This window comes from Olleya sp. 1-3 (assembly GCF_002836085.1).
GTDB lineage: Bacteria > Bacteroidota > Bacteroidia > Flavobacteriales > Flavobacteriaceae > Olleya > Olleya namhaensis.
The window spans coordinates 57,672-115,342 of sequence record NZ_PJBW01000001.1; the positions used below are offsets into that span (position 1 = coordinate 57,672).

Genomic DNA, 57,671 nt, shown 5'->3' on the forward strand with positions numbered 1-57,671 from the left:
ACCGCCTTTACCCCAGTTTTCAACACCAATTAAAGCCAAACGTTTCCCTTCTTTTTCGATGTAACGGTTTTCATTTAATAAGATATCAAAACCCATATCTTTTTGGATGGTAATCAATTCGTCTAAATTATCCTTTTTTTCCTTAGCGGAATTCCACTCTACATAATCCCCATAATCATGGTTTCCTAAAACAGAAAACACACCGTCTTTAGCAGACAATTTAGAAAAGGTATCTTTCCAATCATACATTTCTGAAGCTTTGTTATTAACTAAATCTCCAGTAAACAAAATCACATCTCCTTTTTGCTCATTAACCAAATCCACAGCATAATTTATTTTCTCTTTATTATCAAAACTCCCCGCGTGGATATCACTAATATGTGTTAATCGATAACCATCAAAGGTATCTGGTAAATCTTCAAAGTAAAGCGTATAATTTAAAACCTTATAGTTGTAGCGCCCTTTATACATTCCGTAAAGCAAACTAGTAAACGGGATAGCTGCCAAACCTAAGGCCACTTGACTAATAAACTTACGCCTAGATGGTATAGTAAACGTCTCTCTTGTAATAAAAAACCGATCATACAGTCCAATAAATCCACGAATAATATCCTCTCCAATTAGAAGTGGTACAATCACTAAATTTAAAGACAAATAGGCTAACATAAATCCAATAGCATAACCGCGTCCTCCAGAGACTACACGACCGACTCCTGGTGTAGAAAATTGATAAACCGTATTAGCTGCTACTAAAAAAGCAATAGTAAAAAACAGGTAATGTATCCAAGGTGATTTAAACACTGTTTTTATAGCTTGATAGCCGTAAACAGTAAATACAATATATATAATGGCAATAATAAGATAACGAATCATAGTCTAATTTAATCTTCAAAATTAACCCTTTAAAAACTTAAATATCTTATTATATTGTTAAACGTTAACTAGCTAAAAACAATCTATTTACTAGAGCTACCTGATAAATCGATTTTACTTTTTGTTATCCAAATAACATTTATAACTATATTTAGCCTAATTAAAACTAACTAAATGAATAACCAAAACAACAAATCCGCTTTAACCACTTTAGTAACGGTCTTCTTTTTCTGGGGATTTATAGCTGCTTCCAACGGAGTCTTTATTCCGTTTTGTAAAACATATTTTAATATTGATCAATTCCAGTCTCAACTAGTAGATTTTGCTTTTTTTGGAGCTTATTATATTGGTGCGCTATTGTTGTTTATAATATCCAATACTTTAAGAAAAGACATCCTTAATAATTGGGGATATAAAAACGGTATTATTTACGGTTTGCTGTTATCAGCTATTGGCGCCTTTTTTATGTACCCATCAACATCTGGTGCAGAACAAGGTCAAACTAGTGTGTTTTACTTAATTTTAATAGCCTTATTTATTGTTGGCTTAGGGTTTTCGTTACAACAAACTGCTGCAAATCCATTCGCTATTGCTTTAGGTGATCCAAAAACAGGATCGCACAGACTTAATTTAGCAGGAGGAATCAATTCTTTAGGGACTACAATAGGACCAATTGTAGTCAGTTTTATAATTTTTGGATCTACACATTGGTCGACGCAAGAGTTAGCTCAAAAAATTAACGATAACGAGATTACATTAATAACCATCCAGATGTTGTATTTGGGCGTTGGACTGTTGTTTTTATTAGCTGCTGCCCTATTTCATTTTTCAAAAAAACTACCCGCTTTAAAATCAGACACTGCTTTTGAGCCTGCTAATAAAGCTAAAAACTTACTAATTGTATTAACCATAATAATCATGGGTTGTTTTGGATACATTTTTAGTACTTATACAGGAGGAGAAACCGCCTCAGAAAGCTTAGAACACACAAGACTAAAGTTATTAATCATCGCATTAGCTGCTGTGGTAGGTGCTTTACTATTTGCTTATTCAAGTTCTTCAAAAAAACCAGAAGGTTGGGGTGCTATGAAGTACCCACAATTAGTATTGGGGATGCTAGCTATATTTACTTACGTAGGTGTAGAAGTTACGGTTGGAAGTAATTTAGGAGAGCTTCTTAAACGTGCAGTGGGCGACACCAATTTAAACACACTAGGCTTACCAACATTAAACGATGCCCAAATTGCCCCTTTTATCTCATTATATTGGGGTGGATTAATGATTGGTCGTTGGGTAGGTGCCATTACAGTATTTAACCCAAGTAAGGGACTAAAAAAATGGCTACTAATTATCGTGCCTTATGTGGCTTTAGCGGTAGTTCTTTCTGCAAATAGACTTGCCGGAACTATATTTTCTACTAACGAGATATTGTTTTTCGCGATCTGTGTAGCGGTACAAATCGGAGGATTCTTTTTAGCAAAAGACAACGCTGTAAAAACACTTAAAATATTCAGTTTACTTGGTGTATTAGCCATGATTATAGGATTATCATCAACCGGTAATGTCGCTTTATTTGCCTTTTTATCTGGTGGTTTATTCTGTTCTATCATGTGGCCATGCATCTTTACATTAAGTATTGCAGGTTTAGGAAAATACACCTCTCAAGGGTCTGCTTTTTTAATCATGATGATTTTAGGTGGTGCCATCATACCGCCATTACAAGGTAAATTAGCTGATGTTTTTGGCATACAACCATCTTATATAGTAGCTGCTTTATGCTTTGGATATTTACTATTTTATGCCTTCCGCACAAAAAGTGTATTAGACAAACAAGGCGTGACGTATTAACAACTACAATACAACATATTAAAAAAACAAACCTCTTTTTAAAAGGAACAAAAAGCACCGTCTTATTTGTTCCTTTTTTTTATGCTGAGATGTTAATAAATTTTAAAGCAAACCTGCGTTAAGTTTTGTAGTTTTGGTATTCTATCAAAATTCCAATTATGTCAGATAACAAACGTGTATTTCTAGTAGATGCTTTTGCCTTAATTTTTCGTGGCTATTATGCCTTTATAAAAAACCCAAGAATCAATTCTAAAGGCGTCGATACGTCTGCGGTTATGGGATTTATGAATTCACTTTTAGACGTCATTAAACGCGAAAGACCAGATCATTTAGCCGTTTGTTTTGATAAAGGAGGAAGTGCGGACAGAGTCGAAATGTTTGAAGCTTATAAAGCCAATCGTGACGAAACACCTGAAGCCATAAAAATTGCAGTCCCTATTATCCAAGAGATTTTAAAAGCCATGCATATTCCTATTATGGTAAAAGCAGGTTTTGAAGCCGATGATGTTATTGGTACGCTAGCAAAACAAGCCGAAAAAGAAGGTTACCAAACCTTTATGGTCACACCAGATAAGGATTTTGCACAATTAGTAAGCGAAAACATATTTATGTATCGCCCAATGTTTGGTGGCGGATATGAAACTTGGGGAATCCCTGAAGTACAGAAAAAGTTTGAAGTTACAGATCCATTACAAGTCATTGACTTTTTAGGAATGATGGGAGATGCTAGTGATAACATTCCGGGTTTACCTGGGGTTGGAGAAAAAACAGCCAAAAAGTTTTTAGCTGCTTACGGTAGTATGGAAAATCTTTTAGACAACACGCACGAGCTAAAAGGTAAAATGAAAGAAAAGATTGAAGCCAATAAAGAGCTAGGCTTACTATCTAAAAAACTAGCGACTATTATGCTAGATGTACCCGTGACTTTTAATGCTAAAGATTTTGAGTTAGACCAACCGGACATCCCGAAAGTAGTTGAGATTTTTCAAGAGTTAGAATTTAGAAGACTAATAGATAATTTTACAAAAACATTTACTTCCGGAGCAGAAGCAACAGCTATTTCAAACGGCGAACCTTCAGAAAAAAAGGCACTAAAAGTAACACCTAAAGAAGCAGAAAGTGCTGGAGCAGGTCAATTCAATTTGTTTGGAGGCGACCCAAGTTCCGCGACAGCGACAACAACAGACGATAGCTTTGCACGCAAAACAGCCGCAACCAACAGCCACTTTTACCAAAGCGTCGCACCAGGAATGGCAACTACATTATTTATTAAAAACTTAATGAGCCAAACGTCTGTGTGTTTTGATACCGAAACTACAGGTTTAAACCCATTAATAGCAGAATTGGTTGGGATTGCATTTTCATGGGAAACCGGTAAAGGCTTTTACCTACCGTTTCCTGAGGACCAAACGGAAGCACAAGCCATAATCGAAACGTTACGACCATTTTTTGAAGACCAAACCATTCAGAAAATAGGACAGAATTTAAAATACGATATTAAAGTATTAGCCAAATACAACCTACAAGTTAGAGGACCATTATTTGACACTATGTTAGCGCATTATTTAATTAATCCGGACATGCGTCACAATATGGATATTTTGGCAGAAACGTACTTAAACTATACGCCAATTTCTATCACAGAATTGATTGGTAAAAAAGGAAAGAATCAATTATCCATGCGCGATGTTCCGTTGGAGAAACAAACAGAATATGCGGTTGAAGATTCTGATATTACATTACAATTAAAAGAACATTTTGAAAAAGAATTAGGAGAAGCTAACACCAAAAAGTTATTCACAGATATTGAAGTACCATTACTACGCGTATTAGCTGCAATGGAACTGGAAGGTATCAATCTAGATGTAGACTTTTTAAACAGCCTGTCTGAAGATTTAAACAAAGACATAGACACCTTAGTTGCTAAAATTTACGAAGTTGCTGGCGAAGAATTTAATATTGCCTCACCAAAGCAATTAGGAATCATCCTTTTCGAAAAACTAAAACTGGTAGACAAACCTAAAAAGACCAAAACAGGTCAATATAAAACGGGAGAAGATATCTTATCTGCTTTAGCAAAAGAGCACGAGATTATTAGAAACATCTTAGAATACCGTGGATTAGCAAAACTAAAAAGCACGTATGTAGATGCTTTACCACTTCAGGTGGAAGAAGCAACAGGTCGTGTACACACAGACTATATGCAAACCGTTGCTGCTACAGGACGTTTAAGTAGTAACAATCCTAACTTACAGAATATCCCGATACGTACAGAACGTGGACGTCAAGTGCGTAAAGCCTTTATACCACGTAATGACGACTACATTTTATTAGCTGCCGATTATAGCCAAATAGAACTGCGTATTATTGCTGCGTTAAGTGAAGAGGAAACCATGATTGAAGCCTTTAAAAACGGAGAAGATATTCACGCCTCTACCGCTTCTAAAGTTTTTAATGTGCCTTTAGAAGAAGTTACCAGAGACCAACGTAGTAACGCCAAAACCGTAAACTTCGGGATTGTGTATGGTGTGTCTGCTTTTGGATTAAGTAACCAAACCGATTTATCGCGTGGTGAAGCCAAAGAGCTTATTGACACCTATTACGAAACCTACCCAAAGCTTAAAAAATACATGAGCGCTCAAGTCGAGTTTGCGCGTGATAATGGGTATGTAAAAACCGTTTTAGATCGTAGACGTTATCTAAAAGATATTAATAGTGCTAACGCTATTGTGCGCGGTGCTGCAGAGCGTAATGCGGTTAATGCACCAATACAAGGTAGTGCTGCAGATATTATTAAAATTGCCATGATTAACATCTACAACAAACTAGAAGCTGGTAATTATAAAACCAAAATGCTACTACAAGTACATGATGAATTGGTTTTTGATGTCTTTAAACCTGAATTAGAGGAAATGAAAACATTAATTAAAACCGAAATGGAACAAGCCTTTAAAATGGAAGTACCTTTGGATGTGGAATTGGATACTGGTTTGAATTGGTTGGAGGCGCATTAATTTAATAGTTTGGGCGTTACCCGAAAAAGGGTCAGGCTATTCGTTGCAAGTCCTCGTTCGTGCCTCTCTGTGGGCTTTCCACTACTATCCTTAACGCAAATATATATGATGAATAATTTTGAAACTATAAACACAGAATATTTAAGAGCATCTCGAACAATAGAAATTGTAATAGTTTCAAATGAAAATTCAAGAGCACTTTTTTTTATTTATAATTATGAAGGAGTTTCATTTAGAGTGTTTAAAACTCATATTGATTTGATACATTTTTTTCTAAATAAATCAGAAGGTATTATTCATTTTGATAATGAGAATGCAGTTGATGATTTTCTAGCTCAAGTAAAATTAGCAGCATAAAATATGAGAACAATCCATGTTACTTGTGCTATCATTCAATTTGGAGACAAAACTTTAGCTGTCCAAAGAAGTAAAACAATGAAATTACCATTAAAATGGGAATTTGCAGGAGGTAAAATTGAGGAAGGAGAAACAGAAATTGAATGTATTGAAAGAGAAATTTCAGAAGAGTTAAATATTAAAATTGAAGTCAAAGAAAGATTGACTCCTGTTACTCATCAATACCCAAATTTAAAAATAAAATTGATTCCTTTTATTACTGAATATCTATCAGGCGAATTAGAACTAAGAGAACATTGCAACTTTTTACTTGCTGATAAAAATGATTTGATTAATTTAGATTGGGCAGAAGCAGACTTGCCAATTTTAAAAGAATATTTATCATTATGAATCAAGGAATATACGAAGAATTAATAACCCAATTAGTATCTGAAAACTTAGACAAACTTGATAAAAATAAATTCTATTTAAAAAAAACCGTCTTAGATAAAGAAGAAGCTTCAAGTGTTTTATCTAAACATTTAGCAAAAACTTTAAAGCACGCTTTTCAGCTTATAAAAGGTAAAGCAGAGTTACAGATTGAAATCGCTAACAAAATAATTAAATTACTTAAAGACGAATTAAACAAACAAGAGTTTAATGACGACTTAATTAATGTTGAAGGTGAAATTTTAAAAGCAGTATTTTCTAAAACAGATGCTCATTTTTCAAATTTAGATTTAAGACTAAAAGAAATAACTCCATACACAAGACTAACACAAAGCGAATTATTCACAGGAGGTAATGGTGGACTATCATTAGAAAGCGAACTTAAAAAAGAGATTCTCTCTTCAAATGAAATATACTTACTAGTCTCTTTTATAAAGTTTAAAGGAATTATAATTCTTGAAAAAGAATTGAGAGAGTTCACAGAACGTGGCGGGAAACTAAAAGTAATAACAACTACTTATATTGGAGCAACAGATTATAAAGCAATTCAATTACTTTCGAAACTTCCAAACACAGAAGTAAAAATATCTTACAACACTAACAACGAAAGACTACACGCAAAAGCATATCTTTTTTATAGAAACACAGGATTTCACACTGCATATATAGGTTCTTCAAATTTTTCTAGGTCTGCATTAACTGATGGTTTAGAATGGAATTTGAAAGTTACAACGAAAGAAGTCAGTCATATAATCGACAAATTTCAGAAAACATTTGACGCCTATTGGCAAAGTGATGACTTCGAGTTATTTGATGATTCTATTCATAAAGAAAAGCTTCAGGAAGCACTAAAACAAAGTAAGTTTAGTAAACCTTATGCAAATACAGCTACTTTTTTTGACATAAAACCATTTCCTTATCAAAATGAGGTGTTAGAAAAATTAGAAGTAGAAAGAACTGTACATAATAGACATCGCAATCTTGTAGTTGCAGCTACAGGAACTGGAAAAACAGTTATTTCTGCATTCGACTACAAACGTTTCAAACAAAATAATAAATCAGCAAAACTACTTTTCCTTGCTCACAGAAAAGAAATACTTCAAAAATCACTTTCAACGTTTCAAGGTGTTTTACGCAATAACAATATTGGCGAATTATGGGTTGACGGGATGGTTCCTGATAATTTTGAATTTGTATTTGCTTCAGTTCAATCCGTAAATAATCAATTTAAAAATCACAGTTTAACCCCTGAATATTATGACTACATTATTATTGATGAATGTCATCATCAAACTGCAAATAGTTATAGAGAAATAATAAATTATTTCAAACCAAAAATTTTACTTGGTTTAACTGCCACTCCTGAAAGAATGGATGGTGGAGATATTTTAGAGGATTTTGACAATAAAATTGCTGCAGAGATTAGATTACCTGAAGCAATGAATAGAAAGCTACTATGCCCGTTTCAGTACTTCGGAATTACGGACAGTATCGACTTAACTAATGTTAACTGGGTTAGAGGCAAATATGTTGCTAATGAACTAACCAATTTATATACAGAAAGCGACAGAAGAGTTAGAGAAATACTGGATGCGTTAGAAAAGTATACAAAAGACATAAATGATGTTAGAGCTTTAGGTTATTGCGTGTCTATGGAACATGCAAAATTTATGGCTGAAAAATTTACATTGGCAGGCTTAAAAGCAGACTATCTTACAAGTAAAAACAGTAAAGACAGAGATTTTATACGTCAGAAATTAGAAAAAAAAGAAATTAATTATCTATTTGTTGTCGACATGTTTAACGAAGGAATTGACATACCTGAAATAGATACAGTCTTATTTTTAAGACCTACAGAAAGCTTAACAGTATTTCTACAACAGTTAGGAAGAGGATTAAGATTACATGAAGACAAAGACTGTTTAACTGTTTTAGACTTTGTTGGAAATTCAAAACCAGAGTATAATTTTGAAAGTAAATTTAGAGCATTAATAGGTAAAACAAACACAACTGTTTTAAAAGAGGTTGAAGATGATTTTCCTCACCTTCCTCTAGGCTGCTCAATTATATTAGAAAAAAAGACAAAAGAAACAATTCTTAAAAATATATCTGCCGCAACATCTTTAAATAAGAACAAATTAATTCAAAAAATTCAACAATTCCAGCATGATACAAATCTACCTTTAACACTTAGTAATTTTACTGCTTTTTATAATATTTCATTAGAATCAATATACAAAAGGGGGAGTTGGAAACGCCTATGTCAATTAGCGGGGAAAATAGACGATTTTACTTCAGAAAACGAAAAACCAATTGTTTCTACTATTTCTAAAAAATGGTTCTCTACAAACTCTTTAAGTTACTTTATTTTCATTTTAAAAATTGCTAATCAGAATTTTAAAGTAGTACAATCAGAATTAAACACCAATGAAAAAGCTATGCTTTTAATGTTACATTATGATGTTTGGCAAAAAGAAGGTGGTTTTAAATCAATAGAAAAAAGTATAAATCAAATTGGATTAAACACCGTATTAGTTGAAGAAATAAAAGAAGTATTAGAATTATTAATTGAAAAAATAGATTTCAAAGAGCTACCTATTCAACTACCATATCAACAACCATTAAAATTACATGCGCGTTACACTAGAGATCAAATACTTTCGGCCTTTAGATTTAGTGATTTTCATAAAAAATCATCAAATAGAGAAGGGACTGCTTTGAATAAAGATTTAAAAACTGAAATATTGTTTATTAATCTTGTAAAGTCAGAAGAAAACTTTTCTCCGACGACTATGTACGATGATTACGCAGTAAATGAATTATTATTCCATTGGCAAACTCAAAACTCAGCAAGACCAGATAAAGGGAAGGGTTTATCCTACATAAAACATAAAGAGGAAGATAAAAAAATCCTGCTTTTTGTGAGAGAAAAAGCAAAAAATCAATTTGGCAATAGCCTAGGCTATGTATTTATTGGAGAAGGTGATATAAAAGATTATTATGGCTCCAAACCAATGAGTATCAATTGGAAGCTAAGCGAACCTATGCCTAATTATTTATGGAAAGATGCTGCCAAACTCTCTGTTGGTTAAATTTTATTATTTCTTACCCCTAAAATACTCCATACACTTAATTGCTGGATTTGTTTTTCGGTTTTTAAAACTATGCGCAAAACTGCTTACTATTAAAATAATAGCCGCAACTAGCGCTGTATAAGCAACAGTAATATTAGCATCGTTATTGGCAACATAAATAGCAATTAAAGCCCATGCACCAACAAGTGCAAACTCGCGCATGTTTCGTTTCCAGGTCACTGCTATATTTATTATGGTTGCTATTACTATTAATAAAACGGTCCAAAATGTTGGAGACAATCCAAAACCTTCCCAATTATATTTTACTAAAACTGCAGAGACGTTAGCAATACTAGCTACCGTAATCCAACCACTATAAATTACAAAAGGCCACCATAAAAATACAATTACAGAAATTGGAGCATCAAATAATTCCATTTTATTTTTAAGCACTATTTGTAATAACGAGAGTAGTATAATAAAGATAAATATTGAGGATAGTAAGGTGTAACCGTAAATCCAAGTGACAATCCAAGCACAATTAGCAATACAAGAGACTAAAAACCACCAACCTGTTGTTAAAATAAAAGCGTCGTCTCTAACCTTTACAAACAAACTACGTCCTTGATAGACTATAAACCCAATTAAAAACAGATAGATTAATCCCCATATTGAAAACGCATAACCTGCTGGCGTAAATAATGTGTTATAGTCTTTAGAGATTTCGCCAATGGTTGTGTTATTTAATAAACCTGTGTTAGATAAATAGTTCATTACAATTACACAAACAAATGCAACTCCGTTAATTATTTGTAGTCGTTTTTTCATGGTATATTATTTTAAATAGCTTTTAACTTAGAACTCTCTTTTTCCTGATAAATTAAATGTGTCGTAAAGATACATACAACCTCCTAATTTTACTTATTGATATTTTAAAACGCCATATGCACATATAAAATAGGGCTATTATTTTTATTAGCACTCTTTTAATAAAAGTACATCATAACTAATATGTAAATAGCATACCTATTTCTACATTTTAATGACTAAAAGCAATACTTTTAAAACTTCAAATTTTTATAATTTTTATTTCATTAAAAAACAAACCAATTTAAAATTCGCTATGAAAAAACTGTTATTAATTGCCCTACTACTATTTTCTAACCTGATTATAGCTCAATCTACTACCAACCTTAAAGTAAGTGAGAGTGCCGAATATAAAGACAAAGTTAAATCTAATGATATTTTAGCCATATACACGTCTAATACAGGAGAAACCGTTATTGCTAGAAACAGTAAAAAAACCTTGCTTTTTGATGTTTTTGATACCAATCAAGAAAAGATGTTTAATAAAAATGTAGAAGTAAGTAAAAAAGAAACTTATGTTGGTGACTTATATTTTAATAACCAACTAAAGCTTTTTACCGTTTATGCGCCCAATAAAAACGATCGTATTTTATATTGTCATATTCTAGATTTAAAAACCAAAAGCTACAAAAAAGTAACTGTCTTTGAAACAACGGTAGAGAAAAAACAAAGTCTTTTTGGATCTAGCAGACGTCACAATACTAGTTTTGCGATATCGCCAGATGGCAACTATTTTGCTATTGCAACAGACAATATCAAGAAAAACAGAAATGCGTATACAATACATGTTTACGATGCAGAAACGCTTAAACTAGAATTTAAAAAGTCTTACCAAGAAGATGAAACAAACACGTTTACACACAACGATTTATTTATAGAAAATGATAAAACTGTATTTTCTTTAGGTAAATTATTCACCAATGGAAAAAGACAAAAGAAGCTTAATGGTGATGCTAATTACCAATTTATTTTAAATAAAATAACACCGTCTGCTGTGTCTGATATAAAAATCAGCTTAGAAGACGATCATATCCAATCTTTAAGCATCTCTGTAATAGAAAACAAATTACATCTATTAGGTTTTTATTCTGAAAAAAATGTAAATCGTGTAAAAGGGGGTTGCGATTTTATTATTGACACCAATAATCTAACTATTGCAAATCAAAAAAAGAACCTGCTACCAAAGCAAGTATTTGACGATTTATATAGTTACAGAAAAGCGAATAGAAAAAAGAAAAAGCAAAAAGAGTTAAGCAATTTTGAAATTGACTACATCTTAAACGATAGTCAAGGTAACACCTATTTAATTGCAGAAGAATTTTATGTAACACAAACTTATGTACAAACAGGAACTGCTGGTGGGTATTGGCAAACCGTTTTCCATTACGATGACATTTTGATTTTAAAATTTAATACCTCTGGTAACCTTGATTGGGGAAGAAGTATCTTTAAAAGAGCTACTACGCCATCTTACAACGCCTTTTTAAAGAACGACCAATTGCATGTGATACTAAATTCTGGTAAAAACCTTACAGAGAAAAATGATGGTAGAACTAAAGTCTCTAAAGGTTGGTTTGAATCGTCAGCATTATACGATTTTGAATATGCTATAAATGGTGATGTATCTTACAACAAAATACAAGACAATAGAGGTAATGAGTATTACTTACCTTATTTCGGAACGTTTGAAACAGATAAATTTATTATGATGAGTGATGGTCGAAAGAAAAAAACGTTTATGATTTTAGAGTAAAATCTATGATCTAAAATAACCTGCTAAAAAAGGCTACCAAATTGGTAGTCTTTTTTTTTAACAAGTTTTAATGACAGGTGGGTTTTGCGGACACCGAAATGGTTCTCTCTTTGGGACAACTGCCTAATCAACAGTTTTGGTGATAGTTTATTTGACAAGTATAAAATGTATTTTGAATCCTAACACATAATACTCCGCAACATTACTAGTTACGCTTTAGTATGCTCTTTACGGACACCCCTAAAGTCCCCTCTAGGGGACAACCATCTAATCAACAGTTTTGGTGCTACTTTAGTTTGATAAGCATAAAGTTTATGAGGAAGCCTAACACGCAACACTCCGCAACAATGTCCCCTCGAGGGGACCGCAGGGGTGTTCACCCAGCTTTAGTCAGGGCTTGATTTTCAGTCACGCACTCAACTCCTTAACTTTTTCTTCAATAACCAACAACACACTAAACATGTTTTTCTTTACTTCTTCATTAGTAAACCTTAAGAAAGTAACACCATACGCTTCTAATTCGCCTTGTCTTTTAGCATCATATAATACTTTATGATCATGACTAGAGCCATCGATCTCGATAACTAAACCAATTTCGTGACAATAAAAATCTGTTATATAATTCAACATCGGTACCTGTCTATGAAACTGAACACCATAAGCGCGTTGTTTTATATTTTGCCAAAGTAAGACTTCGGTTAATGTGCTATTTTTTCGTAATTGTCTTGCAAACAATTTTAAGTCTGAACGGTATGGGATAATCTTATTTCTCATTGTGTAGAATACTTAAAGTAATTATGAGCTCCAGACATACTTTTGAAGCTTATTTAACTATGAACTAACGAGTTAAAAATATAACATTATTTGGAGATGTGTTTTAAGGACACCCCTAAAGTCCCCTCTAGGGGACAACCATTACCTCAACAGTTTTGACGCTAGTTAAATTGGTGGACATAAAATGTATAACGAAGTTTAGCGCGCATCCCTCCGGCAGAATGTCCCCTCGAGGGGACAACCATCACATCAACAGTTATGGCGCTAGTTTGTTTATTAAGTATAAAGTTTATGAAGAAGCAGCACGCAACACTCCGCAACAATGTCCCCTTGAGGGGACCGCAGGGGTGTTCACGCTCAGCTATGTCCGACCCACTCAGAAGAACCACTAAGATATTCAACAAAAAAAACCACTAACATTAGTGGCTTTTTTGTTTATGACTAGTCTGTTTTTAACGACGTTTCTTTTTAGACTTAAATTGAGCCTTATCTTTTCGTTGATTAAAAGGAACCGCATCATTAAACGTATTCTTAGCATCACCTTTAGGTGCGTTTTTACGCCATTTTTCTGCTTTCTCTGGTAGTAACACTTTTAGTAAATCTTGACGCCCTAATTTGTTTAGGGTCTTTTTGATCCACGCTTTATTTTCATCTTTATACCAGAAGAAAAAACGGTGTTGCTCGTCTTTCTCTTTACGTGTAATTGGTGTATTTACTTTTTTAAGTGTGTATGGATGGTATCCACTGTAATAAATTACGGTAGCAACAGTCATAGGCGTCGGTGTAAACCCTTGCACTTGCTCTAACTGAAATCCTAAATCCTTAGTTTCGGCAGCTAAGTTAGCCATATCTTCCACCTCACACGCTGGGTGATTAGATATAAAATACGGAATCAACTGTAGTTTTAAACCTTTAGCGATATTAATCTTATCAAAACGCTCTTTAAACTTATGGAAGTATTTAAACGATGGTTTACGCATCAGTTTTAATACAGGATCACTAGTATGCTCTGGCGCCACTTTAAGTCGACCAGAAACGTGCTTAGTCATCACCTCTTCCGTATAAGCATCAAGCTCTTTAGGATCGGCATTTTTATTAAATTCTGGCACCAACATATCGTGTCGTATTCCAGAACCTATAAATGATTTTTTTACTTTTGGATGCTTATCTACCGCTTGGTACAAATCCGTTAACGGTTTATGTGACGTATCTAAATTACTACATATTACTGGCGAAATACAACTAGGCGCAACACACTTGTCACAAATAGACTGTACTTTACCCTTCATCTGATACATATTAGCACTTGGCCCTCCAATATCACTTAAATACCCTTTAAAATCAGGCATATTAGCAACCGTATCTACTTCTTTTAAAATTGACTCTTGACTACGCGATGCAATAAATTTTCCTTGGTGTGCTGATATGGTACAAAAGCTACAACCACCAAAACACCCTCTGTGAATGTTGATAGAAAACTTGATCATTTCAAACGCAGGAATTGGTCCACGCTTATTATATTTTGGATGTGGTAATCTTGTGTATGGTAAATCAAAAGACGCATCAATCTCCTTTTCCGTCATGGTTGGATAAGGTGGATTAATCATTAAGGTCTTCTCTCCTACTTTCTGAAAAATTCGTCTAGCAGCCAATTTATTGGACTCTTGCTCTATAACTTTAAAGTTAGAAGCATACTGTTTTTTATCACTTAAACATACTTCATGGGATGAGATCTCGATATCTTCCCAATTTGCATTTTTAGGAATACTGTCTCCTTTATCTAAAAGAACAGCAGTTTGTAATACTGTATTAATACTATTAAAAGGCACTCCTTTTTCAAGTAAACGCACCACTTCACGTAAGGGTTGTTCTCCCATTCCGTAAACCAACATGTCTGCTTTTGAAGTTTCTAAAATAGAAGGCATTAATTGATCACTCCAATAATCGTAATGTGTTACACGACGCAAAGACGCTTCAATACCACCAATTAAAACAGGTGTGTCTGGCCACTTATCTTTTAAAATTTTAGAATATACTGATGTTGCGTAATCAGGTCTAAACCCAATATCTCCATTTGGAGTATACGCATCTTTATCACGTTTCTTTTTATTAGCGTTATAATTACTAATCATTGGATCCATACAACCACCTGTAACACCAAAAAATAATTTAGGCTTCCCTAGTTTAACAAAATCCTGAAGATTATCGTTAACATTTGGTTGCGGAACAATGGCTACACGTAAGCCAAAACTTTCTAACATGCGCCCAATTACCGCTGGACCAAACGTTGGATGATCGACGTAAGCATCCCCACTAAAAAGGATAACATCTAGTGCTTCCCATCCGCGTATTTTCACCTCTTTGTTTGTGGTAGGTAACCAATCTGAAAGTTTTAATTCTTGCATAGTCTGCAAAAATAGTCAAAAAAAGACTCTTAAACACTATTGTAAAAGGGTTTAGCATATTTTTTAATATAAATAATGCCATTCTAACTTAACAGGTAACACTACTGACCCTCAACTAGTTTAAACAAACACCCTTTATTTAATCCATTAATTCAGGTCTATAAAATAGAAAAGTTGGCACGACGTCCAACTTTTCTAACACACTACTAATTCTGTTAATTCTGCTTTACAAAGACTTTGTATTCATTAGCAGCCAATGGAATAGCATCTCCTTTTAACACGACCGTTTGATTGGTCATAAAATCAAGATATTGCCCTTTTTGTGGCAGATTTGCGTTTACACTTGCTTTAGACACATTAGCAATAAAAACAACCTCATCACCTCCATTTGTTCTTGAAAAAGACAAGATAGCTGTTCCGTTATCAATCGGTGTATATTTTGCTGATGCTTTTCCTCCGTACAATGCTTTATTACTTTGTTTTAGCGTTGCTAATTTTTCTAATAAGGCCCACGTGTTTCCTTTGGTATGCGGGAAACTATCTTTTTCAAAAAATAATAACCTGTGATCTAAATCAAACTCTTGTCCCGAATAAATTAATGGCATTCCTGGCGTTAAAAAACTTAAGGTTGTCATCATTTCTGAAGCCTCTCCCATACGTTCTTTTACAGTACCATTCCATGAGTTTTCATCATGATTGGTTACAAAATTCATTAAAATATCATTAGTTGCATAACGCTCATCATCTGTTTTCATCGCAGTATACCATTCTGACACATCGCTGTCTCCTTTTGCAATATGGTTCATGGCATGATGTCTATCCCATCCATATCCCATATCAAATAAACCGTCTTCTAACAATTCTGGCTTCCAAGCTTCAGCTAGCATAAAAATGTCTTTTTTAGCGCGCAATTCAGGAATAGCTTGTTGCCAAAAATTGGTTGGCACAGAACCTGCCACATCACATCTAAAACCGTCAACACCTTCTTCTGTCAACCAATAGCTCATATCCTTAATCATTGCCTTACGCATCTCTTGATTGTCGTAATTTAAATCTGCAACATCCGTCCAATCCGTATCCAAAGGATGTACTACTTCTCCTTTATCATTTTGTGTGTAAAATTCTGGATTAGTCTTTAACCAGGTGTGATCCCAACCTGTATGATTAGGCACCCAATCCAAAATTACATAAATCCCGTTATCATGAGCAGTCGTTAATAATGTTCTAAAATCTTCAATCGTTCCAAATTCCGGATTGATTTTAGTAAAATCAGATACTGCATAATAACTTCCTAAATATTTATCTTGTTCTGCTTCTGGAAACTCAGATGCAAACTTACTATCTGCTCCTCCAGTTGCTTTACGTTTTGTTTCCGAAATAGGAAAAATAGGCATTAACCAAATCACTTTTACACCTATTTGTTTTAACTGCGGAATGTCCTTTGTGAATTGTTCAAAGGTCCCTTCTGGGGAATATTGTCTGATATTAGCTTCATAAATAACAGCAGTTTCTAAAACTGAATCCGATATGGATTTAAGTGCTACTTTTTCTTCTGAAACTACTTTTGTTTCAGTTTGTTTTTGTTCTTCTTTACATGCAAACATGGTCAGGATTGCTAGGGATAAAATTATTTTTTTCATTGTATATTATTTTTGTGAGTACTTCGACTGCGCTCAGTGTGACATTGGTTGTTTCTAATAGAGATGATATTTTTATCTGCTTCTTTTGAATGTTATGTTTTTTACTTTAAATCTTGCTTATATCTTGCGAGCACTTCGACTGCGCTCAGTGTGACATTGGTAGTTTTTAATAGAGATGATATTTTTGTCTGCCTCTCTTGAATGTTATGTTTCTTACTTTAACTTTTACTTATAACTTATGAGCACTTCGACTGCGCTCAGTGTGACATTGGTAGTTTTTAATAGAGATGATGTTTTATTTACCTCTTTTGAATTTTATATTTTTTACTTTAAATCTTACTTATAACTTATGAGCACTTCGACTGCGCTCAGTGTGACATTAGCTCAGTGTGACATTAGTTATTTGCGAGATTAGTTGTTTACTTTTTCTAATAAAATAATATTTGTATCTGTTACTATTGTAACCGTTCCATTTTTAACTTCTAAAGTTTGTCCCGAATAAAAATCTTTAACAGTTGTTCCGTTTTCAAACACGGAAGACACCGTAATAGTTTGTTTTCCTTTAGGTAAGTCTAAACCAATAACAACGTCATCTTTATACTCTCCTTTACTATAACTTCTACTAAAAAGATAAGGCGTCTCGCTTATCATCTTATGTTGTCCTGCTCCTACTGCTGGATGATTACGTCTAAATTGACCTAGTTTTTGCCAATGGATTAATAAGTCCTGTTTTTGAGATAATTCTTCCCAATTCATGTTACTTCTTAAGGTCGCATCTCCTACGGTACCTTCCACAGTTAAATCTCTTGCAGACTCATCACCATAATAGATTTGAGCAGTTCCTGGAGACAATAATAAACGGGTAGCAGTTTCGAATGGTTTTTCTCTGTTTTTATCAAATGGTTGCCCATCATCATGAGAGGTTAAGTAGTTTAAAACACCATATTTTTTTAATTCATTATTTAAAATACTATCGTAGGTCTTAAACTGCTCTTCATACTTTTGTTGCGCCGCATTCCATTTAAATTCAAAATTGATTAAGCTATTAAATGCGTTATCAAAATAGTTGATTTTTTTGTCTCCAAAATCAAAAGCAGTTCCTGCCGAAATTCCGTAATTATAAACTTCTCCGACCATATAAAAGTCAGTATCATCTAATACCTTATCTGGATTGTTCTGCTTAAATTCCGCGAAAGCGTTATCACAAACCAACTTAAACTCTTGCCAAACATAAGCTTCCGTATGTTTTACGGTATCTACTCTATAACCATCAATTCCGAAATCAGTGATATAATCGCTTAACCATTTCATGATATAAAAACGAGGTGCACGAGGATAACCCGTTGCCTTAAAAAACGCATCTAACTCTGCAACCTCTTGCTCATAACGCCCTTCTGCTTTCCACTTTTTGACTAATTCAGGTGGTAAAGCGACAGCCTCATTGCTTTCTGTTTTTATATCTGGAAGATTCTCAACTAACGTACATGTTACTGTATTATCGTAATTTTTATAGTCACATTGTGGTCCCGTTCTTACCCAATCACTTGGCCAAACAGGATCTTGTTCTGTAACTGGACCTGTGTGATTAATTACTGCATCTAGCAACACCCGAATGCCTTTTTTATGCGCCGCATCTACTAAATTTTTAAGGTCTGCTTTGTTTCCTAGATTGGCATCAATAGTAGTCCAATCTTTAGTCCAATAGCCATGATATCCATACGTGTTTCCTGTTCCTTCATTGGTTGCTCCGTGAATTTGCTCCACAATTGGAGACATCCAAATCGCATTAACCCCTAAATCGGTAAAATAACCCGCTTCAATCTTTTGCGTAATCCCTTTTAAATCGCCACCTTCAAAACCACGTAAAACGCCTGTTTCTTTTGTACGTCCGTAGCTAATATCGTTGGTTTTATCGCCATTATTAAAACGATCCGTTAACAGAAAATATAAATTTGCTGCTTCCCAAACAAAAGGTGTTTCCATAGTCTTTGGTTTTTGATTTTCGGCTAAGTCTTGTGCTTCTTTTTTCTCAGTTTTACAACTGAAAATAAGCATTATTATTGCTAATAAAAGTATCCCTTTTCTCATATTATACTTAATATTTTATTTGTGTTTTGATGGCTGATGAAGGATTCCATTGCACATCAAAACTTAAAATCTTACTAATTTGGTTATAATTGAAATCTAATTTTTTGCTATCTATTTTTATACGCTTCGGGTCCGATGGAAAATTATGAATCACCACCGTTATTTTTTCACTTGTTGTTGCGTAATTAGAACCAACCTCAGCGTCAAACTGAAGCTCCAGCGCTTTTTTAGTGGTTTTAGAATGAAACTTTAAAATCTCATATTTCCCTTTTTCAAAAGCATTTTTAGTAGCTCCATCATCATTATAAAGTGTACGCTGACTTTCTGAAACCGATGCATCAAAATAGTAATGTAAGTCCAATGTGCTTCCGTTATACTCCGCTGTACTTTGCATTGGTTTTGCGGTCGGAATAAAAGCACCACCACGAACATATGTCGGAATGTTATTTTCTTCCGTTTTCACGGAAAGTGCTTGTCCTCCGTTTACCTTTTTGTCCGTGTAAAAATCAAACCAATTACTGTTTTTAGGAAAGTAAACTTCTGTTTCCGTTTGATTAGGATTTACAATTGGTGTCACTAAAAAGTCATTCCCCCAAAGGTATGTTGAAGCCATAGTTTGCAGTTCTTTATTGTCTTCCTCTTCAAAAAACAAGGCTCGCATTAAAGGTGCTCCGGTTTGGTTGTTTTCAAACACCAAGTTATAATTATATGGTAATAATTTATAACGTAGCTCGATAGCCTGTTTTGCTAAGGCTTTGGCTTTATCACTTCTAAACACAGGTTCTGCTGGTACATCTTCTTGCGCATGCGGTCTGTAAATAGGTTGAAAAACACCATACTGTAACCAACGGGCATACAACTCGTCATCCAAATTAGCGCCTGCAAAACCTCCTAAATCACTATGCATATACGCCAATCCTTGCAACCCCATTTGTAATGCGATTTCTGGTTGCGATTGTAATCCGCCCCATGTACGATTAACATCTCCAGACCAAGGAATCATTCCAAAACGTTGCGACCCCGAACTTCCTGCACGCATCAAAATAAATGGTCTTGTATTTGGCGCATTCTTACTATACATTTCTTGTACTAATTCGGCCCAATTATGACCGTAAATATTATGAACTTCGTCTGCTGTTCCTGTGGCGTGTTGTAATCCTTTAGGATGCACTTCTGGCTCTCCTAAATCGCCCCAAACCCCAGAAACACCTAAATCCGATAAGTCTTTATAGATGTTTTGAAACCATTGTTTGCCCTTTGGGTTATAAATATCTATCAGTCCTGTATTACCAAAATAAAAATCGAATGTAAATGGGTTTCCAAGTGTATCTTTTGCTAAAACATCTTCTTTAACCGCTTCTTCCCAACGTTTAGATGTGGTTAATACAAACGGTTCTGTTACCAATACCGTTTTTACGTTATTATCCTGCAGTCCTTTTATCATCTGTTTTGGATTAGGAAACGAATCGCGATCAAATGCTAAATTTCCCATTGTTCCTTGGACGGTTTTTCCAAACCAAAAAATATCAATAATTATGGCATCTAACGGAATCTTCTCGTCTATAAACTTCTTAACCGTTTCTTCGACTTCTTGTTGCGAATGATAGCCAAAGCGACTAGAAAAGTTACCTAATGCCCATCGTGGTGGCATCGGTTGTCTTCCTGTTAATTGCGTGTAGTTTTTTGTTAGATCTAACCAAGAATCGCCAACCACAATTTGATAGGTTTTTCTACCTGAGATGGTTTCGTAAGTCAGTGTATTGTCTTGTTTAGAATCTAAATCTAAAAAGCCAATGGGCGCATTATCAAAATGAATTAAATACTTGTTTGAAGACACCACAATTGGCATCGTGTAATTCATTAATTCACTACGGTCTTCATAACCATAATGCGCTTTGTTGTATAACTCTAATCGGTTTCCTCTGCGATTCATGCCTAATGCTCTTGCGCCTCCACCGTATAAAACTTCGTCTGGTTTTAAGTTGAAACTAATAGTTTCAAATTGGTCTGTTTTTTGGTAACCATTTTTAACCGACGTGATTTCTTTTCCGTCTTTCCAATAGGAAATATGAAAAGGTGCTTTGGTGATTTTTACTGTTATTTTTTTAGATTGAAAACTAATCTCTGAAGTTGTCTCATAAAATTTTACATCAGAAAGCGTTTTATCCAAAACAACAGCATGTGATTTTTTATCAAATGTTTCACCTGTTGGTGAAAATGTAGTTTCGATAATTTCAGGATTGTAAAAATAGATGGAATAGCTTCCTTCTGAAACCTGAATATTTAATTGATTATTTTGAAATTTAACAGACTTAAACGCTCTTTTTTCAATCGCGTCTTCAAACAACCAAGTAATGGCTTCAGCAAAATTATTACTCCAAAGTGCTTCGTTATGTTTTCCTTCTGGCACTACTTTAGATTGGATGTTTTTTTCAGGAAAACCGCTCTTTTTTAAAATAGAAATAACACTACTCATGTCTGTAACGGTTTGGCTAATCTGATTATATCCTGCGTTCTCACCTTCTTTTCCTCCTGCTAAAAAATACATTTTAGTATCTTGAAGATTAGCATGAGACACAGTAAAAGGCTTTACTTCTGGAGCAAACCAAAATGCAGGAGAATACACACCAACTTTACCAAAAACTGTTGGGTATTTTAGCGCCGCATAATGCGAAATTAAACCTCCCATAGAACTTCCAAAAATGGCTGTATTGCTTCTGTCTTTTTTAGTGTTATAATTAGTGTCTATATAAGGTTTTAGCGTGTTTACAATAAAATCCACATACGCTTCTCCTTCGCCTCCACCATATGTACTGTTTACCCACGGGGAATATTCGTCAAGACGTTTTGAGTCCCCGTGATCTATACCAACCACAATAAGTTTTAAGTTGTCTTTGAATAATTTATCTAAAGTTTCGTCTACATTCCACTCACCATAACCAGAAGTAGTTGCGTCAAAAACATTTCGACCATCATGCATATAAACTACAGGATAATCTTGTTTTGATGTGTTATAATCTGGAGGTAAATAGATCCAAACACGACGTTTTCTATTAAGTTGTGGGATATTAAAAGTTTCTGAAATAATGGATACATTTTTTGAAGCTGTCGAGACTTCCTTAGTATCAAACAAATGACTCCAACCTGCTATTTTAACGTGTATTGTGTCGTTAGGTTTATTAAACTTATAGATACGATTATCTATTTTCTCACCTGTATTGCTACTCTCTGAAGCATCCCAACTCCCTAAGGTAAACTTATATAAAATACGTTGTTCTGTTTTGGGAAGTGTGATTTGATACTGTCCATTTACTAATTGTAACTGGTAATCTTTATGTCCACCAGACCAGCCTTCAAAATCGCCAGAAATAAAAATCGTTGTTTCTTTTGGTGTATCTTTTGGAAGTTCTTCAATAATTATTGTGACTTGTGCTGATGCTATTTGAAATAGCAAAAAAGATAATATGTATAATAAATTTTTCATTATTTGAGTTTATGAAACACTTCGACTGAGCTCAGTGTGACAACGGTTTATAATTTAGTGGTTAATAACAGACTCCCTCTTTCGTTTAAGATAATTTTATCTTGCCACTTGAAAGTTTCACCAGAAATTATATTTTTTAATGTCTTTCCATGTAATCCTACTTCTTGAAACCGTTTTAAATCGATGGTCATTGGTGTTTCATTCTTATTAATGATTACAACAACGGTTTCCTCTTTAATACTTCTGAATAAAACATACGTGCCCATAAATGGTGCAAAGTGCATGGTTTTCCCGTCGTGAATAGCAGTACTTGTTTTTCTGTAATTCAATACTTTTTTAAGGAATGACTGCATGTCCTTTTGAGCATCTGTCAACCCTTCTCCTGAAAATGCATTAACAGTATCACCTTCCCATCCTCCTGGGAAGTCAGTACGAATCAAACCATGGTCTCCAGGTTTTGCAAAGTCGTCCATTAAAATTTCTGTTCCGTAATATAATTGCGGAATTCTAGGTAAGGTTAATAGGTAACTTAAAGCCATTTTCGTGTTTGGCACATCCCCTTTTAATTGTGTAAAAATGCGACTCATATCATGATTATCCGGAAATATCATAATATCTTTTGGAGAGGCATATGCAAAATCGTTTGCTAAGCCTTCATATATTTTAACCAAACCTTTATCCCAAGATTCTTCTTGATTTAAAGCCTCCACAATATTGTTTTGCATTGCAAAATCCATGGTTGACCTTAAATTAGATTGGTAACCATCTTTATTCTCATGCCCTTTTTGCCAATACCCAATTAGTAATGGGTTGTAACTCCATTCCTCTCCTACAATACTAAAATTAGGATACTCGTCCATGATAGCTCCAGCCCAATCCGACATAAACATTTTGTCTGGATAAGGATAAGTATCTTGTCTGATTCCGCTTAATTGTAAGGTTTCAATCCACCAAATACTATTCTGAATTATATAGTTAGCCATAAACGGATTACGCTGATTTAAATCTGGCATTCTTGCGCTAAACCAACCTTCAGTCATTTCAGTCTTATCACGATTTGAAGCATACAAATCTTGGTTACTTGTACGTCTGTGATTAGAATTAGCTAATGGTTGTTTATTTTCAAAATTAGATTGCTGATTAACCCAATCTTTAAAAGGTAAATCTTGCATCCACCAATGTTGGCTTCCACAATGGTTTGCGACTTGATCCATGATTAAACCAATACCTTTTTCTTTAGCTTTTACAGCTAATTCTTGATACTTTTCTAGAGTTCCAAAACGTGGATCTACTTGATAAAAATTCGTCATTGCGTAACCATGATATGACGATTCGGGCATATCATTAGTTAACAATGGACACGACCAAATTTGGGTAAACCCCATCTCCTGAATATAATCCAAATGATTTATGATCCCTTTTATATCACCACCATGTCTACCATAATCGTCTGCTCTGTTTATGGTTTTCTCGTTTAAATTGACATCTATATCATTAGAAGTATCTCCATTTGCAAAACGATCAGGCGTTATTAGATAAATAGCATCACTACTATCAAATCCTTGTATATCCGCAGCCTCGCTTTCCCTATCTTTTAATTGGTAGGTTTGTACAAGTTGCGTTCCGTTTTTAAAATCGAAATAAATATTAAACTGTCCTGCTTTGGCATGCTCCGCTATAGACAGTCCTAAAAATAAATAATTAGGACTATCCGCCTTATGGGCTTTATCAATAGACACACCTGGATACTTTATGCTTGCTTTTGCTTCAGAAATATTAGGATGTTTGACTAATAACTGGAGTTGTTTATTTTTAAAACCAACCCACCAATTAGGAGGTTCAATCCTTTCTATGTCATTTTTAACTTCGGTTACAACCTCAGAAACTTTAGCGTCTTCAATCTTTTTTTTACAAGAAAAACTAACACTAATTAAAACGATTAATGCTATGTGAATTAATTTTGTCATCTTAATTAGTGTCTTTAGTTTATGCTTTCACCAAGTTATTTGGCGAAATAGTCAAGGGATTATTATTTACTATTATGTTCAAATCTGTATTACCTTCTAACTCGAAAGTAGTTTCTGATTGTGACACATTTACTTTTAATATTTGGTCTCTAAAATTGACTTTAAATGAATACGCGTCCCATTCTTTAGGAATACGAGGTTCAAAATTTAGCATATCATTTTTAATACGCATCCCGCCATAACCTTCGACAATACTCATCCAAGTACCTGCCATACTAGTAATATGCAAGCCTTCTTCTACCTCTTTATTATAATCGTCTAAATCTAAACGAGAGGTACGTAAATAGAACGTATATGCTTGATCCATTTGATCTAACTTAGCAGCCTGAATACTATGCACACAAGGTGACAACGAGCTTTCATGCACGGTAAATGGTTCGTAAAAATCAAAATGACGTTTCAATTCTTCAGTAGAAAATTGGTCTTCAAAAAAGTAAAACCCTTGTAACACATCAGCCTGTTTAATGTAAGGCGAACGTAAAATCCTATCCCAACTCCACTTCTGATTTATTGGTCGATCTACTTTTGGTAAATCCGCTACAGTAATTAATTCTTTATCTAAAAAGCCATCTTGTTGTAAATACACTTGATGCTTTTCAGAATATGGGAAATACATATTATCTGCAACTTTTTGCCAAGCATGTAACTCTTCGTGAGTGATTTTTGTTTTGCCCGTAATACGCAAATAATCGTCGTGATGTCCTTCTTTGACTTTCTCTATATTTTCTAACGCATAATCAATACACCATTTAGCTAAATAGTTAGTGTAAAAATTATTATTGATGTTGTTTTCATATTCGTTAGGACCAGTAACACCTAAAATAACGTATTGGTTTTTATCTGTTGAAAACGTAGCACGTTGTTGCCAGAATCTAGCTATTCCGATAAGGACTTCTAATCCCATTTCTGGAATATAACTGTAATCGCCAGTGTAACGATAGTAGTTAAAAATAGCGAACGCGATAGCTCCATTTCTATGGATTTCCTCAAAGGTAATTTCCCATTCGTTATGGCACTCTTCACCATTCATGGTCACCATTGGGTATAATGCTGCTCCGTTTTTAAAACCTAACTTTTCGGCATTTTCAATCGCTTTTTCTAAGTGATTATATCTGTATTTTAATAAGTTACGCGCGACGTTTTGATCTTTGGTAGCCATATAAAACGGAATACAATACGCTTCCGTATCCCAATAAGTACTTCCACCATATTTTTCTCCTGTAAATCCTTTTGGACCAATATTTAGACTAGAATCTTTACCTAAATAGGTTTGATTTAATTGAAAAATATTAAAACGAATCCCTTGTTGTGCTTTTACATCTCCATCAATAGTGATATCTGACATTTTCCAAATAGCATCCCAAGCTTGCTTTTGCGCTTCTAAAAGCTGTGCAAACCCTTTTTCTGAGGCTGTAAGTAAAGCTGTTTTTGCTGCTGAAACTAATTCCGTTTTATCGTGATTACGATCTACAGTATAACCTCCAAACTTAACAACACTTGCTGTTTGTCCTTTTGCAACCGAAAGACTATAAGTAAATGTAATCCCATTTTCCTGTTGGTAAACTTCAGGATTTTGCTCTTGTTTTTTGTTTTCTAAAGACACTGAAGCCTGCATAAACGTACAAGTATGAAAACCTGTTTTCATGGTTTTTGCTTCAATAAAAGCCTTATCATTTTCTGTAGTCACTTTTAAAGTATCCCAAAATTGGTCATCCCAATTGGTATCTTCATTAGTAATTCCTGAATCTAAATACGGTTGAAATTTAATAATAGCGTCTCCATTTAAAGGTGTTACTTGGTAATTAATTGCACCAACCTCATCTAAATCTAAACTTAAAAAACGTATTGTTTTAACCTCTACTTCTAATTTATTTGGAAGCGTTGCTGTAAACGTTCTAGACAACCAACCTTCTTTCATGTTTAGCTCTCTTCTAAAATTAGTGATTGCAACACAGGTATTTAAATCTAGTTGTTCGCCATTAATTTCGACATTAATACCAATCCAATTTGGTGCATTTAGCACTTTTGCAAAATATTCTGGATAACCATTTTTCCACCAACCCACTCTGGTTTTGTCTGGATAATAAACCCCTGCAATGTAACTTCCTTGAAAGGTTGGACCGGTGTACTGTTCTTCAAAATTAGCACGTTGTCCCATGGCGCCATTTCCGATACTAAATAAACTTTCTGAAGATTTTACGCGATCTGCATCAAAACCTTCTTCAATTATAGACCAATTGTCTGGTTGTATATAATCTTGATTCATTTTCTTATATTTTTTTGATAACATACACTTCGACTACGCTCAGTGTGACAATCAATATTTTTATCTATTTATTAATTCTTCTATAAAGCTATTTTCTATTTCAGTAAAATCCGAAAAGATATAATCAGCCTCATGTAATACATTTCTTTCTCCAATACCAATAGATATCATGTTAGCAGTATTAGCTGCTTGAACACCTGCTACTGAATCTTCAAACACGATACAATTTTCTGGTATCATATTTAAATGCTGTGCTGCTATTAAAAACACCTCTGGATCTGGTTTTGCTTTGCTAACATCGTTACCATCCACAATAGCATCAAACTTAGAAAGCAAGTTGACTTTGTCTAAAATTGGGCGTGCATTTTTACTAGCAGAACCTAAAGAAATTGGTTGTTTTTGAGCAATTAAATACGCTAATATTTTAGGTACATCAGGTAAGACTTCTTCATCATTCATTTTTTCAATGAAGCTTAAATACTCTTCATTTTTTTTACCCATTAATGAGGCGAACAGTTCTTCTGAAATAGTTTTATTTCCCCATTCCAATATTTTCTCTAATGATTTTACGCGGCTAACACCTTTAAGTTGCTCGTTTTGCTCGTGTGTAAAATCAATACCTATACTTTTTGCAAGGTTTTGCCAAGCCAAAAAGTGGTATTTTGCAGTGTCTACGATGACACCGTCTAAATCGAATATGAATCCTTTTTTATTCATCTTTTAAATTTCTTCTGCTTGGTATGTAATTGCGTTTTTGTTGGTAATTAATAAGTTGCAAAGTCCTGCAATTATTAAGCTAATTCCTGCAACAGTCATTGCATTTATAGCATCATCACCTAATAGTCCTGAGATAAAATTAATACCTCCAAGTGCTGCGATAATTTGCGGAATAACAATAAACATATTGAAAATCCCCATAAACATTCCCATTTTTTTAGGGTCTACAGAACTTGATAACATGGCGTAAGGCATAGATAAAATACTACCCCAAGCAAACCCAATTAATGCAAAGCACCATTTTAAGTTATCTGGAGATGTGTAGTTCATCAATACAAAACCAAGACCTCCTAAGATTAGAGATGCCATATGGACATACTTTCGGTTAATATTTTTTCTAGAGGTATAAAACACTAATAATAAAGCAAACGCCATAGAAGATAATCCATAAACCCCCATTGCAGATCCTATTGCATTTGACGATTCTTGAAAGGCAGTATTTACAACATTAAAAGCTTCGGCTTGAGCCGGAATAGTCATGTCATAAGCAGTCTCTACAGGAGCTGGTGTTTTAAACACATGCTCTGTTAGTGCCGGATTTGCCATGCTCCACATGGTAAAAAATGCAAACCATGAGAAAAACTGGATTAAGCCAAGTTTTTTCATTGTTAGTGGCATGTTTCCAATATTATTTAGAATGTCTGGAATGAATTGGTTTTTCTTAGCCTTTTCTTTTTTGAAAGCTTCCATATCCTCTGGTGGATATTCTGTAGTTGTAAGCACCGTGTAAAGGATACTTCCTAGAAACACTAGAGCACCTATTGCAAATGATAATTTTACAGACATGGGTAAAACCCCTGAGTCCGCAGAATTACTTATCCCAAAATAGGATACTATTTCCGGTAAACTACTAGCAATCCATGTTCCTATTCCAATAATTAAAGCTTGCATTACAAATCCGTAAGAGCGCTGAGACTCTGGTAATTTATCCGCAACTAAAGCCCGAAAAGGCTCCATTGAAATATTAATAGAAGCATCTAGAATCCATAAAAGACCTGCTGCCACCCACAATACAGGAGAATAAGGCATAAAAAATAAAGCCATAGTACTAAGTACCGCTCCAATTAAAAAATAAGGTTTTCTTCGTCCCCATCTTTCGCTCCAAGTACGATCACTCATATAACCAATAATAGGCTGAACAAGCAAACCTGTTAAAGGTGCAGCAATCCAAAGCATAGGGATCTCATCAGGAGCAGCTCCTAATGTTTGAAATATTCTTGTCATTGAAGTGCCTTGTAAGGCGAAACCAAATTGAATTCCTAAGAAACCGAAACTCATGTTCCAGATTTCTAAAAAACCAAGTGTGCGTTTTTTCATAATAGTATTTTATTAGTTGATACTATTTGATAAGCGAAAAAACCTATCAAAACTATATTACCTGAGAAGTAAAAATATAAGTTTTGAATGCTGTAAAGATATAAAAGTTTTTAAATGACCAAGGTTATTTTTTTATTTTGTTGAATTTCGTTCTATCAATTCTGTTTCAATAACTACGGTTTCGTAGATGTCTTCTTCATCTTCACGCTCTAGATTATTTATCAATAATTCGGCTGCTTTTTCACCTATTTTCTGACCGTGTTGACTTACGGTAGTTAAGGCTGGTACTGCATGTTTAGACAATACACCATCTGTAAAACCAATAATTTGAAGATCGTCTGGAATATTCATTTTTAACTTTCTGGCTACCTTCATTGCTGTAATTGCATACAACTCATTTACAGCAAAAATACCATCCAATTTTTTATTGTTTCTAAACAAATTTTCGATTTCTTTTTCAAGAGAATCTAAATGATCTTCCGATAATAACTCATCATCCACCTTTAAAATCAAGCTTGCTTTTGGGTTAATTTTATGTTCTTCTAAAGCTTCTAAATACCCTTGCGTTCTTAATTTTCCGACACTAACATAATCTTTAGTGGTTATAATGGCTATATTTTTACAATCATTACTTATTAGCTTACTAACCGCCTTTTTTGCACCTAAAACATCATCTACAATTATTTTATCACACTTTATAGCATTGACGACGCGATCAAACATCACGATAGGCATTCCTTGATTAATCGTTTCGGTAAAATGATGGTAATCTTGTTGTTGTAACGTCTCTTTTGCAATAGACAATATAAATCCGTCAATACTTCCATTGGCTAACATTTCCATGTTGATTACCTCTTTTGCAAACGATTCATTTGACAGTCCAACAATAACATTATATCCTCTTTTATTGGCTACTGCTTCAATACCGCTAATAACCTTAGAAAAGAAGTGATGTACTATTTCTGGTATGATAATACCTATAGTTTTTGTCTTTCTGTTTTTTAAGCTAAGTGCTATATTATTAGGTCTGTAGTTATAAAATTTAGCAAAAGCTTGTACTTTTTGACGGGTGTCTTCGCTAATTTCAATACTATTTCTTAACGCTTTAGAAACCGTAGAAATAGACACATCTAATTCTCTCGCAATTTGTTTAAGTGTTATTCTTTTTTTCATAAATAAGATGGTTGTTTGGCTGTGCGTTTGAGATTTAACACATTTATGACCCTAAACTTAATAGTTTATATCAAATATTCATTAAAAAATGACGATTATTCATTATTCAATGGTCATTTTTCTCAAATACTCAAAAAGTTGTCAACACGAAAACGTTTTCGTAGCACATTCTCAAAATTGAGATAAAAAGTTAACATAAAATTTACATAGCTTTATCCTCGAGAAGTAGAAATATACATTTAAAATTTAAACTAATTTAATATTATTGTATGAAAACAATTTTTAAAAGGCTTCTATTAGCTTTACTGTTTATACCAACTGTTTTACTTGCACAAAGTACAGTTACAGGGACAGTTACTGAAAAAGCTTCAGCCTTACCCATACCTACGGTTAATGTTATTATAAAAAACACAACTAAAGGTACAGCTACGGATTTTGATGGTAATTACTCACTTGATGTTAACAATGGAGACGTTTTAGTATACTCTTACATTGGTTATGTCTCTCAAGAAATAACATATACAGGTCAATCTAAATTAAATGTTGCTCTAGTTGAAGATGCTGCACTTTTAGATGAAATTGTAGTTATTGGTTATGGTGGTGTAAAAAAAGAAGATTTAACAGGAACAACAGATTTACTAACCAGCGAAGACTTTAACAAAGGACCAATTGTATCTGCACAATCACTTATTAGTGGTAAAGTAGCAGGTGTAAATGTAACTTCTGGAAGTGGAGCGCCTGGAGAAGGACAAAGCATTACTATACGTGGAGCAGGATCTTTATCCTTAACTACAGAACCACTTTACGTTATTGACGGAATCCCGTTAGATAACGGTGGTGTTGGAGGAACTAGAAACCCTTTAAACTTTATTAATCCAAATGATATTGAAACTTTTGTAGTCTTAAAAGATGCCTCTTCCACAGCAATCTATGGATCTAGAGCTGCCAATGGTGTTATTTTAATTACTACTAAAAAAGGAAAAAACAAAGACTTTAAATTTAACGTAAGTTCTCAAACTACGGTTTACAGTCCAATTGATAATGTTGATGTATTATCCGCAGATCAATTTAGAACCTTAATTAATGATATAGGTACGCCTGCTCAAATTGCACAATTAGGAAATGCAAATACAGACTGGCAAGACGAAATATACAAAACAGCCTTTGGACAAGACCATAACTTTAGTGCTTTAGGTAATGCTTTTGGTGTACCAATGCGTGCGTCTTTAGGATATTCTGAACATGACGGAATATTAGATGGCGACAATTTAAAACGTACAACAGGATCAATAAGTCTCACTCCAAGTTTATTAGAAGACCATTTAACCGTACAATTAAATGCTAGAGCAATGTATACTGAAAATACATTTTCTGATAGAGGAGCTATTGGAAGTGCTGTAAGTTTTGACCCTACACAATCTATTTTAGATCCTAACTCACAATACGGTGGATATTTTGCATGGTTAGATGCAGGAACAGGAAACCAAAATAACTTAGCGCCAACTAACCCATTAGCTTTATTAAACCTAAAAGATGATACTGCAGAAGTTAGACGTTTTGTTGGTAGTGCTAAATTTGATTATAAAATACATGGTTTTGAAGATTTAACTGCAACAGTTAATCTTGGTTACGACACTTCTAACAGTCATGGTCGTACAGTAACTTCAGAATTTATTCCTACATCAGACCCAACCTTTAACGGTTCTAAAACTAGTTATTCTCAAAACTCTGACAACAAAGTTTTTGATGCGTATTTAACGTATAACAAAACATTTAAAGATGTTCATAATCTAACAGTTGCCGGAGGTTACGCCTACCAGTCTTTTGAATATGATAACTTTAGTAATGATAGCGAAGCTCAAGAAGATGGGAACCAGTTTGAGTTTATAGATAAATCTAAAAATGTTTTATTATCTTATTTTGGAAGAGCTAATTATAATTACGATAGTAAATATTATTTAACTGCTACCGTAAGAGCCGATGCTTCTTCAAAATTAAACCCAGATGACCGTTGGGGAATTTTCCCTTCTGTTGCTGCCGCATGGAGTGTACACAAAGAAGATTTTATGCAAGATTCTTTCTTTAACGAATTAAAATTACGTGTTGGTTATGGTGAAGTAGGAAACGTAAACGGATTAGGTGACTACCAGTTTTTAACACGATATAACGGAAGTACAGATACTGCTAATTACCAATTTGGTACTGGTTTCTTTCAAACCTACAGACCTGAACCTATTAACAAGGATTTACGTTGGGAGATTGGAAAAACATTTAATGTTGGTTTAGACTATGCCTTTTTAAACAGACGTATTTCAGGATCGGTTAACGCTTACGTAAAAGAAACTAACGACCTAATTGCTTCTGCACTTGTAGATCCTTTTACAAACTTTGGAAACAGAGTAAACAAAAACATTGGTAATATGGAAAACAAAGGTTTAGAATTTAACCTTAACGTTATTCCTGTAAAAACAGACGATTTTGAATGGTCCGTTAACTACAATGTTTCTTTTAATGACAATACAATTACAAAGCTTAATGTAGACCAAGCACAGGGTGGTATTTCTACAGGAACTGGTAACACGGTTCAAATTCATCGCGAAGGAGAATCTGCTAATAGTTTTTATGTTTTTGAACAAGTATATGATGCTAACGGAACACCATTAGAAGGTGTTTTTGTAGACAGAAACGGAGATAACGTTATAAACGACGAAGACAAATACATCAAAGAAGATCCATTTGGAGATATCTTAATGGGCTTTAATACAAATGCTAGTTATAAAAACTGGGACTTCTCTTTACAATCAAGAGCTAGTGTAGAAAACTATATGTATAATGATGTAGAAGCTAATAGAGGTGTTTTACTTAACGCAACTAACAATAACATTTTATCTAACATTCATTCAGATTATTACAACAGTGGATTTACGGTAATTAGTGATAGAACAGCTACTAGTGACCATTTTGTGCAAGAAGCATCTTTCTTTAAAATAGACAACATCACAATTGGTTATACTTTAGATAAAGTAAAAAACACAACGTTTAGGTTTTACGGATCATTACAAAACGTTTTAACAATAACAGATTACAGTGGATTAGATCCTGAAATTAATTTAGGTATTGATAATAACTTTTATCCAAGACCTAGATCTTTTGTAATGGGTGTAAACATTGATTTTTAATAAAAAAGCAGAAAAATGAAAAAAGAACTTAAACATTTAATTGTAATCATGTTACTATCCTTAGGATTTGTATCATGTCATGACGATTTAGATCAGTCTCCGATTGATCCAGATAGTTTTACCGAAGAAGATGTGTTTGCTAATGCAACAGAAGCAAAAGGGGCTTTAGCAAAACTATATGCCAGTTTAGCATTGACAGGACAACAAGGTCCTTCTGGACAAGCAGATATCGCAGATATAGATGAAGGATTTTCTCAATACTCGCGTATGCTTTTCAACTTAAACGAATTAACTACAGATCACGCAGTTGTTGGTTGGGGAGACGCAGGTTTGCCTGATTTACACGGGCAATATTGGTCTGGAAGTAATGACTTTAGTGAAGCTATGTATTACAGATTAGCACAAGAAGTTTCTTTTTGTAATTCTTTTATAGGCAATGCAGCTGCATTAACAGATGCTGAGGTTAGTAATTTTATTGCGGAAGCTCGTTTTTTAAGAGCCTTTGCATACTATAACTTAATGGACTTATTTGGTAGTGTGCCTTTAGTTACAGAAGTAACAACAGACTTACCGTCTCAAGCTTCAAGAACCGAATTGTTTAATTTTGTTGAATCAGAATTATTAGCAATTCAAGGCGAATTAAAGCCTGGTCGTTCTAACGAGTATGGACGTGTAGACGAAGTTGCTGCTTGGGCTTTACTATCTAAACTATACTTAAATGCAGAAGTTTGGACAGGAAGCGCACGTTATACTGACTGCGTAACGTATTCTAATAATGTTATTAACTCTGGATATAGCATTAACATGAATGATGCTAATGGTAACGGAACTGCTTATGACGAATTATTCTTAGCAGATAACGATACTAACGGAGCACAAGACGAATTTATCTTTGCTTTAAATTTTGATGGTCTTAGATCTCAAACTTATGGTGGTACTACATTTTTAGTACATGCTGCTATTGGTGGATCTATGGATGCAACAGAATTTGGTGTAAATGGTGGTTGGGCCGGAATTAGAACAACTAAAAATCTTGTCGAAAAATTCGCTGCCAATATAGACGATTTAAATGCTGATTTAGGAACGCAATCAGATTGGGGACTTGTTGGAGATGGTACACCAAATGGATGGGACGGACCAGATACAGAAATGTTTCAAACTGGATCTAATCAATTTGGTCTTTATGTAGATTTAACTGATGGTTTCATGAAATTTAGATTTAATGAAGATTGGGGAAATAACTACGGAGACGATGATCCACAAGATGGTGCTTTAGAAAATGGAGGTGGAAACATTCCTGTAACTGCAGGAACATATTACATTACTTTAGATCTTAATGCATTAACCTACACAATAACACCTTTTACAGCAGATAAAAGAGGAATGTTTTATAGTGATGGACAAAACTTAGAAATCGAATCTATTCCGCCTTTCGAGAATGGTTATGCGGTGACTAAATTTAAAAACGTAGATAGTGACGGATTTCAAGGTAGTGATGCTGCTGGAGACTTTGTAGATTCTGATTTACCATTAATTCGTTTAGCCGAAATTTATTTAAACTACGCCGAAGCGACTGTTAGAGGTGGTGGCGGAGATTTAGGTTTAGCAACAATGAAGATTAACGAATTAAGAGAAAGAGCTACAGGTGGTGCTTTCGCTAATATTTCAAGTGGAGATATCACGTTAGACTTTATTCTTGATGAAAGATCTAAAGAATTATACTGGGAAGGTCAAAGACGTACTGATTTAATTAGATACGATTACTTTACTACAGATGCTTATTTATGGCCATTTAAAGGTAACGAACCAGCAGGAACTTCAGTGTCAAGCTTTAGAAACCTTTTCCCATTACCAACTAGTATTATTACAGTTAATCCTAACCTTTCTCAAAACGAAGGGTACTAAAACCGTATTAAAATGAAAAAATTAATTAATAATTCCATTACCTTATTAGCACTTTTATTTGTGCTAGTAAGTTGTGATGATAATGAGTTAACAACGTTAAACACGGGTGTAAATACTGAGTTAAGTGTTTCTGAACAAACGTTAGTGTTAACTGAAGAATTAGCAGAAACAGAAGTCTTAACCTTAAATTGGACAGATCCAGATTATGGTTTTAATGCTGCTGCTAATTATAAAATTCTAATAGATTTTACTGGTGGTGATTTTAGCGCACCTCAATCTATTTCAGCTGGATCAGATTTAGTAAAAATCTTATTAGGTCAAGAGATAAACAGTAAATTGCTATCTCTAGGAATTGTTCCTAATACAGCTACTGATATTGATTTTAAAATACAAACAACGCTTAGTGAAGGGACGGTATTTACTTCTAACGTAAAAACGGTTAATATTACAGCATATTCATCTTTATTAGACCTATCTACAAACTTAGGTTTAGTGGGAGATGCCACTCCTGGAGGTTGGGATGCAGGAACAGACAGACCAATTTTAGATGTACCGTTTTACACAACAAGCACACCAAATCAATACGTTGCCTATGCAACACTTAGAGATGGCGAAATGAAGTTTAGAAAAGACAACCTTTGGACAGAAAATTATGGTGACGATGGTGCTGATGGATCAGTAGAACCTAACGCTGCTAATATCCCTGTAACTGCTGGTACTTATAAAATTACTGTAATGACGGATGATGCTGCAGTACCTTTATCTTATACATTAGAACCTTTTTCTTGGGGAATTGTTGGTGATGGTACACCAAATGGATGGGATGGACCAGACACACAATTAACTTATAATTCTTTTCAAGACAACTTTAAACTTGCGGTGACATTAACCGATGGTGAAATGAAATTTAGATTTAATAATGACTGGGGTGTAAACCTTGGTGATGATGGTCTAGATGGTATTTTAGAAGTTGGAGGAGGAAATATACCTGTAACTGCTGGACATTACATTTTAACTTTAGATTTAAATGCACAAACGTACGAGTTAGAACCAATGGATGTTTGGGGACTTGTAGGTGATGCTGCTCCTAATGGATGGGATGGACCAAACGTTAAGTTTTTACCAGATTTTGGAATCAACGAAGGCTTTTATTACATCAATGGTGTTACATTAACTGATGGTGAGATTAAAATACGTCAAAACGATGCATGGGGTCTTAACTATGGTGATGATGGTAACGATGGAACAATGGAAGTTGGAGGTGCTAACATACCTGTAACTGCTGGAATCTATAATATTGTATTTGACTTTTCTGGGGCTGATCCTATGATTAGTTTAAACCAATGGTAAAAAACATCAAGTTTTAAGTATAACAAAAAGGTCTGCATCAATTAGTTTTCTATAATGCAGGCCTTTTATTTTAAAAAAACAACATGAAAAAACAACTACTTTTCTTGCTTCTGCTTTTTCCTCTATTTGCAGTCGCACAAGTCACAATAAGTCCTGATCCTATACTAGTGGACCAACCAGTTACTATTACTGTAGATGCAACTGCAACCACATGTAATAGTATTGTTAATCCAACAAAAATATATGCGCATTTAGGAGTCGGTGATGAAACCGATGAATACGGCATAAAAGTAATCGGAAACTGGGGACAAGATGATGGCATTGGAGAAATGACCAATAATGGTGATGGCACATGGAGCATTACATTAACACCAAGTACTTATTTTAATTTAACAGCTTCTGAAGAGGCTAATGTTACTAAAATGGGACTCGTGTTTAGAAACCCAAACGGTACACAAGAATTAAAGCTAGATAATGGCGGATGTCAAAATTTTGTATTCAATATTGGTGCGTTTCAGGTGGATATGATTAATCCAACTTCAAACGGAATAATTGCTGTAACCAGTGGTGCTAGCACACAAATATTAGCACAAAACACTAATGGTAATGCTACGTATGTTTTAAAAGCTAACGGAGCTGTTGTAAACACAACGACTACAAATTTTTACAACTATGCTTTTGCTAATATAACCGAAAATAAATATTGTCAACTTGAAGTGTCACAAGGCACTGAGACAGTTACAAAAACATTTACCATTTTAGTAAATAATGCAGCTTCTGAAGCACTACCTGCAGGCATGGTAAATGGTATTAATTATACTAGCGCAACTTCTGCAACATTAGTATTAGAAGCCCCTTTAAAAGATTTTGTTTACGTTGCCGGAAGTTTTAATAACTGGACACCTTCAGATGCAGATGCTATGAAAAAAGATCCTGCTACTGGTAAATTTTGGCTAGCGATTAACGGATTAGTTGCGCAACAAATAGAAACATATCAATATTGGGTTGGAGCGGAAAACACAGTAACAGGCTCTCCTAAACTAGTTAAAATAGCAGATCCTTTTTCTACAGTAGTACTTTCTCCTTTTGACGATCCATATATTCCAGCTTCATCTTATCCTAACTTACCAGTGTATCCTGCTGGTCAAGAAAGAGAAGTTACGGTTTTACAAACAGGACAAACCACTTATAACTGGCAAGTCACAGATTTTGAAAAGCCTAAAAAAGAAGACTTAGTAATTTACGAAGTTTTAATTAGAGACTTTGATAAAAATGCGGACGGAGGACGAAACTTTCAGCAATTAATAGATAGAATTGATTATTTCAAAAACCTAAATGTTAATGCCATTCAATTAATGCCAATAATGGAATTTGAAGGTAACGAAAGTTGGGGTTACAACACTTCTTTTCATATGGCTTTAGATAAATACTACGGTACAGAAGCTAAATTTAAAGAGTTTGTAGATGTTTGTCATCAAAACGGAATTGCAGTTATTTTAGACATTGCTTTAAACCATGCATTTGGACGTAATCCAATGGTACGCATGTGGATGGACGACCCTGATAATGATGGATGGGGAGAACCAAGCAGCGAAAACCCTTACTTTAATCAAGTCGCAACTCATAGTTATAACGTTGGCTCTGACTTTGACCATTCAAGCACGTTAACTAAAAATTACACAAAGCGTGTTGTGCAACATTGGGTGGAAGAGTTTAATATAGATGGATTCCGTTGGGATTTAACTAAAGGGTTTACTCAAAACTGTAGCCCATCAGACGAGAACTGTACAAACCAATATCAAGCAGACAGAGTCGCTGTTTTAAAAGAATACGCTGATTATTCTTGGAGTTTAGACGATGATCATTACGTGATTTTCGAACATTTAGGTGGTACTCAAGAAGAAAAAGAATGGGCTGATTACAGAATAAGCGAAGACAAAGGCATCATGCTTTGGGGAAAAATGACAGATCCATACAATCAATTAACAATGGGTTACGCTTCTAATAGTAACATTAATGGAATGGGACACAATAGCCGAAACTTTGATGCGCCTAGATTAATTGGTTACCCAGAAAGCCACGACGAAGAGCGTTTAATGTACAGAAACTTACAATTTGGAAATGCAACTAACGCTAGTCATAATGTCACAGATTTAAACACTGCAATTTCTAGAATGTCCGCTTTAGGCGCAGTAAGTTTAACTATTCCTGGTCCAAAAATGATTTGGCACTTTGGAGCGTTAGGTATGGAAAATTCAATTTACACGTGTAATAACGGAAGTGTAAACGTCCCTGGAGGATCAGATGGCGACTGTAAACTAGATACAAAACCACAACCACAATGGGATAATAACTGGTTAACAAACACAACTAGAAGTCAAGTTTATAATGACTGGTCAAGGTTAAACGATTTAAAAGTTAACCAACCCGTTTTTGAAGGCAATTATGTTATTAACAATCCAACCAACCCTGATGTTAACACATTAACACCAAGAATATACATTTTTGATAACTCCATACCGTCAGACCAATTAAATAACGTTGTTATTTTAGCTAATTTTGATGTTGTTTCGCAAAATATAACGCCAGACTTTCCGTCTACGGGGACTTGGTATGACTTAATGGATGCAACAAACAGTACTTCAATAAATGTAACTAGTACAACAGCGCCTTTAAGTATTCCTGCTGGACAATTTAAAGTGTATGGTAATGCCGTACCACAAAATTTAAGCACAGATACGTTTGATCTATCTAGTGTCTTTAAACTGTACCCTAACCCATCTAACGTTTCTTTTTCAGTAAACGTTGAAGTAAAGAAGGTACAAGTAATTGATCTTTCAGGAAAACTAATACAAACCTATAATGGGACTTTTAAAGCAGGTCATAAATTTTATATTCAAGATTTAGCAAAAGGACTTTATTTAGTAAAAACCGAAACTAATAACGGTCAAATACAAACTACTAAACTGATTAAATCGTAACTATTTAATCTTTTCAATACAAAAAGCTTCAGTAATTGTGCTGAAGCTTTTTCCTTTTTTCTAATTATAGCGCATAAAAAAAGCTTCTCTAACAAGAGAAGCTTTTTTACTTTGTACAGGCGGGGAGACTCGAACTCCCACACCTCGCGGCACTAGATCCTAAGTCTAGCGTGTCTACCAATTCCACCACGCCTGCGACTTATACCCGTAATTTCGGATTGCAAATATAAACAATAGTTTGAATATTCATAACAACCTTAAAAGAAATTATTATCCTTTTTGTATTTTTACATAAATTCAATCTATTTTCATGAAAAATATAAAGTCTTACGTCCAAGAAAACAAGCAACGTTTTCTTGACGAATTAATAGAATTACTTAAGATTCCGTCAATCAGTGCGGATTCTGCTTATAAAGAACATACCATTAACACCGCAGACGTTGTGGCAAAAAGCTTAAAAGACGCTGGTTGTGATGTTGTTGAAATTTGCGAAACAGAAGGATATCCAATTATTTACGCTCATAAAATAATTGATAAAGACTTACCAACCGTTTTAGTTTATGGTCATTATGACGTACAACCGCCAGATCCATTAAATTTATGGACCTCTCCTCCTTTTGAGCCTGTTATCAAAACAACAGATTTACATCCAGAGGGCGCTATTTTTGCACGTGGTGCTTGTGACGACAAAGGGCAAATGTACATGCACGTTAAAGCAATGGAGTTTATGACTAAAAACAACACTTTACCTTGTAACGTCAAGTTTATGATAGAAGGTGAAGAGGAAGTTGGAAGTGTTAACCTTGCTAAATTTGTAAAACAAAACCAAGACAAGCTGTCAAACGATGTAATCTTAATTAGTGATACTGGTATGATCGCACAAGACACACCATCCATTACAACAGGATTACGTGGTTTAAGTTATGTTGAGGTAGAAGTTACAGGACCAAATCGCGATTTACACTCAGGATTATATGGTGGTGCAGTAGCAAATCCAATAAACGTTTTAACTAAAATGATTGCATCATTACATGATGACAATAATCATATTACCATTCCTGGATTTTATGACAACGTAGAAGAATTATCTTTAGACGAGCGTGCACAAATGGCAAAAGCTCCGTTTTCATTAGACAAATACAAAGCAGCTTTAGATATTGATGCTGTATACGGAGAAGAAGGTTATACAACCAACGAGCGTAACAGTATTAGACCAACCTTAGACGTTAACGGTATTTGGGGTGGTTATACTGGAGAAGGCGCAAAAACAGTAATAGCAAGTCAAGCATTTACAAAAATATCGATGCGTTTAGTCCCAAACCAAGATTGGGAAAACATCACAGACTTATTCAAAAACCATTTTGAAAGCATTGCACCAAAAGGCGTTAAAGTAAAAGTAACACCTCATCATGGTGGACAAGGTTACGTAACACCAATAGACAGTATTGGTTACCAAGCAGCAAGTAAAGCCTATCAAGAAACCTTTGGAAAAACACCAATACCACAACGTAGTGGAGGAAGTATTCCAATTGTAGCTTTATTTGAGCAAGAATTAAAAAGTAAAACCATTTTAATGGGCTTTGGTTTAGATAGCGACGCAATCCACAGTCCAAACGAACATTTTGGAGTATGGAATTACTTAAAAGGAATTGAAACTATTCCGTATTTCTATAAGTACTTTACAGAAATGTATAAATAAAATTAGGGTGTCACCACCTTTTGCTTTTAGTAGGCAAAAGGTGGTCGCGTCATCCATTATATCTTTATTTTGCCATATATGGCAGCAAAATAAAGGATGCCATTACTACCGCTTACACAACCAATCAAAGTGAAAGACCAACATTTAAAGCACGTATTAGCACTAACCTTTGCCACACTACTAATTAGTACATCAGGTAGTTTAGGTCGCTATATAAGCATGCCTGCTCCTATAACCATTTGGTGGCGTAGTTTTTTAGCTTTGTTTCTACTATTAGGATATTGTAAATACAAAAACATTACCCTAAAAATAAACTCTAAAAGAGACTTAGGTGCTTTTGTATTAAGTGCCTTATTTATGGCTTCGCACTGGATTACTTACTTTATAGCGCTACAACTATCAAGCGTTGCTATTGGTATGCTAGCCTTATTTACATTTCCTATAATGACAGCCTTTTTAGAACCCTTATTTTCTAAAACAAAATTTGATTATATGCACCTTTTATTAGGCGCTTTGGTACTTTTAGGGATTTACATTCTCTCTCCAGAATTAGACTTTCAAAATGACGCCGTAAAAGGGATTCTATTTGGACTATTTTCTGCCTTCTGTTATGCTATGCGTATTTTAATACTTAAACAATACGTAACCTCCTACCATGGTAGCAGTCTAATGTTTTTTCAATTATTAATAATAAGCATCATTTTATTACCTGCCTTATTTTTATACGACACTTCTAATATAAGCACACAGTTTCCGTATGTTATTATTCTAGCATTAGTAACCACAGCAATTGGACACACATTATTTATTCAAAGTTTAAACCATTTTAAAGTCAGTACAGCCAGTATTATTGGTAGCACACAACCAATATTCGGAATTATAATTGCCTTTTTCTTTTTAAACGAAATCCCTACTTGGAACACTTTTTTTGGTGGAATGCTAATCCTATCTACAGTTGTTATTGAGAGTTTACGCTCTAGGAAGTAGTAAATAATCTACTCTTTTCATAAAAAAACAACTTAATAAAAAATCTTTATTTAGGCGTGCCTTTTTTGTGATAACATAGTTATTTCCGTTTGGGAGGAGATCCTGAAACTAGTTCAGGATGACGTGGAGTGGATGATAACAAATATGTTATAATTCAGTCGTAACTGATTAGGAATGAAACAAAAACTCTACTTTCTTTTATAATTAAAAACAAAAAAAACACCTCTACATTTGTAGAATCATTTTTTTGTTCTACATTTGTAGAAGTTAATCTAAACTTGTAGACATGCAATTATCAAAAACGGAAGAAGAATTAATGAACCATCTATGGAAACTAGAAAAAGCTTTCATGAAAGATTTATTAGAAGCCTATCCAGAGCCAAAACCTGCTAACACAACCGTTGCAACGTTATTAAAACGTATGACGGATAAAGGTTTTGTGACATACACCAAGTTTGGCAACTCAAGACAATACCAACCAATGGTTAAGAAAAAAGACTATTTTTCTAAGCATGTTAATGGCTTAATTAAAAACTTTTTTAACGATAGCAGTTCTCAATTCGCCTCTTTTTTTACCAAAGAAACCGATTTAAGTAAAAATGAATTAGAGGAGTTAAGAGCAATAATTGACAACGAAATTAAAAACAAGTAATCATGGAACTATTACTGTTAAAATCCAGTGTTTGCCTTTTAGCTTTGCTATTGTTTTACAAAATAGCGTTAGAACCATTAAGCATTCATAAATTTAAAAGAGTTTATTTATTGGTTGCTGTTGCAATTGCTGCAATAATACCTTTTATAACGTTTATAACATATGTCCAGCCTGCTTTTGACAAGTCATCATTTATTTTTGATACTTCCACAACAATACCATTAGACACAAATTTTAAAATAGTAGAAGAAACCAACTACTTATCCATCATTTTATGGAGTATTTATGCTTTAGGAGTAGGTTTATTCTTTATTAGATTTTGCGTTAATCTATATAAAATAGTTTCAAAAATCAGAAAACACACTAAAGTTAAAAGCAGCTCTTTTATCAATGTTTTAATGGAGCAATTAGAAATTCCGCATACGTTTTTTAATTATATCTTTTTAAATAAAAACAAGTTTGAAAACAAACAAATTCCTACTGAAGTCTTACTACACGAACAAACGCACGCCAAACAAAAACACAGTATAGACATCATAATTATAGAGTTACTTCAAGTCATGTTTTGGTTTAACCCATTAGTATATTGGCTTAAAAAAGAAGCCAAACTTAATCATGAATTTTTAGCCGATCAAGCTGTCTTAAACCATGGCGTTGACACAAAAAACTACCAAAACATCTTGTTACAATTCTCATCCAATCAACAAGACTTAGTATTAGCTAATGCAATCAATTATTCATCAATCAAAAAACGTTTTACACTTATGAAAACACAAACACCAAAATCAATCGTCTGGTTACGCAGTTTACTTATGCTTCCTTTACTAGGCCTTTTAATTTACAGCTTCAGTGATACAATAGAAGTTGAAAAAGAAACTAATACTACTATAGTCCGAAAATTCGAAAATGCATCTGACAAGGTGGATTCTGAAATCAATTATAGAAAGAATAATAAAGACAAGTATTATAAAAATGTAACAATAATATTTAGAGATAAAAACAAGAATATAATTGCAACTAAAAAATATGTTGACTTATCTGAAATAGAAAAAAAACTATTACCACCTCCTCCATCTAAACCAATAAAGATTAATCCAACAAAACAGCAGTTAAACAATTGGTTGGACAGTAAAAAATATGGTATTTGGCTAGACGGAAAAAAAATCGACAATAATAAAATATCATCATTATCAACATCAAGTTTTGTTCATTATTTTGAAAGTAAATTGGCTAAAAATGCTTTAAACTATGGTAATCACTATTACCAGGTAAATTTATACACAGAAAAAGGCTTTAACAAAACTTGGGAGGATACAATTAAACCTTTAAGTAAAGATTCAGAAATATTTATCTACTATAACCAAAAAGTTTTAAGTAATAATAAAAAACAAATTTCAAAATATACTCATTCTGCAACTTTCTTAGAAGACACAAAACTATTAGTAAACGGAATAGAATGTGATGGTTGTACACTTAACTTATCAAAAAAAGGAATATCCGAATTAATTTTAACTACAACTAACCAAGAAGATATAACTAATTTTAAGTTGAAAATTCCAGGTATCAAAACATTATTTAACGAAGGTAACATGCCTAGTAATGAAACTAGACAATATATCTCAAGAATTAAAAAAGGAGACTTTATCATGCTTTTTGACATCGCTTCTAAGTCTAAGAAATATAAATCTATAAGAATACAATTAGTAGACATTGATGATGAAAACTATTCAGAATCACCTAAAGTAAAAAAAGGAGAAGCCTCTAGTATTCCGCCACCGCCGCCACCGCCACCTGCAAATCCAAATGCGACTCCTGAAGAGAAAGCAAAACAAGAAAAGGTTATAGAAAAATACAATAAAGAGAATAAAATTGTAAACGGAAAGGTATCAAGAATTCCTACTCCACCTCCAATAAGTACTTTAGACCACGTTATCAAAATGGCAAAAAAAGGCGCTGCTTTTTATTATAATGGAAAGGTTATAACATCTGATAGAGCAATAAATTTAGTCAAGAAAAATCTCAAACTAAATATCTCTTCAAACACCAACAATGGAGTTGCTACAGTGCATATTTCGGAAAAGCCAATACGCACTATTAATGGTAAAGTAATTGAACCAAAAATAGATCAAATGGCATCTAATATTGAAACTAAGACTACACATCTTACAATAAATGCAGATACATTAAATGAATTAAAAGCATTTGACTGGAAAGCATTACCCATTATTTTTGAATCAAATAATCCTGAAGAAATAATTACATTGAGTTTTAGTCTTGACCATAAAGTGAATTTCAAAAATTCTGAAATAGACAATTTTAACTTTACAATTTCAGATAAGACATCACAACTTAATACTATGATTAGTAAATCAAAAAAGGCTATTAATAAATTAAGTTCAATTTAAAAATACAGGTTTAAATAAATACAAACTACGTAAAAACAAAAAAACCTCAACATTCTTGAGGTTTTTTTAGCTCAAAACTGTAACAAAACCAGACATTTAGCGTTCTAATAGATAATCAGTCCTGAGCTTATCTAAGGATCATCAATCAAAATCAATCACATCATGTTTAAACACTTTTTTATAATCTGTTCTGGAGCAGATACCGATATTCTGAAAACGTCCTCTAATGGCGAACAAAATAAATACGCAGGAATAGGCGCTACCGTCTTTTTTACAGCAGTAATGGCTTTTATAGCTTCTAGCTATGCCCTTTACACCGTTTTTGATAATGCATATATCTCTATTGGATTTGGTTTAGTTTGGGGGCTTTTAATTTTTAATTTAGACCGTTTTATAGTGTCAACCATCAAAAAAAGAGGTTCCTTTTTTAATCAGTTGCTTCAAGCAACACCTAGATTAATTTTAGCCTTAATTATTGCTATCGTAATATCAAAACCTTTAGAACTTAAAATTTTTCAAAAAGAAATCAATCAAGTCTTATTAACAGAGAAAAATGCAATGACGCTTCAAAATCAAGACGATATTGCTTTACAGTTTTCACCAAAAGAAACCGAGTTAAAACAAAAAATCAAAACTTTACAGACTAATATTGACACAAAAGAAGCTGAAGTAAATACGCTTTACAACACCTATATTACAGAAGCGGAAGGTACTTCTGGAACTAATAAACTAGGAAAAGGACCTGTCTATAAAGAAAAACGAGACAAGCACGATACCGCGTTAGCAGACTTACAACTATTAAAAACAGAGACTAAGGATAAAATTACAGCTATTGAACTGGAACTGCTTGAGCTTAAAACAAATTACAACTTACAAGTAGCCAACACACAACCTATTATTGATGGCTTTGACGGTTTAATGGCCAGGATCAATGCCTTAAACACGCTACCCTGGTTGCCTTCTTTTTTTATATTCTTATTATTTTTAGCTATTGAAACCTCGCCTATAATAGCAAAACTATTATCACCCAAGGGAGAATATGATTTTAAACTAGAAGATCAAGAAACAGCTATCAAAACGGTTGTTGAGCAACGTGTTCAAGAAAGAAAACTATCTGTAAAAGCTGACTTTAAAATAAATGATAAAATTTATTCGGATTTATCAGAAGAAGATGAACTGTATCAATACAAACGTAAAAAAGCACGTGCATTAATGCAACTTCAAGCAGATGCATTTTACAAACAACAAGAAAAAGCATTGTAACAAAAAAGGCTTCAATTATTAATTGAAGCCTTTTTTATATCTTGTCATTAAGATTATAGTTTCTTAACGTATTCTGTAATAATAACGGTAAGTGTTGGTCCTACTTTACCTTCAATATAAGTTGCGTTTTCACGATCTAATCTAATATTTCTAACTGCAGTCCCTTGTTTAGCAACTTGACTAGATCCTTTAATTTTAAGATCTTTAACTAAAACAACACTATCTCCTGTTTCTAAAATCACACCATTAACATCTCTATGGATAATTTTATCAGCTTCGTCTTTATGCTCATCCGTTAATCTAGCTATTGCTAAATTATCTTCATCCAAGTACATCATGTCTAACAAATCTTTTGGCCAACCTTCACCTCTTAATCGTTGTAACATTCTCCAAGCCATAATCTGAACAGCAACGTGCTCTGACCACATACTATCGTTTAAACATCTCCAATGGTTAACATCCATTTCTGTGTTTTTTTCGATTTGATCATAACAGGTACCGCAAACTAATACGCAAGTATCTACAGTTTCTGTTAATGATGGCGGAATATTATATTGTCTAGTATCTGTTGGAGAAGTACACAACTCGCAAGTTGTATTACTTCTTTCTTCTAACATTTGAAGTACGCTCATGATAAGTTTTTTTTGATGCCAACAAATATAGTAAATGCTTTGTGTTTTGGCACTAAAATAAGGACTAAGATGCTTGTTGTAAGTTTTGTGTTGAGTCACTACTTACAAATACTTCTAATAATTTTGCGTTGTCTGAGTTAAATGCAACTTCTTTTGCATTTGCTGGGATTAAAATAGTTTCTCCCATTTTTACGGTTTCAGTATGTAAACCTGCTGTTATATCTACTTGACCTTCTACACACATAAAAATAATAAAAGAATCGATGTTTGAGTAGTCTTTAACTTGATGGTTTGTAATATCCAAAATGTTAGTTGTAAAATATTCGCAATTAACTAAACTTGCACTAGTGTTAGGTTGTAAAGCGTAATCTGCTTTACCATTAGAGTCAAATTGCTTTGTCGCTTGTTCTGCTAACTTTGTATGTAATTCTCTTTTTTGACCAGAATCATCTGTTCTATCCCAATCATAAACACGATAAGTAACATCTGAAGTCTGCTGTATCTCGGCTGCTAAAACACCCGCTCCAATAGCATGTATTTTTCCTGCTGGAATAAAAAAGCTATCGCCTTTTTTAACTTGTTCTCTGTTAAAAACAGCATCTACATTATCTGCATTAATATGATTTAATACTTCTGGATTTACCGTTTTATCTTTTAAACCTAAAACAATATCTGCATTTTCATCACTATCCATTATGTACCACATCTCTGTTTTACCAAAACTATTATGATGTTTTTTAGCCATTTTATTATCTGGATGTACTTGTACAGACAAATCTGTTTTTGCATCTAAAAACTTAATTAATAATGGGAAGTTATATCCAAAATGAGCAAAATTATCTGATCCTAAAAGTGCTGCTTCGTGAGTTGCAATTAGCGCTTTTAAATTAGCACCTTTATAAACACCATTACTAACTACAGATACATTTCCGTTTACATCAGAGATCTCCCAGCTTTCGCCAACATTATCTTTGTCAGTATCTTTTCCTAAAAGGTTTCCTAGTTTGTTTCCTCCCCAGATTTTCTCTTTTAATATTGGATTGAATTTAATTGGATATACTTTCATAATTAGCGGTTTATAGTTTACTTAAATACTGACGGTTAACAAATTTATTCTTGACATTTAGCTTTTTCAAATACTCGACTACTGAAAATAGACTTTGAAATAGTGTTAATTTAATACCACGTTCTTTTAAATTTTCGACATTATAATCGACTATTACTTCATGGTTTTCGCTGATTGCTCTTACTAAACCATTTAATCCTTGGTATTTAATATTTAGCAAATTAGTTGAAATGTATCCTAAATGCTTTAGGTTAAATTGACTAAACATAAATCTTGCTCCTGCTCTTACTGCCGAAACGTCTGACTTAAATTTTCTTATATCTACTACAGATACATTTGGTAATCCAGCGTCTTTTATTTCTTGTAAAGCATGCATTGTATTGTCTTTACTTGCATTATTAACTAAGCAAAACTGGATGTTATTTGACTGACGAAGTTGTTTTACAAAAATGTCTGTGTCTATATGTTTTTCGTTATTATGAAAAATTATTATGATACCTGTTTTCATGATTTGGGGATTTAGAAAGTTGGTAATTAGGCTACTTTTAGGTCTTTTGAGGTTGCTTTTGTGTGTTTCTTTTTTGATCTGTACACCCAAGCAATTTGTCCAAGTTGTCCAACAATTTTTATTGAATCTTTCATTGATAACTTAGAACCATCTGCATGAATCCATCTTTTTAATGGCTGCTCACAAAGCATTGTTTTTGCTTCTTTTAATCCAAAATGGATACTCATTCTTTTAAAAATTTCTACATCAAAAATCCACTGTGTTACAAACTTTTCACCAAAAGCGATATCAATAACATCTTTATGGAAAATTTTAGCGCCACATTGCGTGTCTTTAAAGTCCATTTTTAAAATCTTTCTGATAATAAAGTTAATTGTTAAACTGATTATTTTTCTTGCAGATTCCTTTGTAATATTTGCTCCCATTCTAGAGATACGTGATCCACTTACAATTTTAAATTCTGTAGTTTCGATAGTTTTAACTAAATCATCAAAATCTGCTAAGTCTGTAGATAAATCTGCATCTAAAAACCCGATGTAATCTAAATCTTCTTTTTCAGCCATGTGTAACATTCCTAAACGAACAGCTTCTGCTTTTCCTCCGTTTTTCTCACAATCATAAACTGTAATAAAATCTTCTCTTCCTTTTTGCAATTCTTTTAAAACTTCTAATGTTTTATCCTTACTTCCATCATTTACAAAACACAAATGGTAACCAGAGTTTTTATCTATATAAGTAATAAATTCTTCACTTAATAAACGCTCTTCTTCATTATAACAAGGGATGACAACACCTACACAACGCTCTTGTATCATTACATTACTTTTAGTCACTGTGTTTTGTACTTCTGGAGCACCAATTAATCGTTTTACACGTGCACTAATTTCGTTTAAGCTTAATGGCTTTTTCATGTAATCGTTAATACCTAATTCAAAACCTTCTGTTATTGTTTCGTCTTTGGTATCTCCCGATAAAACCATGATTGGCGTTTGAGAGTTTTTTGTAATTCTAATATATTTTACCACTTCCAATCCAGATACGCCTGGCATGTTTATGTCCACAATTACTAAATCCGGACTAAAAGACTCAAATATCTCTAAACCTTTGTTGGCGTCTGTTTCTATTTTTACTTCGTATCCTAACTCTACTAATCTTTTTTGTAAAGGCAGTAATACTAATTGTTGGTCGTCTATTGCTAAAACTTTCATAATAAGTGTGTTTAAGTGTTGTTGATGGTACAAATGTACAGGAGAAAGCAGCCTTGAAATTGTTATTTAGTTTAACCTATAGTTAAGTGTCGACGAATGGTAGATTGCTGTAGATAATTAAAAATCAAACCACTATTATATTTATTTATCTTTACCATATTATTACAGCTTAGGCTTTATATGAAGGAAACCTCAAACAAATTTTTAATCACCGCCATTCTTTTAGCATTGGCGTTTCATGGTAGTGCCATATTTTTTACTTTGGAAACTACTTATGACGCGTTAATACACCTGTTTTTTGCAGATCATTATGCAAACAGTTGGTTTGAACCTTGGAACTACGAGTGGTACACTGGTTTTACGGTACAAAGTTATCCGCCTTTAGTGCATCAAACCATTGGACTACTGTCCATGATTGGTGGCTTAAAGTTTGGAATGTTTAGTGTTGCCTTAATTGCAATTGTACTATTTGTTACTGGTACGTATCGTTTCTCTCTAATGATGACGGCTAATAAAACCGTTGCAGGTTATGCGTGTGTATTGGCTGTATTTAGCTCGTCGTTTGTAGAAACGCTTCATATTTTTGGACAGTTACCTAGTATCGTTGGAGTTTCGGTTTTAATGCATTCCCTTCCTGAGATATATTTATGGTTAAAAACCGGTAAGAAATGGTATTTAGCAACCTCCTTATCACTAATAGCAGTCACGGTAACTTCACACCATGTGACGCCCATTTTTGGAATGATCTTTTTTATCTTTCCTTTAATAGGAATGGTAATTATGGATGTTTCGCGCGAGCAAGTCGACACCATGAAAGAAGTGACTTTCAAGCTATTTCTAAACAGTTTTTTTAAACTGTTTAAGCGTATTGTAAGTTTCGGGATGCTTTCATTAGTCTTAATTGTAGGTTGTATTTTTCCATATTGGCTAAACTCCAAAGCCAATCCAATTACTCAGGTACCCATTCCGCATGGCTCTCGCGATAATTTCTTAGAAATCACATCCTCTGGCTTAGTCTTTTTTTTAATTCCTTGGGGAATTTTACTAATATTATTACCCTATATTTTTTATAGATATTACAGCAAACGTTACTTGTTTTTTGGATTATCAATAACCATTTGCACCATATTAGGTACCGGAGGAACCACTCCTGTACCTTTAAAAATGTTAGGCGAAACTGCTTTTAATATTTTAACCTTAGATAGGTTTACACTTTGGGCGTCCATATTATCTATTCCTTTAATGGGCGAATTTGTGTATCGTTTTGTTGAAGGTGATTTAAAGGAACTTATTCAGTCTAAATTTGGCGCTATTTATCATCGTATTATTGGCGGAATATTAGCTGGACTTATGGTATTTATGATTGTATTTACCATGAGTTTAAATTATTTTAGACCGTCACAACCACAGAAAATAAAGATGTTACCTATCGTTAATTTCTTAAATCAAGATGATCATGATAAATGGCGTTTTTTAACACTAGGTTTTGGAGACCAAATGGCGTGGCTAAGTGCGCAAACTAATGCTATGACTGTTGATGGAAACTACCATTCTGCAAGACGATTACCAGAATTAACCACACGACCAATAGAGCGTTTAGAAAACTCAAAATTTAAAGGTGTTGCCGGAATTGGATCACTACAGCAATTTTTAACAACGCCAGAGAAATACAATCTTAAGTACATATTTTCTAACGATAAGTTTTACGACCCCATCCTTTACTTTTGTGGCTGGCAACGTTTACGACAATTAGAAAATGGAATTATGGTTTGGGAACGCCTTAACATTCCGCCAGTATCTTCTATTTTACCTAAAGAAGATGTTGCCAAATGGGTGAAATTAATGTGGGGAATCATTCCGTTTTTAACTGTTTTAATCGCCTTTATTTTAAACATACAAATGCTTTGGGTTAATGCTTTAAAAACACGTATTAAACCAGTTCCAGATTTTTTAAAGTTTCCGACTACCTATAATAAGTTTAATAGAAATGTTTTAAGAATCACCCACGTTTGGTCATTAATTCTTGCCATAGCAGTGTTTTATGGCATCTACTTATTCTATCTAAAAAACGATTCGCAACGCAGTCCAGAAAATGCCATTATCGCATATTACGATGCTTTAGATTTTAAAGAATTTGAAAAAGCGCACAGCTTAATAGATCCTGAAAACAACTTACCAATAGCACAATATATGCTAGAGATATCGGTAACGGATGGTTTACTAAGTAGCTATGCAAAAATGGATGCTATTGAAACCGAAATTACAAAACGTAACGACAGTACTGTCTCTGCAAAAGTGACTAGTCAATGGATTACGCCTTTAGAGAAAATTGAAAAAATTGACTATAAATCATTATCAAGGCGTAAAGGGAAATGGTATTTACAACCAGACGATTTAAATAACGATTTACCTCCAGATCAACTATACTCTGATAATGCAACCAAGTATTTTAATCAAGGAAGACGCCGCATTACAACAGAAGCAACACACCATGAAGACATTTTAAAACAGCCTGTTTTAGAAGTTGTTTCAGCTAAATTAGTGCAGTATGATGGTAGTTATGCTATAATTGGAGAAGTCCAAAACGTAGATAATGTCCCTGCAGATGTTATTTTAAAAGGCACACTTTATAACGATAACAACAAGCAACTAGCAACGTATAATGCAAAGTACCACGTTAAGCATAAACTAATGCCTAAAGAGTCTAGTAGTTTCCGTATTAACTTTGAAGGTATTGCTTGGTCCAGAACGCAAGATTCTATTCCGGACACGTTTAATCCAGACGAATTCACACCTATTGAATTTGAAGAACAACCAACAAAATTTAACTTACAAGTTGCAGGAAATGTTTCGGGATCTGACTTATACAAAAACGTGGTGTTAAGTGCCATTAGCATTAAAGACAGTATTATAAACGGAAACTTATTTAATAGCGGTATCCAAGAGATTACAATCCCTCAACTTTTAGTAACTTACTATGACGAAAACAAAGACATGGTTTGGGTAGATCACCTATTTGTAAAAGAAGGTGTAAGACAACAACGTAAGCAAGATTTTGAATACCACATATTACAAGATGGTCAGGTGAAAATAGTTAATACAGACATGAAAAACATTTTTGTAAATGGTTTACCAAACGATGCCATTGCTGGAAAAATCGTCCCTAACAGAATTGAAAACCATAGCGATGCCCAATTACAAAAAATTGATCATCCTGATTTTAGTTATATTAAAATAGAAATTAACACATACATAGGAAGCCCAAATTAATGCTACTTAAACGCACATACATATTTGTTTTAGGTTTGATTTTATTATCATCGTTTGCTATTGTGCAACATAATGACGCTACTAACCCTATTCAATTAGTAACGACGCAAACAGATTATAATGTTGGTAAGCCAATTGTTTTAAAATTTACTGCTTCAGAAGGCGAAAAACCATTATTGTATTGTTCTAATAGTTATGGATCAACTTTAGTTTCGGCTATAGCCGAAGAAGGTACGCTTCAATATATAATACCGGAAAACATAATCAAAAAAATTGGCGTTGTAAACTGGATAGTATTAGACAAAAATAAATCTGCTGCCGGTCAATTTAATATTATTCCAAAAGCAGAAGTCGCAACCATGGAAACCTATATTGGACCTCCAAGTATTGAAGCCGGAGGAACAGACTACACCATGTTGGTAGTTATACCTACAGATTCTTTAGACAATCCTGTACCAACAAACACAAAGGTTAATGCTAGGTTTCAGTTTTTAGCTTCCGAAGAAAACGACGACATCTTTACTAATAATTTAATTGCCTGGAGAAACATTAATTCTAAGCGAGAAAGCGGACGGATGCTTGTCTCTTCTGAAAGTTTAGGAATTAATTCTAAAGAATTTACCATTAATGTATGGGCTGCAATTCCTACAGATTTTAAAATTTCGGCAAAACGACCACATAACTACGCCGACGGAAATCAGGTAACCACTTTTAATACCTCTGTAATTAAAGATAAGCAAGACAATGTGGTTAGCGATGGTACATTTGTTACCTTTTTTATAACCAACGACCACGGAAATATTTTAAAAACCACAGGAACGACTATTAATGGAGTTGCACACTCTAAAATTATTCACCCTGATTTTAAAGACAACTGGAGCATTAAAGCCTATGTTGATGGTATGGCAGAAAGCGATACAATTGCACTAAGTTACCAAAGTGTTATTGAAGATTTTGATGTTGCTTTTGCTAATAAAAATCGTGAAATTTTAGTTGGTCCTTTACAAAGTTTTATGGAGCAAATGATTCCGGATGGTTTACACGTCAAACTTTTAATTTACAAAGACAATGTGCTTATTGACACCATTATAAAAACATCTTTTAATGGGTATGTAACTTTTAATTTAAAGCCGGCTGTTTATCAAAACGACACGTATAGTTTTAGTGTTGAAACTGCTGGAATAAATAAAACATTTAATAACAAAAAACTATGGTAGGTCTTAATAAAAACATACTACGTACCATATTAATAATCTCATATATTATGATTGTAGCCTTAATTATATCCGGTATAAGTGCGCTTTTTAGTTACTTAAATACGGGAGCAGACAGAAGTACGATGCTACATACCGAAATACAAAAAGTTGAACAATACGCTCCAAAATTAATTTGGGAACCTTTAAACAATGAAGGTCGCCCAATGGATAACGAAAATCTAAATGCCTTACAAAACGATTATTTAGATGCTTGGTATGTCAAACAAGTGGCTTACAAAAGCAATAAAACTGCTGGTATAAAAGATTATTATACAGATAGCGCTAGAAAAAACCTATATGCATTTATAGCATTAAACAAAGCTGAAAACACAACCATTGAAGCCACAACATTAAACCATAAACCTACTTTAGAGTTTTTTAGTGAAGACGGGCAACTTGCTGTCATTACAGATAGAAATGTTGTAGAATATAAACGGGTGTTTAAAGCTGAAAAATTAGTACTAGAAACGACAGAAACCTCAACTTACAAAATGGTGTTTTTGCTAGAAGATGGATTTTGGCGTATTAGACATTTAGTTAAAGAAAATACTAAACCTTACGCACCACAAATAGCAAAAATTGAAACTGATAGTTTAATTATTAAAGGGATTAATTACTATCCAAAAGCAACACCTTGGAATATGTTTGGTGACGCTTTCGCGAAAGACACAATTGCCAACGACTTTAAAGTTATTAAAGACGCTGGCTTAAATTCGGTTAGAATTTTTGTGCAATATGATGACTTCGGAAAAGCTGATGTAGATCCAAAAAAACTAGAAAAATTAAAACAAACTTTAGATGCTGCGGAAGAACAAAACCTAAAAGTAGTAGTAACGTTATTTGATTTTTATGGTGATTATTCTGTAATGAATTGGACCTTAAATCAACGTCACGCAGAAACTATAGTCTCTACTTTTAAAGACCACAACGCTATTATTGCTTGGGATATTAAAAACGAACCAAACCTTGATTTTGAGTCTAGAGGAAAAGATATGGTTATTGCTTGGCTAGACAACATGATAGATTTAGTAAAATCTATAGATAAGGTACATCCTGTAACTATTGGTTGGTCTAATACCCAAAGTGCACCAATTTTAAAAGATAAGGTAGACATTGTTTCGTTTCATTATTATGAAGGCTTAAGCGAATTGGATGCTGCCATAAAAACGATGCAAAACCAAATACCAAACAAACCATTAGTATTGCAAGAATTTGGAATGTCATCTTATAGCGGATTTTGGAAACCATTTGGAAGCTCTGAAGAAGACCAAGCTAATTATCACAAAAAAATCCAAGAGATTATTGCTTCTAATAAGTTGCAATTTATGTCTTGGACTTTATATGATTTTGTTGATGTACCAAAAGCAGTTGTAGGTAGCAGACCTTGGCGTCGTAATACCCAAAAACGTTTTGGGTTTATCGATAAAAATGGTGTAAAAAAGGCGTCGTTTAAATATATTACAAACTAGTAATTGCTTATTTTTCTACTGTTTTTGTAATTCTTATAAAAACTAAAACTCTCAAATTAAGTAGGTTAACTTGAGAGTCTTTGATAATAATGTCAATAAACTGACACTTGATATATTATTTGTTTGGGACAAAAAAGGTATCGTATATTACTGTTATTCTAATGTTGTTGGTTCTAAAACCACTGCTTTTTCTTTTGTTTTTCTTGCTGTTTTACTTGGCGACTTTTTAGCAATAATAGCATCAAACTTATTTAAATACATGTCTGCAATTTTCTCCATTGGATACGCTGTTGCTGCTTGATAATTAGATTTCCCTAAAGCAATTCTGTGAGCGTCGTTTGTTACAATAGCCTCAATTGCTGTTGCTAAACTATCTACAGATGTAGGCTCAAAAAATTCACCTTTATAACCTTCGTCTTTTACTAATAAAGCAAGATCTCCTAAATCCGGCATCACTACTGCTTTACCATAACTTCCTGCTTGATGTAAAACACCAGAGCTTCCTGTTGTTGATGTATAAGGAAATACAACTACCGCACTTTCTTTAAATAAGGTTGGCACTTCATATTCTTCAACATACCCCGTAAAACGTACTTGCGGCACATGCTTATAATCTTCTTGGACTTTTGCTAAATAACCTGGCACATTTGGGTTGTCTGTTCCTGCAATTACAACTTCAAGATCTAATCCTGTAGACGCTCTTACTTTCTCAACCGCTTCAATCATACCCTCTACTTTTTTGTAGGTTCCAAATTTACCAAAAGTCATAACTTGTAAAGGACCTTGTGGTAAATCGTATTCTGGCTTTTCTTCAGAAATCTCAAAAGTTCCGTGCGGAATTAATGTCACATTTTTAGCTTTATATTTTTTCTCTAAAATGTCAACATATTTTTGCATTGTTACTGCAACCGTATCTGCCTGTAAGATTAACCTTGTCAAGCTTGTTCCAATAAAACCATATACTTTTTGCATGATTTTGCTACTTGTAAATCCTGCTGATCCTAAATCTACTTCTTCTAATATATTATGCAATAACACGATATTAGGAATCTTTTTTAGTTTACAAACCAATGGTAACATTAATCCTAAAGCTGCTGCTATTTTTTTATCTCCAAACTTCATGAATTGTAAGTTGAATAATACTGCATCTGGCTTAGTTTTACTTATAGCTTTAGTTACATTTAAAATATTTGTGTAACTATTAAAAGCCCAGCACTCTTTAACTGTAATCTTACAACCATCTTCTGTAAAAGCAATATCTTTTGCTCCTTCTGTTTTATCTGTTAATAAAACAATTTCAGTAACATTTTCTTTTTGTCTAAAGTGCTTTACTAAATGGTAAGCATACTCATTTAAAGTTACCTTACTTGGTGGATATGCTGTTACGATTGCTAGTTTCATTATTATATGTTTTTAATATATTGTTTCTTAATTACACTACAAATTTGCGTTATTAAAGAGACATATTCAGGTGAGTTTAGACAGGTTGCAAGTTACTGTAGACGAATGGTAAGAAAGTGTAGATTTGCAATTAAAAAAACACTTAAATAGACTCACTTTTAGAAGATTACGTTGTTTTAGCTAGTATTGTGGTTTGGTTGTTAATCAAGCAGAAGATTAAACAACCAAACTATTATAAAACAGAAAAAGCTGCAGTTTAAAACCACAACTCCTT

The 57,671-nt window shown here is 33.7% G+C and carries 35 protein-coding genes and 1 tRNA gene (1 of these 36 only partly in view); 18 read left to right on the forward strand and 18 right to left on the reverse strand.

Annotated features, from left to right (window positions below; genetic code table 11):
* Positions 1 to 873, reverse strand: partial view of a metallophosphoesterase gene (locus CXF54_RS00230; RefSeq protein WP_101201972.1) — the 5' portion only. Its footprint begins 357 nt before the window's first position; 873 of the gene's 1,230 nt are visible here — the first part of the coding sequence; it begins with the start codon at positions 871 to 873; the stop codon falls past the left edge of the window.
* 174 nt (positions 874 to 1,047) lie between these two features.
* Here CXF54_RS00230 and CXF54_RS00235 point away from each other — a divergent pair, with 174 nt between their 5' ends.
* From CXF54_RS00235 to CXF54_RS00255, 5 genes are all read left to right on the forward strand, one after another.
* A complete protein-coding gene (locus CXF54_RS00235; protein WP_101201973.1) occupies positions 1,048 to 2,721 on the forward strand; it encodes an MFS transporter in 1,674 nt (557 codons plus the stop codon).
* 158 nt (positions 2,722 to 2,879) lie between these two features.
* Positions 2,880 to 5,735, forward strand: a complete 2,856-nt coding sequence (gene polA / locus CXF54_RS00240) for a DNA polymerase I (protein ID WP_101201974.1) — start codon at positions 2,880 to 2,882, stop codon at positions 5,733 to 5,735.
* A gap of 69 nt (positions 5,736 to 5,804) precedes the next feature.
* Positions 5,805 to 6,092 (forward strand): hypothetical protein, encoded by a 288-nt coding sequence (locus CXF54_RS00245; protein WP_198551030.1) that lies wholly within the window; start codon positions 5,805 to 5,807, stop codon positions 6,090 to 6,092.
* 3 nt (positions 6,093 to 6,095) lie between these two features.
* On the forward strand, positions 6,096 to 6,482 hold the full coding sequence (locus CXF54_RS00250; RefSeq protein ID WP_101201976.1) for a (deoxy)nucleoside triphosphate pyrophosphohydrolase: 387 nt from the start codon (positions 6,096 to 6,098) through the stop codon (positions 6,480 to 6,482).
* On the forward strand, positions 6,479 to 9,613 hold the full coding sequence (locus CXF54_RS00255; protein ID WP_101201977.1) for a DUF3427 domain-containing protein: 3,135 nt from the start codon (positions 6,479 to 6,481) through the stop codon (positions 9,611 to 9,613). Before CXF54_RS00250 ends, CXF54_RS00255 begins: the two co-directional genes overlap by 4 nt.
* 6 nt (positions 9,614 to 9,619) lie before the next feature.
* Here the strand turns inward: CXF54_RS00255 and CXF54_RS00260 are convergent, their stop codons facing one another.
* Positions 9,620 to 10,423, reverse strand: coding sequence for a hypothetical protein (locus tag CXF54_RS00260; RefSeq protein WP_101201978.1), 804 nt, complete (start codon positions 10,421 to 10,423; stop codon positions 9,620 to 9,622).
* A gap of 295 nt (positions 10,424 to 10,718) precedes the next feature.
* Between CXF54_RS00260 and CXF54_RS00265 the strand changes: the two genes are divergently transcribed.
* Positions 10,719 to 12,215: a hypothetical protein gene (locus CXF54_RS00265; RefSeq protein ID WP_157823360.1), complete on the forward strand. Its 1,497-nt coding sequence runs from the start codon at positions 10,719 to 10,721 to the stop codon at positions 12,213 to 12,215.
* Positions 12,216 to 12,623: 408 nt separating this feature from the next.
* Here the strand turns inward: CXF54_RS00265 and CXF54_RS00270 are convergent, their stop codons facing one another.
* From CXF54_RS00270 to CXF54_RS00315, 10 genes are all read right to left on the reverse strand, one after another.
* Positions 12,624 to 12,989, reverse strand: a complete 366-nt coding sequence (locus tag CXF54_RS00270) for an endonuclease domain-containing protein (protein WP_101201980.1) — start codon at positions 12,987 to 12,989, stop codon at positions 12,624 to 12,626.
* 452 nt (positions 12,990 to 13,441) lie between these two features.
* Positions 13,442 to 15,394, reverse strand: a complete 1,953-nt coding sequence (locus CXF54_RS00275; protein WP_101201981.1) for a YgiQ family radical SAM protein — start codon at positions 15,392 to 15,394, stop codon at positions 13,442 to 13,444.
* A gap of 215 nt (positions 15,395 to 15,609) precedes the next feature.
* Entirely contained in the window at positions 15,610 to 17,034 is a 1,425-nt protein-coding gene (locus CXF54_RS00280; RefSeq protein ID WP_101201982.1) for an alpha-amylase family glycosyl hydrolase, read from the reverse strand.
* A gap of 411 nt (positions 17,035 to 17,445) precedes the next feature.
* Complete coding sequence (locus CXF54_RS00285) at positions 17,446 to 19,122, reverse strand: alpha-amylase family glycosyl hydrolase (protein WP_101201983.1); 1,677 nt, start codon at positions 19,120 to 19,122, stop codon at positions 17,446 to 17,448.
* 7 nt (positions 19,123 to 19,129) lie between these two features.
* Complete coding sequence (locus tag CXF54_RS00290; RefSeq protein ID WP_232782533.1) at positions 19,130 to 22,606, reverse strand: TIM-barrel domain-containing protein; 3,477 nt, start codon at positions 22,604 to 22,606, stop codon at positions 19,130 to 19,132.
* Positions 22,607 to 22,653: 47 nt separating this feature from the next.
* Positions 22,654 to 24,573, reverse strand: coding sequence for a glycoside hydrolase family 13 protein (locus CXF54_RS00295; protein ID WP_101201984.1), 1,920 nt, complete (start codon positions 24,571 to 24,573; stop codon positions 22,654 to 22,656).
* A 19-nt stretch (positions 24,574 to 24,592) separates the two neighbouring features.
* Complete coding sequence (locus CXF54_RS00300; RefSeq protein WP_101201985.1) at positions 24,593 to 26,899, reverse strand: glycoside hydrolase family 65 protein; 2,307 nt, start codon at positions 26,897 to 26,899, stop codon at positions 24,593 to 24,595.
* 60 nt (positions 26,900 to 26,959) lie between these two features.
* On the reverse strand, positions 26,960 to 27,616 hold the full coding sequence (gene pgmB / locus CXF54_RS00305) for a beta-phosphoglucomutase (RefSeq protein ID WP_101201986.1): 657 nt from the start codon (positions 27,614 to 27,616) through the stop codon (positions 26,960 to 26,962).
* Between the two features lie 3 nt (positions 27,617 to 27,619).
* A complete protein-coding gene (locus CXF54_RS00310) occupies positions 27,620 to 28,993 on the reverse strand; it encodes an MFS transporter (RefSeq protein WP_101201987.1) in 1,374 nt (457 codons plus the stop codon).
* 132 nt (positions 28,994 to 29,125) lie between these two features.
* Entirely contained in the window at positions 29,126 to 30,166 is a 1,041-nt protein-coding gene (locus CXF54_RS00315; RefSeq protein WP_090836469.1) for a LacI family DNA-binding transcriptional regulator, read from the reverse strand.
* Between the two features lie 269 nt (positions 30,167 to 30,435).
* On the opposite strand from CXF54_RS00315, the gene CXF54_RS00320 reads away from it, so the two are divergent.
* The 4 genes from CXF54_RS00320 to CXF54_RS00335 all read left to right on the forward strand — a co-directional run bounded on the left by CXF54_RS00320 (position 30,436) and on the right by CXF54_RS00335 (position 39,581).
* Positions 30,436 to 33,345, forward strand: a complete 2,910-nt coding sequence (locus tag CXF54_RS00320) for a SusC/RagA family TonB-linked outer membrane protein (RefSeq protein WP_101201988.1) — start codon at positions 30,436 to 30,438, stop codon at positions 33,343 to 33,345.
* 15 nt (positions 33,346 to 33,360) lie between these two features.
* Positions 33,361 to 35,250, forward strand: a complete 1,890-nt coding sequence (locus tag CXF54_RS00325; protein ID WP_101201989.1) for a RagB/SusD family nutrient uptake outer membrane protein — start codon at positions 33,361 to 33,363, stop codon at positions 35,248 to 35,250.
* Positions 35,251 to 35,262: 12 nt separating this feature from the next.
* On the forward strand, positions 35,263 to 36,600 hold the full coding sequence (locus CXF54_RS00330; RefSeq protein WP_101201990.1) for a SusE domain-containing protein: 1,338 nt from the start codon (positions 35,263 to 35,265) through the stop codon (positions 36,598 to 36,600).
* Between the two features lie 83 nt (positions 36,601 to 36,683).
* A complete protein-coding gene (locus CXF54_RS00335) occupies positions 36,684 to 39,581 on the forward strand; it encodes an alpha-amylase family glycosyl hydrolase (protein ID WP_101201991.1) in 2,898 nt (965 codons plus the stop codon).
* 114 nt (positions 39,582 to 39,695) lie between these two features.
* On the opposite strand, the gene CXF54_RS00340 is transcribed toward CXF54_RS00335, so the two are convergent.
* Positions 39,696 to 39,777 (reverse strand) — tRNA-Leu (locus tag CXF54_RS00340).
* Positions 39,778 to 39,891: 114 nt separating this feature from the next.
* Between CXF54_RS00340 and CXF54_RS00345 the strand changes: the two genes are divergently transcribed.
* From CXF54_RS00345 to CXF54_RS00365, 5 genes are all read left to right on the forward strand, one after another.
* Positions 39,892 to 41,280, forward strand: a complete 1,389-nt coding sequence (locus CXF54_RS00345; protein WP_101201992.1) for a dipeptidase — start codon at positions 39,892 to 39,894, stop codon at positions 41,278 to 41,280.
* A gap of 129 nt (positions 41,281 to 41,409) precedes the next feature.
* Positions 41,410 to 42,267, forward strand: coding sequence for a DMT family transporter (locus CXF54_RS00350; protein WP_232782535.1), 858 nt, complete (start codon positions 41,410 to 41,412; stop codon positions 42,265 to 42,267).
* A gap of 286 nt (positions 42,268 to 42,553) precedes the next feature.
* Positions 42,554 to 42,919, forward strand: coding sequence for a BlaI/MecI/CopY family transcriptional regulator (locus CXF54_RS00355; protein ID WP_090836483.1), 366 nt, complete (start codon positions 42,554 to 42,556; stop codon positions 42,917 to 42,919).
* Positions 42,920 to 42,921: 2 nt separating this feature from the next.
* Positions 42,922 to 45,324 (forward strand): M56 family metallopeptidase, encoded by a 2,403-nt coding sequence (locus tag CXF54_RS00360; protein ID WP_101201994.1) that lies wholly within the window; start codon positions 42,922 to 42,924, stop codon positions 45,322 to 45,324.
* Between the two features lie 162 nt (positions 45,325 to 45,486).
* Complete coding sequence (locus CXF54_RS00365; protein ID WP_090836487.1) at positions 45,487 to 46,587, forward strand: DUF4407 domain-containing protein; 1,101 nt, start codon at positions 45,487 to 45,489, stop codon at positions 46,585 to 46,587.
* A 53-nt stretch (positions 46,588 to 46,640) separates the two neighbouring features.
* On the opposite strand, the gene CXF54_RS00370 is transcribed toward CXF54_RS00365, so the two are convergent.
* The 4 genes from CXF54_RS00370 to CXF54_RS00385 all read right to left on the reverse strand — a co-directional run bounded on the left by CXF54_RS00370 (position 46,641) and on the right by CXF54_RS00385 (position 50,001).
* Entirely contained in the window at positions 46,641 to 47,219 is a 579-nt protein-coding gene (locus CXF54_RS00370; RefSeq protein ID WP_090836489.1) for a PhnA domain-containing protein, read from the reverse strand.
* Positions 47,220 to 47,283: 64 nt separating this feature from the next.
* Positions 47,284 to 48,285, reverse strand: a complete 1,002-nt coding sequence (locus tag CXF54_RS00375) for a type I phosphomannose isomerase catalytic subunit (RefSeq protein ID WP_101201995.1) — start codon at positions 48,283 to 48,285, stop codon at positions 47,284 to 47,286.
* Between the two features lie 10 nt (positions 48,286 to 48,295).
* Complete coding sequence (locus CXF54_RS00380; protein WP_090836493.1) at positions 48,296 to 48,793, reverse strand: family 2 glycosyl transferase; 498 nt, start codon at positions 48,791 to 48,793, stop codon at positions 48,296 to 48,298.
* A gap of 26 nt (positions 48,794 to 48,819) precedes the next feature.
* Positions 48,820 to 50,001 (reverse strand): response regulator, encoded by a 1,182-nt coding sequence (locus CXF54_RS00385; protein WP_101201996.1) that lies wholly within the window; start codon positions 49,999 to 50,001, stop codon positions 48,820 to 48,822.
* 180 nt (positions 50,002 to 50,181) lie between these two features.
* On the opposite strand from CXF54_RS00385, the gene CXF54_RS00390 reads away from it, so the two are divergent.
* From CXF54_RS00390 to CXF54_RS00400, 3 genes are read left to right on the forward strand one after another with little or no spacing between them, the layout of a single operon-like run.
* Positions 50,182 to 53,271, forward strand: a complete 3,090-nt coding sequence (locus CXF54_RS00390) for a hypothetical protein (protein ID WP_101201997.1) — start codon at positions 50,182 to 50,184, stop codon at positions 53,269 to 53,271.
* Positions 53,271 to 54,488 carry a hypothetical protein gene (locus tag CXF54_RS00395; protein ID WP_101201998.1) on the forward strand — a complete coding sequence of 406 codons (1,218 nt, stop codon included), beginning with the start codon at positions 53,271 to 53,273 and terminating at the stop codon, positions 54,486 to 54,488. Before CXF54_RS00390 ends, CXF54_RS00395 begins: the two co-directional genes overlap by 1 nt.
* The gene (locus CXF54_RS00400) at positions 54,482 to 55,996 is read left to right on the forward strand and encodes a glycoside hydrolase family 2 TIM barrel-domain containing protein (RefSeq protein ID WP_101201999.1); all 1,515 of its coding nucleotides are present in this window, start codon (positions 54,482 to 54,484) and stop codon (positions 55,994 to 55,996) included. The genes CXF54_RS00395 and CXF54_RS00400 overlap by 7 nt, the downstream gene beginning before the upstream one ends.
* Positions 55,997 to 56,149: 153 nt before the next feature.
* Here the strand turns inward: CXF54_RS00400 and CXF54_RS00405 are convergent, their stop codons facing one another.
* Positions 56,150 to 57,397: a glycosyltransferase gene (locus tag CXF54_RS00405; protein WP_101202000.1), complete on the reverse strand. Its 1,248-nt coding sequence runs from the start codon at positions 57,395 to 57,397 to the stop codon at positions 56,150 to 56,152.
* Positions 57,398 to 57,671 lie beyond the last annotated feature (274 nt).

What these genes read in the sequence shown, in the direction of transcription:
- CXF54_RS00235 (WP_101201973.1), top strand. Translation starts at nt 1,048, where the DNA reads ATGAATAACCAAAACAACAAATCCGCTTTAACCACTTTAGTAACGGTC.
- polA (WP_101201974.1), top strand. Translation starts at nt 2,880, where the DNA reads ATGTCAGATAACAAACGTGTATTTCTAGTAGATGCTTTTGCCTTAATT.
- CXF54_RS00250 (WP_101201976.1), top strand. Translation starts at nt 6,096, where the DNA reads ATGAGAACAATCCATGTTACTTGTGCTATCATTCAATTTGGAGACAAA.
- CXF54_RS00255 (WP_101201977.1), top strand. Translation starts at nt 6,479, where the DNA reads ATGAATCAAGGAATATACGAAGAATTAATAACCCAATTAGTATCTGAA.
- CXF54_RS00260 (WP_101201978.1), bottom strand. Translation starts at nt 10,423, where the DNA reads ATGAAAAAACGACTACAAATAATTAACGGAGTTGCATTTGTTTGTGTA.
- CXF54_RS00265 (WP_157823360.1), top strand. Translation starts at nt 10,719, where the DNA reads ATGAAAAAACTGTTATTAATTGCCCTACTACTATTTTCTAACCTGATT.
- CXF54_RS00270 (WP_101201980.1), bottom strand. Translation starts at nt 12,989, where the DNA reads ATGAGAAATAAGATTATCCCATACCGTTCAGACTTAAAATTGTTTGCA.
- CXF54_RS00275 (WP_101201981.1), bottom strand. Translation starts at nt 15,394, where the DNA reads ATGCAAGAATTAAAACTTTCAGATTGGTTACCTACCACAAACAAAGAG.
- CXF54_RS00280 (WP_101201982.1), bottom strand. Translation starts at nt 17,034, where the DNA reads ATGAAAAAAATAATTTTATCCCTAGCAATCCTGACCATGTTTGCATGT.
- CXF54_RS00285 (WP_101201983.1), bottom strand. Translation starts at nt 19,122, where the DNA reads ATGAGAAAAGGGATACTTTTATTAGCAATAATAATGCTTATTTTCAGT.
- CXF54_RS00290 (WP_232782533.1), bottom strand. Translation starts at nt 22,606, where the DNA reads ATGAAAAATTTATTATACATATTATCTTTTTTGCTATTTCAAATAGCA.
- CXF54_RS00295 (WP_101201984.1), bottom strand. Translation starts at nt 24,573, where the DNA reads ATGACAAAATTAATTCACATAGCATTAATCGTTTTAATTAGTGTTAGT.
- CXF54_RS00300 (WP_101201985.1), bottom strand. Translation starts at nt 26,899, where the DNA reads ATGAATCAAGATTATATACAACCAGACAATTGGTCTATAATTGAAGAA.
- pgmB (WP_101201986.1), bottom strand. Translation starts at nt 27,616, where the DNA reads ATGAATAAAAAAGGATTCATATTCGATTTAGACGGTGTCATCGTAGAC.
- CXF54_RS00310 (WP_101201987.1), bottom strand. Translation starts at nt 28,993, where the DNA reads ATGAAAAAACGCACACTTGGTTTTTTAGAAATCTGGAACATGAGTTTC.
- CXF54_RS00315 (WP_090836469.1), bottom strand. Translation starts at nt 30,166, where the DNA reads ATGAAAAAAAGAATAACACTTAAACAAATTGCGAGAGAATTAGATGTG.
- CXF54_RS00320 (WP_101201988.1), top strand. Translation starts at nt 30,436, where the DNA reads ATGAAAACAATTTTTAAAAGGCTTCTATTAGCTTTACTGTTTATACCA.
- CXF54_RS00325 (WP_101201989.1), top strand. Translation starts at nt 33,361, where the DNA reads ATGAAAAAAGAACTTAAACATTTAATTGTAATCATGTTACTATCCTTA.
- CXF54_RS00330 (WP_101201990.1), top strand. Translation starts at nt 35,263, where the DNA reads ATGAAAAAATTAATTAATAATTCCATTACCTTATTAGCACTTTTATTT.
- CXF54_RS00335 (WP_101201991.1), top strand. Translation starts at nt 36,684, where the DNA reads ATGAAAAAACAACTACTTTTCTTGCTTCTGCTTTTTCCTCTATTTGCA.
- CXF54_RS00345 (WP_101201992.1), top strand. Translation starts at nt 39,892, where the DNA reads ATGAAAAATATAAAGTCTTACGTCCAAGAAAACAAGCAACGTTTTCTT.
- CXF54_RS00355 (WP_090836483.1), top strand. Translation starts at nt 42,554, where the DNA reads ATGCAATTATCAAAAACGGAAGAAGAATTAATGAACCATCTATGGAAA.
- CXF54_RS00360 (WP_101201994.1), top strand. Translation starts at nt 42,922, where the DNA reads ATGGAACTATTACTGTTAAAATCCAGTGTTTGCCTTTTAGCTTTGCTA.
- CXF54_RS00365 (WP_090836487.1), top strand. Translation starts at nt 45,487, where the DNA reads ATGTTTAAACACTTTTTTATAATCTGTTCTGGAGCAGATACCGATATT.
- CXF54_RS00370 (WP_090836489.1), bottom strand. Translation starts at nt 47,219, where the DNA reads ATGAGCGTACTTCAAATGTTAGAAGAAAGAAGTAATACAACTTGCGAG.
- CXF54_RS00375 (WP_101201995.1), bottom strand. Translation starts at nt 48,285, where the DNA reads ATGAAAGTATATCCAATTAAATTCAATCCAATATTAAAAGAGAAAATC.
- CXF54_RS00380 (WP_090836493.1), bottom strand. Translation starts at nt 48,793, where the DNA reads ATGAAAACAGGTATCATAATAATTTTTCATAATAACGAAAAACATATA.
- CXF54_RS00385 (WP_101201996.1), bottom strand. Translation starts at nt 50,001, where the DNA reads ATGAAAGTTTTAGCAATAGACGACCAACAATTAGTATTACTGCCTTTA.
- CXF54_RS00390 (WP_101201997.1), top strand. Translation starts at nt 50,182, where the DNA reads ATGAAGGAAACCTCAAACAAATTTTTAATCACCGCCATTCTTTTAGCA.
- CXF54_RS00395 (WP_101201998.1), top strand. Translation starts at nt 53,271, where the DNA reads ATGCTACTTAAACGCACATACATATTTGTTTTAGGTTTGATTTTATTA.
- CXF54_RS00400 (WP_101201999.1), top strand. Translation starts at nt 54,482, where the DNA reads ATGGTAGGTCTTAATAAAAACATACTACGTACCATATTAATAATCTCA.
- CXF54_RS00405 (WP_101202000.1), bottom strand. Translation starts at nt 57,397, where the DNA reads ATGAAACTAGCAATCGTAACAGCATATCCACCAAGTAAGGTAACTTTA.